The sequence below is a fragment of the Malikia spinosa genome, assembly GCF_002980625.1.
GTDB lineage: Bacteria > Pseudomonadota > Gammaproteobacteria > Burkholderiales > Burkholderiaceae_C > Malikia > Malikia spinosa.
Window position 1 is genome coordinate 1 of record NZ_PVLR01000038.1, and the last position, 56389, is coordinate 56389.

The window sequence follows — 56389 nt, forward strand, 5'->3', positions numbered from 1 at the left end:
CCCGCCGCGGCGGGTTTTCTCGTAGGCCCGGCCGGTCTGGATGACGGCCGGGCGTTGTGGTGGCTTACTGGGCGCCGGTGATGCCCCCGGTGGTGCACTGCAGGTTGTTGAAGTTGAAGGCCTGCGACGTGGTCGGGGCGTTGACCGTGACGCTGCGGGTCACCCACTGGCTGGTGAGCCGGTTCCAGGCCCACAGCGTGCCGGCGCTGCCGGACTCGATGTTGCTGAGGGTGCTGGTGCCGGTGGCGGTGTAGCCGCCGCGCCAGTTGTTGGTGTAGAGCCAGACCGAGGTCGGGCTCGCGCGCTGGAAGGAGCCGTCCGGGCAGGATTCGGTCACCGTGGTCACCAGCGAGGCGTAGGACACCGTGGGCAGGCTGACCTGGACGGTGGCGCCGCCGCCAGCGGCGGTGGTGCACAGGTTCACGTTGTTGGCGCTGCCGCGCAGCACGCCGTCAGCGGTGCGGATCCTGATGTTGACGTTGGTCTTGGGCGACTTGGCCAGGTTGAGCAGCGAGTCGGTGATCGGCTGGTTTTTCAGCGCCGACATGTAGTAGTTGGTGCCTGCCACGCCGGTGATGTCGACATACAGGGCGCGGTTGTCGCCTGCCGGACGGCCCGTGATGTTGAGGCGGCCGTCGCAGTTGGCGCCGGCTTGCCAGTACAGCCAGTCCAGGTTCCAGTAGGACAGGTGCTTCGAGGTGAAGACGACTTCGAAGTTGTTGGCATCGACCGGCGACTTCTCGCGGATGGTGCCGTTCTGTTCGAAGGCCCACTTGCCGGTGGTTTCGTCGAAGCTCCAGATCGGGTAGATGTCGCCCGCCATCAGCAAGGCGCCGGTTTCGGGGTTCTTGGAGCTCTTGGGCAGGTCGATCGTCAGGGTGACCGGGGTGTCGAAGTTCTTGATCGCCTTGCCGGTGCTGTCGGTGACGTTGAACTGCGCGAAGCCGCCAGTGATGAAGTTGCCGCTGGCTTCGGTCACGCCAGCGCCGAGGTAGCTGCTGTTGGGGTCCGACACCGTGGGGGCGAAGCCGCCCGGGAAGGCTTGCAGCGACTGGGTTTCGTTGTTGGAGTACTTGGTGACGGTCAGGGTCAGGCCGCCCGATGCGGCAACGCCGTTGGCATCGCGCGCCACCGTGTTGGCCGGGATGGTGATCTTGGCGGTGCCGACCGGCTCCGAAACGCCCTGGTCGTTGGTGACGGTCTTGGGCGCCGTGCTCACGACGGTGTTGCTGGCGATCACGCCGGTGGCGCTGGCCGTGGCGGTGCCGGTGGCCATGGCCAGGCCCAGGTCGGTGTCGGCGTTGAGCGCGGCGACCTTGGCTGGCTTGGAGTTGGTCAGCTTGACGGTGATGACCTGGTCGCCTTCCTTCGACAGATCCTTGGTGATCTGCGTGCCCGAGGTGTTCCAGCCCAGCGCCAGATTGCCGCCGGTGAAGGCGAAGAAGTCGTTGCTGCCGTTGAAGTTGGCGACGACGGTCAGCAGGCCGTTGTTGGTGCTGAGGGTGCGACCCTTGACCGACTTGTTCTCGGAGTCGAGCACCTCGTTGTCGGTGATTGACTGGCCGGTGAAGTTGACCGACAGCGGGTCGGTGATCGGGGCATTGGTCACCGCGTCGACGAAGACCAGCTGGTACTTGTACGCCGCCGTGATGACCTCGGCCGGCGGAGTGATCACCGGGCTGCCACCACCACCGCCGCCGCAAGCCGCCAGGCTACCGATGACGCCAGCGACTGCCAGCATCCTCAAGGTTGGGTTGAATCGAAAATTCATGTCGTCCTCTCGCTCGTCAAGTTGAAGAAAAAGCGCAATTGCCTTGCCGCCTCATTATGAGATATCGAGAGGAGTTTTGTTGTATTTTGATCGAATTTCGCTTGGGATATGTGGGTGTGGCGCCACGCCCATGAAAAAGGCCCGCACGGGGCGGGCCTAGGCGGTTGACAGGCCGCGCCAAGCGGCATGTCAGGGGCGCTCGATCAGGTGTTGGCGCCGGTTACGCTGCCGGTGACGACAACGGTGTCGACCACGAAGCTGTTGCCAGTGCTGTCGGTGATGGTGGCCGTGGTACCGTCAGCGCTGTAGGTGACAGTCACGCTGGTGCTGACGGTCGAGCGGCTGGTGGTGCCGGCACCCGTGATGGTCACGGTGATGTCGACGTTTTGCGTGCCAGCCACCAGACGGTCGGTGTTCGGGTCGAGCACCATGTTGCCGTTGATGGTGAAGCAGGCGTTGCCGTTGGCGTCGCCGGTGCTGGGCGGGATCGGGTAGGTCGTGCCGCCCCAGGTGCCCTTGCCGCACAGGATGGTGGAGCCGGCAGCGATGTAGCCGCTGAAGGTGCCCTGGGCGGAGTTCAGCGTGAAGCCGGAAATCGCGTTGGCCGGGGCGCCAGCCGGGATCGGGGTGAAGGTGAAGCTGGTGTTGGCAGCCACGGTCGGTGCACCGGCTTCGGTGAAGATGGCGCCGACCGGCAGGCTGGCAGTCTTGTTGACCAGCAGCTTGGCGTACTGTTCAGCCGTGGCTTCGGTGGCTGCGCTGACCGTGACGGCCTTCAGGTCTTGGGTCACCAGGGTGCCGTCGCCGCCGCCGCCGCAAGCTGCCAGACCGCTGACGAGGCCGGCGATTGCCAGCATTTTGAAGGTTTGCTTGAGTAGGAAAGTCATGATGTCCTCGGACTTGTCAAGTTGATGGAATGGTGCAATTGCCTTGCTGGGTCATTATGAGTCAGCAGGAAGCAGTTTTTATTGCATTTTGACCGGATTGCTGTCGGATGCTTGTCAGGCGCATGCCAGCGACTGATAGGGGATTGCCACTTCGTGGTCTTTTCCTAGCAGTTGCAGCAAAACTATCACTCGATCCTGCGCCGTCATGCGCACCAGCGCGTCCAAGCCGGCCAGCGGTCCGGCCACGACCTTGACCGCCGTGCCGGGCTGCAGGCCCATGAGTTCGGCCGCCGAGCGCTCCTGCTGCTGTTCGATCCACTGCGCGATCTGCTTGAGCTTGTCGTGCGGCAGTTGGGCAAATTCGTGGCCGAAACGCACCAGGCTGGTGATGCCGAGCGTCGAGCGCACGACCGAGATCGATTGCTGCGGGTGTGCCGGGCGGAAGAACAGGTAGCGCGGGAACATGGCTTCCTGCGTGAACAAGGCGTCCTCGGCCTTGCGTCGGCGTGGCTTGACGGCCTTGATCTTGGGCAGCCAGGCCTCGAAGCCTTGCTTGAGCAGGTTGTCGCGCCCGATTTCTTCGGACTTGGGCTTGGTGTAGGCGAGGTACCAGGCGCTGTCTTGCAGCGCGTCGAGTACCGGATGTGGGAGATTGATCATCATGATGAAACCTTGGCTACATTTCGTAGTCGTGACCCTGGCCCTGCATGACCTTCATGATCAGATCGCGGCTCAGGCGGTCGCTGAGGAATTCGGCGAACTTCAGCACGAACAGCCGCAGGTAGGCGCCACGCTTGAAGGCCACGCGCGCGACGTTCTGGCCAAACAGGTGGCCAGCCGGGCGCGCGACCAGGTCGGGGCTGCGTTCGTCGCCCTGCATCGCCATCTCGGCCACGATGCCCACGCCCATGCCGAGCTTGACGTAGGTCTTGATCACGTCGGAGTCGATCGCGTCGAGCACCACATTGGGCACCAGCTGACGCTGTGCGAAGGCCTGGTCGATGCGGGTGCGGCCGGTGAAGGTCGGGTGGTAGGTGATCAGCGGCAGCTTGGCCAGGTCTTCCAGGCTGATGCGTTCCTTGTCGAGCAGCGGATGGCCGAACGGCAGCACCAGCACATGTTGCCAGTCGTAGCAGGGCAGGGTGACGAGTTCGTCGTACTGGCCCAGCGATTCGGTGGCGATGCCGATTTCGGCCGTTTCCTCGATCAGCATGCGCGCGACCTGGTCCGGCGAGCCCTGGTGCAGGCTGATGCCGACCTTGGGGTAGGCGATGCGCAGCTTGGCCACCGGACCGGGCAGCACGTAGCGGGCCTGGGTGTGGGTGGTGGCGATGCTGAGGGTGCCGCTGTCCTGGGCCGAGAACTGTTCGCCGATGCGCTTGAGGTTGTTGACCTCGCGCAGGATGATGTCGATGCTTTTGAGCACATGCTGGCCGGGCTCGGTCACGCGCTTGATGCGTTTGCCGTGGCGCGAGAATATCTCGACCCCAAGCTCGTCCTCGAGCTCGATGATGGCCTTCGACACGCCCGGCTGCGAGGTGTGCAGGGCCTTGGCCGCCTCGGTCAGGTTGAGGTTGCGGCGCACGGCCTCCTGGACGAAGCGGAACTGGTGCAGGTTCATTCGGCTTCCAGCGCGAGCTCGGCCAGCAGCGCGGTCAGGCGTGGCTGCTCGCCAGCGGTCGGCAGCAATTTGAACGCGACATCGGGGTGCGCCTGGCGCAGTTGCGTCATCAGCAGCGGCAGGTCTTCGCGCGCATGCTTGCCCATGCCGAAGAACAGCGGCAGCACGCGCACTTCGGACGCGCCAGCGGCGATGGCCTGGGCCGCGGCTTCGGGCAGCTCCGGCGTGCAGAGTTCGAGGTAGGCGCAGGCGACATGGGCGTCGGGGGCCTGGGCGCGCACGGCGTGGGCGACGGCTTCGACCGGCGCGCGCCAGAGCGGGTCGCGCGAACCGTGGGCGAAGATGAGGATGGCGAGCATGTAGGTCCTAGTTTGTGCGGGGGTTAATGCCTGAGCACCAGCCAGCCGAAGGCGCCGAGCGAGACCAGCGAGTAGAGCAGCGAGGGCGCAGCTGCGACCAGCCAGGGTGCCCAGGCACGCAGGTTGCCGATGTAGCCGAACACGTTGCTGAGCAGGAAGAAGCTGATGCCGAGCATCACGCCCAGGAACACATAGCCCGCGACCCCGCCGGAGCGGAAATGCAGGTAGGCGAACGGCAGCGCGAGCACGACCATGACCAGGCAGCTCAGCGGGTAGAACAGCTTGCGCCAGAATTCGATCTCGTAGCGCTGGGCGTTCTGGCCGTTGGCTTCGAGGTGGCGCACGTAGCGGAACAGGTCGAGCGTGGCCATGCGCTCGGGCTTGAGCAGCGCGACCGAGACCATTTCGCTGCTGAGTCCGGTCGGCCAGTCCCATTGCGCCAGGGTTTGGCGCTGCACATTGGCCTGGCCGCCCCGGGTGTCGAATTGCTGGCGCTGGACCTGTTGCAGCTGCCAGTGACCGCCTGTGCCGCTGCCGCCGCTGCTGGCGATCTGGCCGGTTGCGGCCTTGAGGGTCGAGCGCAGGCGGCCGTCGTCGCCGAACTCGAAGATGCGCACTTCCTGCAGTGCGCCGTCGGCCCCGAGCGCGCCGACGTTGACCGAGAACTGGCTGTCCTCGCTGCGCTCCTTGAGCCAGGCGCCGGTGCGGCCCAGGGTGGTACGGCCCTGGTAATGGGACTTGAGCAGCTGGCCGGTCTTGCCGGCGGCGGGCGCGACATAGTCGCCGATCGCGAAGGTCAGCAGCACGAAGCCGGCGCCAAGTCCGAGCAGGGTGCGCAGCGCGCGGCCCGGGCCCAGTCCGCTGGTGCGCAGGATGGTGAACTCGGAGCTTTGTGCCAGCCGCACCAGCACGAACACGCTGCCGATCAGTACCGCGATCGGCAGCAGCTCGTAGATGCGGGTCGGCAGTTGCAGCGCGACATAGGCCAGCGCCTGTGGCAGCGCATAGACCCGGGTCGGGTCGAGCGGCGAGGCGCGGCCCAGCGTGGGCAGCTCGTCGACCAGGTCGAAGAAGGAGAACAGCGCCAGGAAGGCCAGTAGCACGAACAGGACGGCGATCAGGATTTCGCCATAGATCAGGCGGCGCAAGGTCTTCATGCGTGGCCCCCTTGGGGCGTTGTTGCCGTTGCCGTCGTTGTAGCTGCCGTGGCGCTGGCGCTGCGCCTGGGCCAGAGCTGCCAGTTGTAGTGGCGCTTGGCCAGCCAGGCCAGCGTGACCGTCAGCACGCCGCCATGCACGGCCAGCATGTAGAGCCGCCAGTCGAACTTGCCGGCCGCGATCCAGCCGGTGCCCAGGTTGACCAGGTTGTAGTAGAGCACGAAGCTGAACAGCAGGAACACCAGGTTGCCGCTGCGCCCGGCGCGCGGATTCGACACCGAGACCGCGACCGCGATCAGCACGAAGTTGAGCGCCGTGATTGCCATGCCGATGCGCCAGGACAGTTCGCCGAGCGCCGCCGGGGTCGGGTCTTGCAGCAGCTCCAGCGTCGGCAGCGCCTTGAACTTGGCCGACTGGCCGTCAAGTGCTGCCTTGCCGCCGATGCGGATGCCGTAGCTTTCGAATTCGCTGACGCGGATGGTGTCATTGGCCTGGTCGGGCGGCGGCAGTTCGAGCCGCTGACCGCGGTCGAGCATCAGGAACTGGTCCTGGCCGATCCATTCGATCCGGCCGGCCTGGGCCGAGGTGATGGTCTCGCGGCCGTTGGCATCGGTGTCGGCGATGAAGACGTTGCGGCCCTGCTTGCCGCCCGAGGTGTCGCGGTCGATGAAGAACACGCGCCGCCCGCCCGAGGATTCCATGAACTGGCCCGGGCTGACGCGGTCGAGGTCGCCGCGCTGCTCGTAGCGGATGCGCAGCAGTTCGGTCTGCGCATTGGCCCAGGGCCAGGCCCAGACCACCAGCAAGGTGATGGCCAGCAGCACCGGCCAGGCGAAGCGCAATATCGGCGGCAGGAAGCTGGCCAGGCCGCGACCGGCCGAGAACCAGATGAACATCTCGCTGTCGGCGTACATGCGCGACAGCGTCGAGACGATGGCGACGAACAACGCGATCGTCAGCACGATCGGCATTTGCGCCATCACGGTGTAGGTCAGCACCAGCAGGATTTCCTGCGGGTTGACGCTGCCCTTGCTGGCCATGCCCAGGGTGCGGATCAGCAGCATCGTCAGCACGATGGTGAACAGCACCAGCAGGTTGGCACCGAAGCTGCGCGCGAGCTCTCGCCTGATAGTTGAATGGAATAACATCGACTAAATTTTTATTGGTGTCGATATTATGAACTTCGAACTCAAGTCCGTGAGCCTGGCCCAGGCGGCCGAATGGGAAGTTGACGCGTTGCTGGTGCTGTGCGCCGACGAGGTGCTGGCGGCCAGCCGTCATGCGCAAGACCCGATCAGCGTCTGGGTCCAGTCCGCGCTGGCGGCCAAGGACCTGGAAGAGGGCGCGGGCAAGCTGCTGCAGGCCTACGGCCTGCCTGGCGTGACGGCGCGCCGGCTGCTGTTCGTGCGCGCCGGTGACGGCTCGGCGGCCCAGGTGCGCAAGGCGGCACTGGCGGCGATGGCCCCGCTCAAGGGCCTCAAGCTCAAGACCCTGGGTGTCTATGCCGGATCGCTGGCCGTGGCCGCCATCAATGCGCTGGTGCAGGCCGTGGCCGATGCCAGCTATGTCTACACCGCCACCAAGAGCCTGCCGCAGCCGCGCGCGATCCGCCGCGTCGACCTGGGCGTGACCGATGCCGGCGCAGTGCGCTCGGGCTTCGAGCTCGGTTGCGCCACGGTGCGCGGCATCGAGCTGGCCAAGGAATGGGCGAACCGCCCGGCCAACCATGCCACGCCGACGCTGCTGGCCGATGCCGCGCGCCAGCTGGCCAAGAAGTCGCACCTGAGCGCCGAGATCCTGGGCCCGGCCGAGGTCGAGGCCTTGGGCATGGGCGCCTTCATGGCCGTGTCCCAGGGCTCGGAGCAGCCGCTGCGCTTCATCGTGCTGAAGTACCAGGGCGCGCACAAGTCGGTCGCGCCGGTGGTGCTGGTCGGCAAGGGCGTGACCTTCGATACCGGCGGTATCTCGATCAAGCCAGCGGCCGAGATGGACGAGATGAAGTTCGACATGGGGGGTGCCGCCAGCGTGCTGGGTACCTTCGCGGCGCTGGCCGAGCTCAAGCCGGCCGTCAACGTGGTCGGCCTGATCCCGGCCTGCGAGAACATGCCGAGCGGTCGCGCGGTCAAGCCGGGCGATGTCGTGACCAGCATGAGCGGCCAGACCATCGAGGTGCTCAACACCGATGCCGAGGGCCGGCTGATCCTGTGCGACGCGCTGACCTATGCCCAGCGCTTCGAGCCGCGCGCGCTGATCGACATCGCGACCCTGACCGGGGCTTGCGTGATTGCGCTCGGCGGCGTGCGCGCCGGGCTGTTCGCCAACCAGGACGAGCTGGCGCAGCAGCTGCAGGAGGCCGGCGCTGCCGCGCAAGACCTGTGCTGGCGCATGCCGCTCGACGACGAGTATGCCGAGGGCCTGAAGTCCAATTTCGCCGACATGGGCAACGTTGCCGGGCGCCAAGCCGGTGTCGTGACGGCGGCCAAGTTTCTGCAGAAGTTCGTGCAGGAAAACCAGGCCTGGGCCCATCTGGACATCGCGGGCGTGGCCTGGAAGAGCGGCGCGGCCAAGGGTTCGACCGGCCGTCCGGTCGGCCTGCTGCTGCAGTATCTGGTCGACGAGGCCGCACGCATTGCGGCCGATCAGCCGGCGCGGGTGGTGGAAAAACCGGTGCGGCTCGAAAAGCCGGCCAGCCCGGCCCCTACGACGGCGACCACGGCGTCCACGATTGCGCCGAGCGCCAAGCCTGCCAAGGCCAAGAAGGCGGCCAAGGCGCGCAAGAAGGCTTGAGCGTGGCACACCAGCCCGAAGTGGCCTTTCACTTCAACGTGCCCGATCCGCTGCGCTACCTGTTGCGCCTGCTGCGCAAGGTGCGCCAGGCCGGCATGAGCGCGCTGGTCTGCGCGCCGCCGGAGCTGGCACGCGAGCTCGACCAGGCGCTCTGGACTTTCGCGCCCGAGGACTTCATTGCGCACGCGCGCTGGGATGCCGAGGAATCAGTGCGGGCCCATTCGCCGATCCTGATCGCGGACCAGGCAGTTGTTTGGCCCGGCGCCGAGGTGCTGATCAACCTGCTGCCCCTGTCCGGGCTGCCGCCGGCCTATGAGGACTACCGCAAGGTGATCGAGATCGTCGGTCTGGACCAGCCCGGGCGCGAGGCGGCACGCTTGCGCTGGCGTACCTATACCGCGCAAGGCCACAGCCTCAAGCGCCACGACGCAGCCGCCGTGGCGGCTGCCTGAACGAGGCCTCATGAGGCCTGATCGGCCTGGGCGCTGAGCTTCAGCAGATCTGCTGTTCCAGCCAGGCCGTGAAGTCGGCACCGACTTCGGGGTGGCAGCGCCCCAGGTCGACCGTGGCCTGCAGGAAGCCGAGCTTGCTGCCGCAGTCGTAGCGCTGGCCCTGGTAGCGGTAGGCAAACACCTTCTCGCGCCGCAGCAGCTGCGCGATGCCGTCGGTCAGCTGGATCTCGCCGCCAACGCCACGCGGCAGGTTCTCGAGTTCCTTGAACAGGCCAGGTGTCAGGATGTAGCGCCCGGCCACGGCCAGCGTGGTCGGCGCGACTTCGGGCGCCGGCTTTTCGACGATGCCCGACACGTCGAGCATGTCCTCGGCCACCTGCTGGCCCGAGACGATGCCGTAGCGCTTGGTGTGCTCGCGCGGCACGTCCTGCACCGCCAGCAGGCTGGTGCCCCAGTCGGCGTAGCGCTTGACCATTTGCGCCATGACCGGGGGCTGGCCGACCATCAGGTCGTCGGCCAGCAGCACGGCGAAAGCCTCGTTGCCGACCAGTTCCTTGGCGCACAGCACGGCATGTCCCAGGCCCAGCGCGCGCGGCTGGCGCACATAGACACAGGTCATGTCATCGGGCGCGATCGAGCGCGCGACAGCGAGCAGCTCGGTCTTGCCAGCGGCCTCGAGTTCGCTTTCGAGTTCGTAGGCGGTGTCGAAATGGTCCTCGATGCTGCGCTTGGTGCGACCGGTGACGAAGATCATCTGGCGGATGCCGGCGGCATAGGCTTCCTCGACCGCGTACTGGATCAGCGGCTTGTCGACCACGGGCAGCATCTCCTTGGCGCTGGCCTTGGTGGCGGGCAGGAAACGGGTGCCAAGACCGGCAATCGGGAAAACGGCCTTGCGGATCGGTGCGTTCATGGGGCTTGTATTGGAAATAAAGACGGACTGATTCTACGTGAGGCATATTTCAGTCAAGAAATGAAATAAATATTAAAAATCTCTCAATCTAATAAGCTGAATGATTGCACGGTAGCGATTAGCCTGACACCGACTTGGGATTCGCCTATCCCTGTGCTATAAAAATCGTCATGATTCTGCAGCAATGGCGTTTGCCGCTGTCCGCCGCCTGTCCCTGCGGCCCCGACCTGGAATACGACCCGGACTTCCTGCAGCTGCAACAGGTGCTGCGGTCCCGGCCCGAGCCGGAGTTCCGCGTCTCCCAGCAGGACGGTCGGGGTGGCCGGACCTTGCCCGATGGCGCGCCGATTGCCTGGTCCGAGGTGCGCGAACTGGCGCAGGCCCTGTTGCTGCGCAGCAAGGATCTGCGGTTGGCCATCTGGCTGACCCGGGCCCAGTTGCATCTCGAGGGCTTTGGCGCCATTCAGCAGGGCCTGGAGCTGGTCCATCTGCTGCTGCAGGACTACTGGGATGGGGTGCATCCCGGGCTCGACCCGGACGACGGCGACCCGACCATGCGCCTCAATGCCCTGGCCGCTTTGGATGCGCTCGATTCGGTCGCGGGCGATGTCCGGGCCAGTTTTCTGCTCGATTCGCGCCAGCAGGGCCAGTTGACGGTGCGCGAGCTCGAGCTGGCAGCCGGTCGCCTTGAGCCGCTGCCCGGGGAGGCCCGGCCAGCCGCCGTCCAGGTCGAGCGCCTGCTTGAAGTTGCGCTGCAGCATTCGCCCGAGCTCGCTTCCGTGGCGCAGGCAGCACCACAGCAGCTCGAAGCCATCCGCGCCGTGCTGGCCGATCGGCTGGGTCAGCGGCCAGCACAGCGGCTGGCTGATCAGCGCGCTGAGCGCTTGGGCCAGCCGCCACTGCCCGACCTGTTGCGCCTGCACGCCATGCTCGACACCGTGGCACAGGCTGTGGCCAAGCTCACTGCCGCCACGCTGACGCCCGAGCCGGCCGTACCAGGAGCCGAGTTGGCCGGCAGTCACTTGTCAGCCGTGGCGGATCAATTGTCCCGGGATGGTCCCGTTGCCCAATTGCCAGGACAAATCAATAGCCGGCAGCAGGTCGTTGAAATGCTGGCGCTGCTGTGCCAGTATCTCGAAAAGAATGAACCCACCAATCCGGTCCAGATCCTGTTGCGTCGGGCGCAGCGGATGATGCAGATGGATTTTCTCGAATTGCTGCGCGACATGGCGCCCGATGGACTCGATCAGGCCGAAAAGGTCGTCGGAGCCAGAATAGCCAGGGATGACGATTGACCGCTTCTCTGCTAATGTGCCGCCGGTGGGTGAACTTGGGTGTTCAGGGAAGGGAGGACGGACATGCCGGAAAGCAGCCAGAAATTCATGGCGCGCAATCGTGCGTCGCGGGTCCAGATCGAATACGAGGTCGAGCTCTACGGCGCCGAGAAACGGGTCCAGCTGCCGTTCGTGATGGGGGTGCTGGCCGACCTGTCGGGCCAGCCGGGCGCGCCCCCCGCGCTGCCGCCAGCCGCCCTGGCCGAGCGAAAGTTCCTCGAGTTCGATGTCGACAATTTCGACAGCCGGATGAAGGCGATCCAGCCCCGTCTCTCCTTCCAGGTCGACAACGCCCTGAGCGGTGAAGGCCAGCTCAAGGTCGACCTGAGCTTCGAGCGCATGGAGGATTTTTCCCCGGAGTCGATCGCGCGGCAGGTCGAGGCCTTGAAGCAGCTGCTGACGGCGCGCCAGCAGTTGGCCGACCTGATCACCTACATGGACGGCAAGACCGGGGCCGAGGAACTGATTGCTCAGGTGCTGAATGACCCGGCCTGGCTCGAGTCGCTGGCCTCGTGGCCCGCCTTGCCCGAGCCCGATGGCAAGAGCAAGACCGTCAGTCAGACCTGAAGCCGGCCCAGGAGGTGATTCCGATGTCCAACCTGCCTTTCCAGTCCCAGTCGCAGTCCCAGACTGAGCCGCTACCCGCACTGGCGCAGGCGCCAGCCGCGCTGGCCGAACTGCTGCGCCGCGAGTTCAAGCCCAAGTCGGAGCAGGCCCGGGCGGCGGTGCTGCGGGCGGTCCAGACACTGGCCCGGCAGGCCTTGGCCCAGGGTGACGCCATCCTCCCGGGCGACCAGTCTGGACAGACCAGTCAGACTGGCCAGGACGCCGTCCAGTCGATCGAGGCCCTGATTGCCGAGCTCGACCGCAAGCTGTCCGCGCAGCTCAACCTGATCCTGCATCACCCGGAGTTCCAGCGCCTTGAGGGCGCCTGGCGCGGCTTGCAGCATCTGGTCAGCCACACCGAGACCGACGAGGGGCTCAAGATCCGGGTCCTCGATGTCTCGAAGGCCGAGCTCGGTCGCACGCTCAGGAAGTTCAAGGGCACGAGCTGGGACCAGAGCCCGCTGTTCAAGAAGGTCTACGAGGAGGAGTACGGCCAGCTCGGCGGCGAGCCGTTCGGTTGCCTGATCGGCGACTACTACTTCGATCACAGCCCGCCCGACACCGAGCTGCTGGGCGAGATGGCCCGGATCGCGGCGGCGGCCCATGCGCCCTTCATCGCGGGTGCTTCGCCAGCCGTGCTGCAGATGGACAGCTGGCAGGAGCTGGCCAATCCGCGCGACCTCGGCAAGATCTTTTCCACGCCCGAATACGCAGCTTGGCGTGCGCTGCGCGCCAGCGAGGACGCGCGCTACCTGGGGCTGGCGCTGCCGCGCTTCCTGGCGCGACTGCCCTATGGCGCCCGGACCCATCCGCTTGAGGCGTTCGACTTCGAGGAAGACACCGGGGCGGCAGACCACAGCAAGTACACCTGGGCCAATGCGGCCTATGCGATGGCGGTCAACATCAACCGCTCGTTCAAGGAGTTCGGCTGGTGTTCGCGCATCCGCGGCATCGAGTCGGGCGGTGCGGTCGAGGGGCTGCCGGTGCATGCCTTCCCGACCGACGACGGCGGCGTCGACATCAAGTGTCCGACCGAGATCGCGATCAGCGACCGCCGCGAGGCCGAGCTGGCCAGGAGCGGTTTCATGCCGCTGATCCATCGCAAGCATTCGGATTTCGCCGCCTTCATCGGGGCCCAGTCGCTGCAGAAACCGACCGAGTACGACGACCCGGACGCCAGCGCCAATGCCAGGCTGGCGACGCGACTGCCTTATCTGTTTGCCTGTTGCCGCTTTGCCCATTACCTCAAGTGCATCGTGCGTGACAAGCTCGGTTCGTTCAAGGACCGTGACGCGATGGAGCGCTGGCTGCAGGACTGGATCATGAATTATGTCGACGGCGACCCGGCCCATTCCTCCGAGCAGACCAAGGCCAGGCGTCCGCTGGCGGCGGCCGAGGTCGTGATCGAGCCGGTCGAGGGCGATCCGGGCTACTACCGCTCGCGGTTCTACCTGCGCCCGCATTACCAGCTTGAGGGGCTGACGGTGTCGCTGCGCCTGGTTTCGCGGCTGCCGAGCGAGAAATCGGCCTGAGCCCGATATCGAGATCGGATCGTCTGAAGAATCTGGCGCCGGCAGTCGGGGTCCACCCTGCCGGTGCTGGTCTTGCAGCGCTGGGTGGACCGTCAAACAGGGAGAACGGCTATGGCCATCGACATGTTCCTGAAGATCGAAGGCGTGGAGGGCGAGTCCACGGACAAGTCGCACAAGGGTGAGATCGACATCCTGTCCTGGTCCTGGGGCATGTCGCAAAGCGGCACCACCCATATGGGCGGTGGCGGCGGCTCGGGCAAGGTCAGCGTGCAGGACCTGAGCCTGACCAAGTATGTCGACGCCTCGACCCATGCGCTGATGCTGGGCTGCTGCAAGGGCACCCATTTCGATCAGGCGGTGTTCACCGTGCGCAAGGCCGGCGACGCGCCGCTCGAATACATCAGGATCACGCTGCGCGAGGTCATCGTCAGCGATCTCTCGACCGGCGGCAGCGGCAGCGAGGACCGGCTGACCGAGACCCTGAAGCTCAATTTCGCTGAGTTCAAGTTCGAATACCAGACCCAGAGCACCAAGGGCGGCAAGCAGGGCGGCGCCAAGATCGCGGCTTGGAATATCGCCGAAAACGCGCCGGCCGGTTGAGCTGGCTGAAAACCACCCCCTTGTTGCAATGAGTGCTGTCCATGGCCCAGCGCGACATCTTTCTGCGCATAGAAGGCAGCCGTCAGGGCCTGCTGCGCGGCGAGTCCCAGGACCCATCCCACCCGGGGGAAATCGATGTCCTGTCCTGGTCCTGGGGCATGGACAGTCCGGGCGACGCCTTCGGCTTGCCGACCGGGCGCACCAATGTCGAGCTGCTGCGCCTGACCAAGCGGGTCGACAGCGCGAGCACGGCGCTGATGTCGGCCCTGCGCGCCAACGAGCTGATCCGCAAGGCGGTGCTGACGGTGCGCAAGGCCGGTGGCGATCCGCTGGCCTATTTCACCCTCACGATCGAGAACGCGCGGCTGGTGCAGCAGCGCCTGCGGGGCGGGGAGGGCGAGGACAGCGCCATCCTGACCGAGGAGCTGGCCCTGAGTTTCCAGAAGGTCCGGGTCGAGTATCTGCCGCAGCTCCGGACCGGCAGCGCAAGCGGCGTGCATACCTTCGAGACCGTGCTCAACGGTCCGCCCTGAAGGAGATTGGCGATGTCGCAGCCGCTGCCTGGACTGCTGTCTGAGCCGCTACCGGCCCTGCGCATCAGCGTCTCGCGCTGGCAGGGCGCGCCCTTGCCGTCCGAGCCGCCGCCGCCATCCTTCGAGTTCGACCTGCGTGGTGGCTGCCTGGGCCGCGACGACTCCTGCGAGCTGCTGCTGCCGGACCCGCAACGCCATGTGTCGCGCCTGCAGGCGCGCATCGAGTTCGATGGCCAGGGCTTCGTGCTGGTCGATCTGGGCAGCAATCCGACCCGGGTCGATGGTCAGCCGCTGGGCCGGGGCCGGCGATTGCCGCTGGCGGGTGGCGAGCGGCTCGCGATCGGCGACTACGAGCTCGAAGTCGTGGCGCTGACGCGGGGGGCGCATTCATTGCAGCCCCTGTCGTCACCGCCGTTGTCGCAGTCGGGGCAATCAGCGCAGCCGGGGCACGGGCTTGCCGCCTCTGTTCCTGTCGATGACCCGTTTGCGGTCTTTGCCGCAGCGAAGCCGCCCGCCCAGCCGGCACCCGTCCCGCTGACCAATCCCTTCCCCGCGTCGGCATCCCCGCCCTTGGGCGTCGGCCTGGTGTCAGTCTTGCCGAGCGAGCCGGCCGCCAGCGATGTGCTGGGCCTGGGACTGGCGCTGGAATCGCCCTCGATCGACGAGCTGTTTGGCTTGCGCGCCAGTCGGCGTGACGCCAGCGCGGGCATGGTGCTGTCCTGGGAGTCGCGCGAGTCAGCTTCGCCACAGCCACAGCCACAGCCACAGCCACAGCCACAGTTTCAGGCCTCCTTAACCGAGGCCGCTGCGGTTCCCCCGCCACAGCGGGAGGCGCCAGTTGATGATCCTGCCGTCCAGTTGCTGGCCGCTTTCCAGCGCGGCCTGGGCCAGCCGCCGCACCTGCCCGCCTGGCTGACGCCGGCACTGATGGAGCGGGTCGGCCAGCTGTTGCGCGAGGTGACCCAGGGCAGGCTTGAAGCGCTGCACCAGCGCCAGTCGCCTGACGACGGCGCAAGATAGTGGCCGCTGGCGCTGGCTGGTGTCTCATTGCAAAGTCCCGAGTTCCGAGTCCTGAGCCCATGCTGCAAGTCCACACCTGCTTTCGCTCCGAGACTGGCGGGCGCTCGCGCAACGAGGACGCCTGCGGCTACTGGCAATCCGGCCCGGCCGCTTGCTGGGTGTTGTCCGACGGTGCCGGCGGTCACGGCAGCGGGGACCTGGCGGCGCGGCTGGTGGTGCAAACGGCGTTGCAGGCTTTTCAGGAGCAGCCCGAGGCATCCGGCCCGCAGGCGCTGGCGCTGCTGCAGCAGGCCCAGCAGGCGGTGCGGCGTGAGAAGACCTCGGGCGCGACCCGCGACGACATGCATGCCACCGCCGCCTTGCTGCTGCTCGACCGTGAGCGCGGGCAGGGCGTCTTTGCCCATGTCGGCGATTCGCGCCTCTACCAGTTCAGGCAGGGCCGCATCCTGCGCCAGACGCGCGACCACAGCCTGGTGCAGCAGTTGGTCGATGCCGGCTATTGGGACGCCGCGCAGATCCGCAGCCATCCGCAGCGTAATCTGCTGACTTCAGCCATTGGTGCTGCCGATCCGCTCGAGATCAGCGTGTCGCCGCAGGCGTTCGAGGTGCTGGCGGGCGATGTGTTCCTGCTCTGCTCGGACGGCTGGTGGGAATGGGTCGATGAAGCCGGCATGGAGTCGACCCTGGCCTGCCAGCCGTCACGCCAGCCGGTGGGCCGGGACTGGCTCGACGCGATGGCAGCCCGGATTGCGCACACCGCATCGCACCGGCACGACAACTATTCGGCGCTGTGCGTGGCCTGCAGCGATGACAGGACCTTGCTCGCCTTGCAGACCGACTAGTCTGTCTGGAATCCGGTTTCAACGTGTCTTTTTTCCGAAATTATGGATTGCAGATTCCGTAATTTACGTACCTTGTTTCCGTAATTTACGGTAGGATCATGCCCATGAGCAAGCCACTTCTCTACCCACGCTCGATCGAGCCTCGCATGACCGAAGCGCTGCTGGATACGCCGGTTGTGTTGCTGGCAGGCCCTCGTCAAGCCGGCAAGACCACATTGGCACGACAGATGGCCGGCCAGGGCATGCGCTACCTGACTCTGGATGATGATCTGACAAGACTGTCGGCCCGGGAGGATCCGGTGGGCATGATCCGCAGTCTCGACAAGGCAGTGATCGACGAGATCCAGCGTGCGCCCCAGCTGCTGCTTGCCATCAAGAAAAGCGTGGATGAGGACCGTCGTCCCGGACGCTTCCTGCTGACGGGTTCAGCCAACTTGATGACCTTGCCAGCGGTGGCGGATTCCCTGGCCGGACGAATGGAAACCCTGTCCTTGCTTCCCTTGTCGCAAAGCGAAATCGAGCGCAGCCAGTCGAACTGGATTGATGCGGCTTTCAGTGGACGCCTGCTGCGGACCGAGGCGCCGGCCCTGGGTGATGCGCTGGTCGAGCGGGTGTTGTGCGGTGGCTACCCGGAGATGAGGGCAAGGCCTTTGGCAAGGCGCCGTCAGGCTTGGGCGCGTCAGTACCTCGATGCCCTCATTCAGCGCGATGTCCGTGACGTAGCCGGTATCGACAGGCTGGACCAGCTGCCTCGTTTCCTGCGCGCGCTGGCGCAGACAGCGGGGCAGATGTGCAATTACACGAAACTGGGGGGGCAAGTCGGGCTGGATGGCAAGACTGCAGCGCGCTACCTCGGAGTGTTCGAGCAGATGTATCTGCTCAAGCGCGTCGATGTCTGGGCGCGCAACCGGCTCAACCGGGTGGTCAAGACTCCCAAGCTCCAGTTCATCGATTCCGGCTTGCTGGCAACCCTGATGGACCTGGGCCACGATGAGCTGGGTCAGGACCGCACCCGTTTTGGCCACCTGCTCGAAACCTTCGTCTTTGGCGAGTTGCTCAAGCATGGCGCCAGCGCCGAGGGCGACTACAGCTTGATGTACTACCGCGATGCCGATCAGGCAGAAGTCGATGTCGTGATCGAGAACTCCGCCGGGCAGTTGGTCGGCGTGGAGGTCAAGGCGACGGCTACGGTCAAGGAAGCTGATCTGCGAGGCCTGAAAAAACTTGCCAGCCTTGCCGGCGACCAGTTCAAGCTCGGCGTGCTGCTCTACGATGGCGCTGAAACCCTGCCTTTGGGCGAGGGCCTATGGGCAGCACCGCTGTCTTCTCTTTGGGGGCAGTGAGGCCGGTCATGCGTACTTTTCTTGCCCCGCTGTCCGCGGGTTTCGTGACCGTTCTGGTCGGTTTTACCAGTTCGGCCGCGATCGTGTTCCAGGCGGCGGCCGCGGCCGGAGCGACTGCCGCGCAGATCAGCTCCTGGATCTGGGCGCTCGGGCTGGCCATGGGCCTGACCTGCATCGGCCTGTCGCTGCGCTACCGCGCGCCGGTCGTCACGGCCTGGTCCACGCCGGGCGCGGCGCTGCTGGTGACCGCGCTGGCCGGGGTCAGCCTGGAGCAGGCCACTGGTGCCTTCCTGTTCAGCGCCTTGCTGATCCTGCTGGCCGGGTTGACCCGGGGCTTCGAGCGGGTGCTGGACCGGATTCCGCCCGGCATCGCATCGGCCATGCTGGCCGGCGTGCTGGTGCGCTTTGGCATGGAGGTGTTTGTCGCGATGGGGCAGCGCTTCGTGCTGGTGTTTTCGATGTTCCTGGCCTATCTGCTGGCGCGCCGCTTGCTGCCGCGTTATGCGGTGATCATCGTGCTGGTGCTGGGTACGGCGCTGGCGGCGCTGCAGGGCCAGCTTGACTTCAGCCTGCTGCGGCTCGAGCTGGCCAGTCCGGTGTTCACCGCGCCCGAGTTCGACCTGCGCGTGCTGGTCGGGGTCGGCATTCCCCTGTTCGTGGTCACGATGAGCTCGCAGAACGTGCCGGGGGTGGCGGTGCTGCGCGCCTCGGGCTATGCCAAGGTGCCGGTGTCGCCCGTGATTGCCTGGACCGGCCTGGTCAACCTGCTGCTGGCGCCGTTTGGCTGCTATGCGATCAACCTGGCGGCGATCACGGCCGCCATCTGCAGCGGGCGCGAGGCCCATGAAGACCCGGCCAAGCGCTATTGGGCCAGCGTCTTTGCCGGCGGCTTCTATCTGCTGGTCGGGCTGTTCGGCGCCACGGTCGGCGCGCTGTTTGCAGCCTTTCCCAGAGAGCTGGTGCTGGCGCTGGCTGGCCTGGCCCTGTTCGGCACCATAGGCGCCGGACTGGCTACTGCGATGAAGGACGAGTCCCAGCGCGAGCCGGCGCTGATCACTTTCCTGGTCACGGCCTCGGGGCTGACGCTGGGCGGGGTCGGCTCCGCCTTCTGGGGCGTGGTGGCCGGCGCGCTGGCGCTTGCGCTGCTGCGCCCACTTGGCCGCGCCTAAGCGACTAGCGGGTGGAGTAGGGCAGCAGGGCCTTGGCGGCCTCGATGCGCCACCGCAGCTCGGCGGTCGGGTCGTTCATGACCGCGAGCAGGAAGCGCCTGGGGTCCTGTTCAGCGACCGAGGCGGCGCGCGGCCCCTGATGGCCGGTCGTGGCGCTGGCTTGGGCGTCCGGACTGTTCTCGACATCCGGCCGGTTGCCAGCGGCTGCGGCCGGGTCCGGCATCGCGGCGGGCAAGGATGACGACGCCGCTGCGAATGTGGATGCTGCCTCGGCCGGTTCGAGCTGCAGCTGGGCCCGCCGCCAGTCGGCAGGCGAGAGGCTTTTCAGGCGCAGCAGCAAGTCGGCCTGGGCGTCGGGGCTGGGCTTCATGTCAAGCCAGGGCTCGTCGGCGAACATGGCGGCCAGATGGGGCGAAATGAAGGCCGACCAATGGCCGCTTTCATCCAGCTGGGCCGGTATCAGCCGGGCGTGCCGGGCCGAGCCTGCTGCATCAGATGCTTCAGGTGCATCAGCCTCCAGGCTGGGCTGCATCTGGACATGTCTGGGCGCGATCCCGGCCAGGAAGCGCCGGCACAGCGACTCGAGAAAGCCCCTGGCCTGCGCCACGGAAACCGGCTGCACGAGCGAGATCCAGACCTGGTAGCCGGCGCCTGAGATCGCGATCGCGGGTGCAGGCAGTTCGAGCTCGTTTTGCAGGCCTTGCCAGAGCGCCGCGACCGCTTCCCAGCCGGCTGCGCTGGCCAGTTCCAGCACCAGGGCCCGGACCTGCCCGTCGGCGCCGATCAGCGCGGGGCTGGCGTCCTGGGCCGGTTCGGCCTGCTGCGGTGCGATGGGCTGCGGGAGGTAGAGGCGGTGCAGTTCGGTGTCCAGTCGGTTCATGGGCACCGACTCTAATCGAAGCTGTCAAAATCCACCGCCTGCGAAGGCCTGCCTTCCCGATTCATTGCTCATCCTGTTATTTCATGACTCCTACGCTTCAAGGCACGCTCGGCATCGACTTCGGTACTTCCAACTCGGCCGTGGCCTGGGCCGACGACCAGGGCCTGGCCCGTCTGATTCCGCTCGAAGGCCAGGCGCTGGCCATGCCGACCGCCGTGTTCTACAACGCCGAGGAGGGCAGCACCCATTTCGGCCGCGATGCGCTGGCGCATTACCTGGGCGGCACCGAGGGCCGGTTGATGCGCTCGCTCAAGAGCCTGCTGGGCAGTTCGCTGCTGCTCGAGACCACGGTCATCAACCACCGCGCGGTCAGTTTCCTCGACATCGTTGCGACTTTCCTGGGGGTGTTGCGCGAGCGCGCCAGTCAGACCCTGGGCGCGGCGCCCCGGCGCGTGGTGATGGGGCGGCCGGTGCATTTCGTCGATGACGACCCCGAGCGCGATGCCCTGGCCCAGCAGTCCCTGCTGCAGGCGGCGCGCTCGGTCGGGTTTGACGAGGTGTCGTTCCAGCTCGAGCCGATTGCCGCCGCGCTGGACTACGAGCGCCGCCTGACGCGCGAGAGCCTGGTGCTGGTGGTCGACCTGGGGGGCGGTACCTCGGACTTCTCGGTCTTGCGCCTGGGTCCGGATCGCATGAGCCTGGCCGACCGCAGCCAGGATGTGCTGGCCACCACCGGCGTGCATATCGGCGGCACCGATTTCGACCAGAAGCTGAGCCTGGAGCTGGCGATGCCGTTGCTGGGTTTCCGCCATGTCGGGCCGCAGCAGCGCGAGGTGCCGAGCCGGGTCTTCTTCGATCTGTCGACCTGGCATCTGATCAACTGGCTGTATCAGCCGCGCGCGATCGCACAGGCCCAGTCCTTGCGCAGCAACTACCTCGACCCGCGCTTGCATGAGCGGCTGATGCGAGTGCTCGAGCAGCGCCTGGGGCACCGGATTGCCTACGAGGTCGAGCAGGCCAAGATCCGTTGTTCGCAGGGCGAGCCCGACACCCGGATTGATCTGTCCGAGCTCGAGTCCGGCCTGACGGTGCCGATGGCGGCGGCCGACATGCGCGAGCATCTGGCCGCCTTGTTGGCGCGCACCGTGGCCTGCGCGCGCGAATGCGTGCAGCGCGCGGGCCTTGCCGATGGCGAGCTCGACGCGATCTACCTGACCGGCGGCTCGTCGGCGCTGCAGCCGTTCCAGCAGGCCTTGCAGGCCGAGTTTGCCGGCGTGACCCTGGTCGAGGGCGACCTGTTCGGCGGCGTGGCGTCGGGACTGGCCTACAGCCGGGGCTGAGGCCAGAGCGGGCTGTCAGCCCGCTAGGCCGACGAACATGTCCTGCACGTCGTCGTTGGCGTCGATGGCGGCCAGGAAGGCTTCGACTTCTTCCTGGTGCTCGGGGCTCAGGTCGGCCGGGTTGACCGGGTTCTTGGCCTTGTAGCCGAGCTTGGCCGACAGCACGGTGAAGCCCTGGGCCGGCAGGGCGCGGCTGACCAGGTCGACATCGGTCGGATCGGTCAGGAACAGGGTCACGCCCTCGTCGTCGCCGGGCTCGAAGTCCTGCGCGCCGGCTTCGATCGCGGCCAGTTCGGGGTCGGCGCCGGGGGTGGTGGCTTCGGCCTCGATCATGCCGACATGGTCGAAGTCCCAGGACACCGAGCCCGAGGTGCCGAGCTGGCCCTTGCGGAACAGCACCCGCATTTCAGGCGCGGTGCGGTTGACGTTGTCGGTCAGGCATTCGACCATCACCGGCACGCGGTGCGGCGCAAAGCCCTCGTAGATCACGCGCTCGAAGTTGACGGATTCGCCGCTGAGGCCGGCGCCCTTCTTGATCGCGCGCTCAAGCGTGTCCTTGGGCATCGAGACCTTGCGCGCCTGCTCGACCACCAGTCGCAGCCGCGAGTTGGCGGCCGGGTCGGCACCGCCGCGCGCTGCCACCATGATTTCCTTGGCCAGCTTGCCAAACAGCTTGCCCTTGGCGTCGGCTGCCTGTGCCTTGCCTTTTGCTTTCCACTGCGCGCCCATGTCTGATCTTTTCCGTTGTGTCGCGCGTCTTGGCGCGGGTTGAAGATGAATTGCCAGCCTGGCTGGCGAGGCGTCGGTTATACACCAGCGGCCGGCCTTGGCGCCGGGCCTTGGCAGCGGCCTGTCACGCTGGGCTGACAATATGACCCCATGAACCTGCCTGTTGATCTGCCTTTGAATCAGCCTGTTGCACAAGACCTGACCGGCCGGGTGGCCCTGGTCACCGGAGCGAACACCGGTATCGGCCGCATCACGGCGCGCGAGTTGGCGCGCCGCGGCGCTGAGGTTTTCCTGGCCACCCGTTCGCTGGCGCGCACCCAGCCGGCGCTCGACGAGATCGCCCAGCTGACCGGGCGACCCGGCGCGCACTGGCTCGAGCTCGACCTGGCCGATTTCGCCTCGGTACGCGCCTGCGCGCAGCGTTTCCTGGCCAGCGGCCGTCCGCTGCACCTGCTGGTCAACAATGCCGGCCTCGGCGGCCAGCGCGGGCTGAGCCGTGACGGACTCGAGCTGACCTTCGGTGTCAACCACATGGGGCATTTCCTGCTGACCCAACTGCTGCGCGAGCGGCTGGTCGCATCGGCGCCGGCGCGCGTCGTCACCGTGGCCAGCCGGGCCCACCAATGGGCGCCGGGGCTGGACTGGGCCGAGCTGCGCCGGCCCACCCGCAGCCTGACCGGAATCCGGGAGTACATGGTTTCGAAGCTGGCCAATGTGCTGTTCAGCGCCGAGCTCGGGCGCCAGCTCGCCGGCAGCGGGGTGTCGAGCTATGCGGTGCATCCGGGCGTGGTCGATACCGAGATCTGGCGCCAGGTGCCGCGGCTGTTGCGGCCCTTGCTCAAGCTGCGCGGCTTGCGCGACCCGGAGCAGGGCGCGCAGACCACGCTCTACTGCGCGCTGCAGGCGCCACAGCACGAGACCGGCTGCTATTACGCTGATTCGGCGCTCAAGACCCCGTCCAAGCTGGCACAGGATCAGCGGCTGGCGGCCGAGCTGTGGCGCTTCAGCGAACAGATCCTGTCCTGAGCCAGGCCTGACGTCAGTCGGCTTCTGGGCCGGCCAGTGAGCTGCGCTGTGATGCTGCGCCGCTTGGCCGGCGAGTGCCTGGCCCTCAGCGCGGGCCCAGCATCGACTCCGGCCGCAGCCACAGGTCTAGCTCGTCGGGAGTGGCGTAGCCCAGCGCCAGTGCGGCCTGCTTGAGCGAGCAGGCATTCTGGTGCGCGTGCTTGGCGATCCGGGCCGCCTTGTCATAGCCGATATGCGGCACCAGCGCGGTCACCAGCATCAGGGATTGGCTCAGGTGCTGCTCGATGCGATCACGGTTGGGCAAGATGCCGCGCGCGCAATGGAGGTCGAAGCTGGCCATGCCGTCGCCGAGCAGCCGGATGCTTTGCAGCAGGTTGTGCGCGATCAGCGGCTTGAAGACGTTGAGCTCGAAATTGCCGCTGGCGGCGCCGATGCCCAGCGCCACGTCATTGCCCATGACCTGGGCGCACAGCATCGTCAGCGCCTCGCACTGGGTCGGATTGACCTTGCCGGGCATGATCGAGCTGCCGGGTTCGTTTTCCGGCAGGCTCAACTCGCCCAGGCCGGCGCGTGGCCCACTGGCCAGCCAGCGGATGTCGTTGGCGATCTTCATCAGCGCGACGGCCAGGGTCTTGAGCGCGCCATGCACCGCCACCAGGCCGTCGTGCGCGGCCAGCGCGGCGAACTTGTTGTCAGCGCTGCAAAACGGCAGGCCGTGGCGGCTGGCCAGTGCGGCGGCGACCCGCTGGCCGAATTCGGCGTGGGTGTTGAGTCCGGTGCCGACCGCCGTGCCGCCGATGGCCAGCGGATAGAGCCATTGCAGCGTTCCGATCAGCCCCGCGCGCGCCTGGCTCAGCTGGGCTGCGTAGCCGGAAAACTCCTGGCCCAGGGTGATTGGGGTGGCATCCTGCAGATGGGTGCGGCCGATCTTGACGATGTCGGCGAAGGCCAGGGCCTTATCGGCCAGGGTCGCCTGCAGCTGGTCGAGCGCCGGCAGCAGCCGTGCGTGGATGGCGAGTGCCGCCGCGAGGTGGATCGCAGTCGGGAAGACATCGTTGGAGGACTGGCCCAGGTTGACCTCGTCGTTGGGGTGCAGCAGGCGCTCGCGCCCGCGCGGGCCGCCCAGCAGCTCGGAGCCGCGGTTGGCCAGCACCTCGTTGAGGTTCATGTTGCTCTGGGTGCCCGAGCCGGTTTGCCAGACCGAGAGCGGGAACTCGTCCGCATGCCGGCCGTCGAGTACTTCTTGCGCCGCCGCCATGATGGCCTGTGCCTTGTCTTGCGGCAGCAAGCCCAGCTCTGCGTTGACCTGGGCGCAGGCCAGCTTGACCGAGGCCAGCGCCTGGACCAGTTCCGGCGGCAGGCGTTCGGTCGAGATCGCGAAATGCTCGAGCGAGCGCTGCGTCTGTGCACCCCACAAGCGCCTGGCATCCACCGCGATGGTGCCTAGCGAGTCGGATTCCTGACGGGTCGATTCCATGTCGGTCCTCCCTGGGCCGGGAAGCCGGCCGGATGCTCAGTGCGGGGCCCCAGTGAAGGCGGCCCGGCTCGCGGCCGAGCGTTCGAGCTGGCGCGCGATGTTGCCGCAGACCAGGTCGCACAGGGCGTAGATGGTCGGGTCGGCGATGCGGTAGAACACGCTGGTGCCGCGTCCTTCGCGCTTGACCAGTCCATGTTTGCTCATCATAGTCAGATGACGCGAGATGTTGGCGGTCGTGAAGCCACACAGCTGGGCCAGTTCGCTCACATTGCGTTCGCCACTGCGCAGCAGGTTGAGGATCTGCAGCCTTGTCGGCTCGGCCAGCACCTGAAAGTAGGCGGCGATTTCCACCATCGCCTCGTGCGGCATGTGTTCCATCGCCGGGCAATCCGCTGGGCTGGCCTGGCCTGGATCGACGGTTGGGGAAATTTGTTGGCTTGGCATGTTTTTATTGTAACATTGCATCATTAATCAATCAGTTAAATAAGCAACAAGCTGCAGAGGCATGAGGAACGCAAGATGAAATGCTTACATCGGATGAGCCTGGTAGCGCTGGCGGCCCTGTCCATGGTCGGCGCGGCGTCGGCCGCCGAGTCGGTCGCCGAGGGGGGGGCGCTGGCCACGGTGGAGCTGCGCAGCGCGGCGGGCCAGTCGAACGAGACCAGCCTGGACGGCGTGGTCGAGGCGGTGCGCCAGACCCGGCTCTCGACCCAGGTCGCCGGCGCCATCGTCGCGCTGCAGGTCAAGGCGGGCGACCGGGTCAAGGCCGGCCAGGAGTTGCTGCGCATCGACGCCAGCGCGGCCCAGCAGGGCGTGGCGGCCAGTGCATCCCAGGTCGAGGCGGCGCAGGCCCAGCTCAAGGTCGCTGCCAGCGAGCTGGCGCGGCAAAGGCAGCTGCACCAGAAGCAGTACATCAGCCAGGCCGCGCTCGAGCGCAGCCAGGCCCAGTGGGAAGCGGCCCAGGCCCAGGTCAACGCGCTGCAGGCACAGACCCGGGTTGCGCAGGCGCAATCGGGATTCTTCCTGCTCAAGGCGCCTTATGCGGGTGTCGTGAGCGAGGTCGCCGTCACGCTGGGCGACATGGCGCTGCCGGGCCGCCCGCTGCTGACCTTGCACGATCCGTCCGCGCTGCGCGTGACGGCGGCGGTGCCGCAGGCGCTGCTGGGCAGCTTGAGCTCCAGGCTGGATCAGGTGCGCTATGAGATCAACGGTCTGGCCGGCTCGGCCGCGCGCCTGCAGCCGGCCTCGGTCGAGCTGCTGCCCACGATCGATGCGGCCAGCCACACCGCGCAGATCCGGCTCGCCTTGCCGCCCGCCGGTGCCGCCGGTGCCGCTGGTGCAGCGGGCGCCACGGCCGTGGTTGGCCCGGCCAACACGGCTGTCATGCCGGGGCTGTTCGCCCGCGTCTGGCTGCCGGCTGGCGCCAGTGCCAGCGCCAAGGCCGGGCCACAGCGCCTGTTCCTGCCGGCCAGCGCCATCCTGCGCCGCGCCGAGCTGACGGGTGTCTATGTGGTCGATGCCCAGGGCAAGCCCCGGCTGCGCCAGGTTCGCCTGGGCCGGGCCTCGGGTGACCAGGTCGAGATCCTGACCGGTCTGCGTCCGGGCGACAAGGTCGCTGCCGATCCGCAGGCTGCCGCTGCGGTCGCACGCTGAAGGAACGCCGAATGAGTCCGATCAAGTCCATGGGCCCCTCGGGCCGGATCGCCGCGCTGTTCCAGAGCGCGCAGATCACCCCGCTGCTGGCGCTGGTTGCGCTGTTGCTGGGCATCTTTGCCGTGCTGGTGACGCCGCGCGAGGAGGAGCCGCAGATCAACGTCACCATGGCCAATGTGCTGGTGCCGTTTCCCGGTGCCTCGGTGCGCGATGTCGAGCAGATGGTCGCGATTCCGGCCGAGCAGGTGCTGTCGCGCATCGCCGGCATCGAGCATGTGATGTCGGTGTCGCGCCCGGGCGTGGCGGTGCTGACGGTGCAGTTCAAGGTCGGCGTGCCGCGCTCGGAGGCGCTGGTGCGCCTGCACGACACGCTGCGCGACCACAGCGACTGGCTGCCGCCAGGGCTGGGCGTGCTGGAGCCGCTGGTCAAGCCCAAGGGCATCGACGATGTGCCGATCGTCACGCTGACGCTGTTCAGCCGCGACGTCGATACCGGCGCCTACGAGCTCGAGCGCGTCGCGCACAGCATCGAGGCTGATCTCAAGCGCGTGCCAGGCACCCAGGACGTGACCACGCTGGGCAGCCCGGGACGCGCGGTGCGGGTGCAGATCGATCCGGGCCGCATGGCGGGCTCGGGCGTGACGGTGCAGGACCTGCGCCAGAGCCTGCAGTCGGCCAATATGGGCCTGCCGGTCGGCGAGCTGCTGGCCGGCAACCAGAGCGTCAGCCTCGAGGCCGGCCCCTGGCTGTCGAGCGCCGACGAGGTGGCCGAGCTGATGGTTGGCGTGCGCGCCGGCAAGCCGGTGTTCCTGCGCGATGTGGCCGAGGTCAGCGAGGGTCCGCTGCCCGCCGCCCGCCATGTCTGGCATGGCCTGAACCAGCAGCAAGGTGGCGGCGAGTTCCCGGCCGTGACGCTGGCCGTGACCAAGAAGCCGGGCGAGAACGCGATCGACGTCGCCAATGCCGTCATGCAGCGCGTCGAGCAATTGCGTGGCAGCGTGATCCCGGCTGCGGTCGAGGTTGCCGAAACGCGCAACTACGGCGCCAGCGCCAACGACAAGGCGCAGAAGCTGATCCAGAAGCTGCTGTTCGCCACTGCCTCGGTGGTGGCGCTGGTCTTCATTGCGCTGGGTCGGCGCGAGGCAGCCATCGTCGGCACCGCCGTGATCCTGACCCTGACCGTGACCCTGTTTGCCTCCTGGGCCTGGGGCTTCACGCTGAACCGGGTTTCGCTGTTCGCGCTGATCTTCTCGATCGGCATCCTGGTCGATGACGCGATCGTGGTGGTCGAGAACATCCACCGGCACCAGCAGCTTTATCCCGGCAAGACCCTGGCCGAGATCATCCCGGGCGCGGTCGACGAGGTCGGCGGCCCGACCATCCTGGCCACGCTGACCGTGATCGCGGCGCTGCTGCCGATGGCCTTTGTCTCGGGTCTGATGGGGCCCTACATGAGCCCGATCCCGATCAATGCCAGCATGGGCATGCTGCTGTCGCTGGCGATCGCCTTTGTGGTCACGCCCTGGCTGGCTCGGCTCTGGATGAAGGCTGGTCACGGCCATGCAGCCGGCGGCCATGCGGCCCCGACTGGGCTGGCGGCCAAGCTCGGTCCGCTGTTCGAGCGCGTGTTCGAGCCGCTGCTGCATCCGGCTTCGGGCGGGCGCAACCGCAAGTTGCTGGGCCTGGGCATTGCCGGCCTGATCGCGCTGTCGGTGCTGCTGCCGGTCGCGGGTCTGGTCCAGCTCAAGATGCTGCCGTTCGACAACAAGTCCGAGTTCCAGGTCGTGGTCGACATGCCGGCTGGCACACCGCTGGAGGACACCGCGGCCGTGCTGCGCGAGCTTGGCGCTTATCTGTCGACCGTGCCCGAGGTCACCGACTACCAGGCCTATGCCGGCACGGCCGCGCCGATCAACTTCAACGGCCTGGTGCGCCAGTACTACTTGCGCGCGGGCGGTGAGGTCGGCGACCTGCAGGTGAACCTGGTCGACAAGCACCATCGTTCCGACCAGAGTCACGCGATCGCGACCCGGCTGCGGCCCGAGCTGCAGGCGATTGGCAAGCGCTTCGGCGCCAATGTCAAGCTGGTCGAGGTGCCGCCGGGCCCGCCGGTACTGTCGCCGATCGTGGCCGAGATCTACGGCCCGGATGCCGAGGGCAGGCGTTCGGTTGCCAAGGCGGTGCGCGCGGTGTTCGAGCAGACCGCCAACGTGGTCGACGTCGACGACAGCAGCATCGCGGACGCACCGCGCCAGCTGCTGCTGGTGGATAGGCGCAAGGCCGCGCTGCTGGGCGTGCCGCAGGCAGCGATCGTCAGCACGCTGCGCGCCGGCCTGGCCGGCGAGGAAGCGACCTACCTGCATGACGGCAGCAAGTATCCGTTGCCGGCGCTGATCCAGCTGCCGCCCGAGCGCCATGGCGAGCTCGACGCGCTGCTGCAGCTGACCGTGCGCGGCAGTGCCGGCCAGCTGGTGCCGATCCGCGAGCTGGTCACGCTCAGCGACACCCTGCGCGAGCAGCCGGTGATCCACAAGGACCTGCTGCCGGTCAACTTCGTGACCGCCGACATGGCCGGCCAGATCGACAGCCCGCTCTACGGCATGTTCCAGATGCGCGCGCAGATCGCCGACATCAAGGCACCGACTGGCGGCAAGCTGGAGGAATACTTCATCAGTCAGCCGGCTGACGCCTGGCGCGGCTACGCGCTCAAGTGGGACGGCGAGTGGCAGATCACCTATGAAACCTTCCGCGACATGGGCGCGGCCTACGGTGTCGGCCTGATCCTGATCTACCTGCTGGTGGTGGCGCAGTTCGGCAGCTATTTGACGCCGCTGATCATCATGGCACCGATCCCGCTGACCCTGATCGGCGTGATGCCGGGCCATGCGCTGCTGGGCGCGCAGTACACCGCGACCAGCATGATCGGCATGATCGCGCTGGCCGGCATCATCGTACGCAACTCGATCCTGCTGGTCGACTTCATCGAGCTGCAGGTCAAGGCGGGCGTGCCCTTCCGGCAAGCGGTGGTGCATTCGGCCGTCACGCGCGCCCAGCCCATCATGCTGACCGGCCTGGCCGCGATGCTGGGCGCCTTCTTCATCCTCGACGACCCGATCTTCAACGGGCTGGCGATCTCGCTGATCTTCGGCATCCTGGTTTCGACTCTGCTGACCCTGGTCGTGATCCCGACCCTGTACTACGCGGCCTACCGCAAGCAGCACCCCGAGCGGCCGCAGTCGCCCGCTGGTGCTGAATCGGCGGCCTGAATCGTATCAACTCATTCGCAATCCAAGGAGAAACTCATCATGACCACCTGGCAAATCGTTCGTGTCGTCGCCGGCGCCTTCATCCTGCTGTCGCTCGCGCTCGGCATCCCGGGCAGCCCGGTCTTCGTCAGCCAGTGGTGGCTGGCCTTCACCGCCTTCGTCGGTGCCAACCTGCTGCAAAGCGGCCTGACCAAATGGTGTCTGATGGAAACCCTGCTGCGCAAGCTCGGCTTCAAGCCTGGCTGCTGAGCCCTCATCGAACCCCGCAAGGACTCACGGAGCGCAAGCATGAGACACAGCCCCCTGATTGCCGGCGCGCTGCTGGCGCTCTGCGCCATGGCCCCCGGCGTTGCTGCTGCCACCGACCTGCTGCAGGTCTGGCAGGCCGCGCGCCAGCATGACCCGCAGGGCCAAGTCGTCGAGGCTGCCCGCGCCGCCGGTGCCGCCCGGCGCGAGCAGGCCGCCGCGCTCTGGCGTCCGACCCTGGGCCTGAGCGCCAGCGCGGGCTATTCGAGTGCCGACAGCCGGATGGACGGCGCGCAGTTTGCCGCCCCAGGCTTTGGCAATTCGACTGGCGTGTCGTTCGGCACCTCGGTCGAGGGTGGCACGGCCACGCGCTGGACCCTGGGCGCGCGCCAGCCGCTCTACAGCTCCGAGCGCCGGGCCCAGCAGCGCCAGTTGTCGCTGGCGGCCGACGCCGCCGACCTCGAATGGCAGGCCGCGCAACAGGACTGGATGCTGCTGACGGCGCAGCGCTATTTCGATCAATTGCTGGCCGAACGCCGGCTGGCGCTGCTGCAACAGCAGCAAGTCGCCGTTGACAAGGCCTACACCGAAGCGCAGGACCGCTACGCCCTGGGCGACCAGCCGATCACCGACAGCCATGAGGCGGCGGCGCGTGCGCGGGGCCTGCAGGCCCAGGTGCTGGCAGCCGCCAACGAGCTCGAACTCGCGCGCCAGGCGCTGCAAGACAGCACCGGTCTGGCGGGCGAGGGCCTGCAGCTGCAAGCGCCTGCCGGCCAGGTGGCAGACGGCCAGCTCGCAGGCCTCGATGCCTGGCTGGTGCTGATGCAGCAGCACAACCCGCTGCTGCGGCTGCAGCAGGCCCAGGCCGAGGTCGCTGCAGCCGAGGTGCGCAAGCACAGCCTGGCCGGCTCTGCCACGGTGGATCTGGTGGCGCAGGCCTCGCGCGAGCGTCTGGGCGGCTCGGGTGACTACGGCACAGCCAGCAACAGCCAGAGCCAGCAGATGGTCGGCGTCGCGCTGAATCTGCCGCTCTATACCGGCGGTTGGCGCAGCGCCAAGCTGGCCGAGGCGCTGAGCCTGGAGCAAAAGGCCAGGGCCGAGCTCGAGCGCGCCCGGCTGCAGCTGGCGCAGCAGACGCGCGGCAGCTGGCTGGCGCTCAACAGCGGCCAGGCCAGGCTGGCGGCGCTGGAGCAGGCGCTGCTTGCCAGCCGCGCGCGGCTCGATGCGACCCGGCTCGGCCGCCAGGTTGGCGACCGCACCACGCTCGACCTGCTCAATGCCGAGAACGACGCGGCGGCGGCCGAGCTTGCGCTGTTGCAGGCGCGCACCGAGCTGCTGCAGAATCGACTGCGCCTGCAGGCGCTCGCGGGACAACTGGATTTGCCGGGGCTGCAGGCGGTCAACGCCAAGCTGCAGCCCTGAGCCGGATTTTCAACCCAAGCCCAGAAGAGGAGACAAGCCATGGCCCATATCGTTGTCATTGGCGCAGGCGTCGGCGGCATGCCTGCTGCCTACGAATTGCGCGACCTCCTGCCCCAGCAGCACCAGATCACGGTGATCAGTGCGGTGGACTATTTCCAGTTCACGCCCTCGAATCCCTGGATCGCGGTGCACTGGCGCGAGCGCCAGGACATCACGCTCCAGATCGCGCCGCTGCTCGAGCGCAAGGGCATAGGCTTCATTGCCCAGCCGGTCACGGCGATCGAGGCCGAGGCCAACCGGCTGACCCTGGCCAACGGCCAGAGCGTGGACTACGACTATCTGGTGATCACGACCGGCCCCAAGCTGAGCTTCGACGAGGTGCCCGGCGCCGGTCCGCATGGTGGCCACACCCATTCGATCTGCACGGTCGACCATGCCGAGCGGTTCTGGAATGACTACCAGGCCTTCCTGGAAAACCCGGGGCCGGTGGTGATCGGCGCCATGCCGGGTGCGAGCTGCTTCGGCCCGGCCTACGAGTTCAGCTTTATCCTGGCCACTGACCTGCGCCGGCGCAAGCTGCGCCACAAGGTGCCGATCACCTATGTCAGCAGCGAGCCCTATGTCGGCCACATGGGCCTGGGCGGTGTCGGCGACAGCAAGGCCATGCTCGAGAGCGAATTCCGCCAGAACGACATCAAGTGGATCACCAACGCCAGGACCACCAAGGTCGAGGCCGGTAAGCTGTTCGTGACCCAGCTCGACGACCTTGGCAATCTCTACCAGGAGCATGAGCTGCCGTTCAAGCTGGCGATGATGCTGCCGGCCTTCAAGGGCATCGATGCGGTGGCAGCGGTGCCCGAACTCTGCAATCCGCGCGGCTTCGTGCTGATCGACGAGTTCCAGCGCAGCCGCCGCTACCGCAACATCTTTGCTGCCGGCGTCTGCGTGGCGATCCCGCCGGTCGAGGTCACGCCGGTGCCGACCGGTGCGCCCAAGACCGGCTATATGATCGAAAGCATGGTCAGCGCCATCGTCCACAACATCGCGGCCGAGCTCGATGGCAGGCCCGCCACCGCCAAGGGTACCTGGAACGCTATCTGCCTGGCCGACATGGGCGACACCGGCGCGGCTTTCGTCGCGCTGCCGCAGATTCCGCCGCGCAACGTCAACTGGAACAGGAAGGGCAAGTGGGTCCATCTGGCCAAGATCGGCTTCGAGAAGTATTTCCTGCACAAGATGAAGACTGGCCATTCCGAGCCGGTGTACGAGAAATACGTGCTCAAGGCGCTCGGCATCCTGCGGCTCGAGAAGTAGCGCCGAGGTCCTCCAGGCCGTCGGCGCCTGGCCGGAATCCTCGCCCACGCTCTGCGCGACCGCTGGATGCCAGCTGACTCCATGTACAACAGGAATTTTTCATGACTGTTTCCGCACCGCTCAAGCGGCGTTTCCTGCTCGTCGGCTCGGTCGTGCTGCTGGTGCTGCTGTTCCTGTTCGTGCTGCTGCGCACCGGCCCGCTGGCGCCGGTCCAGGTCACGGTGGCCGAGGTCCGCAGCGGCCGCTTCACGCCCGAGCTGTTTGGCATCGGCACGCTCGAAGCCAGGCGCCACTGGATGCTGGGCCCGACCAGCCCGGGTCGGGTGCTGACGGTGAAGGCCGATGTCGGCGACCAGGTCCGGGCCGGGCAGTTGCTGGCCGAGATGGACCCGGTGGATCTGGACCAGCGGCTGCAGGCGCTTGATGCCAGCATCGCGCGCGCCAGCAGCGCACAGGCTGCGGCCGCGGCGCAGCAGGCCGATGTCCAGGCCCGGCGCGAGCTCGCGGCTGCCAACCTGCGCCGCAACCAGGAGCTGGCGCGGCAGAACTTCATCAGTCTCAGTGCCCTGGAGGCGCGCAGCCAGGAGCTGGCTTCGGCCGAGGCCGCGCTCCAGTCGGCGCGCGCCACGGCTCAGGCTGCGGCGCAGGATGCGCTGCGTGCCAAGGCCGAGCGCGCGGCCCTGCAGCAGCAGCGCGCCAATGCCAAGCTGTTCGCGCCGGCCGACGCGGTGGTGTCGGCGCGCGAGGCCGAGCCGGGCTCGACCGTCGTCGCGGGCCAGGCGGTGCTGCGACTGATCGATCCGGCCAGCCTGTGGGCGCGGGTGCGGCTGGACCAGGGCCGATCCGCCGGGCTGGTGCCGGGCTTGCCGGCCCGGCTGCTGCTGCGCTCGCGCCCGCATGAGCCAGTGCCGGCCCGGGTGGCGCGGGTCGAATGGCTCAGCGACAGCGTGACCGAGGAGCGCATCGCCCAGCTGTCGCTGGACCAGACGCCGCCGGGCCTGTCGGTCGGCGAGATGCTCGAGGCCAGCATCGAGCTGCCCGCCATTGCCGACTCGCTGCTGCTGCCGGCGGCCAGCCTGCAGCGCCAGGGTGGTGCCACTGGGGTCTGGCGGCTGCAAGGCGGACGGCTGGCTTTCGCGCCGGTGCAGGTCGGTGCGACCAGCCTGGACGGCCAGGTGCAGATCCTGGCCGGACTGGAGTCGGGCGACCGGGTCGTGGTCTACAGCCAGCAGCCGCTGAGCGCCGATTCGCGCATCAAGGTGGTGGATCAGCTGGTCCGGCCCGCCGGTGCAGCCAGGACCGGCCCATGATCAGCCTGGCCGGACGCGACATCCTGCACAGCTGGCGCAAGTTCCTGCTGACGGGCATCGGGCTCGGGCTGCTGATCGGCGTCACCTTCTCGATGGCCGGGGTCTACCGCGGCATGGTCGATGATGCCCAGGCGTTGCTGAGCAACAGCGGCGCCGACCTGTGGGTGGTGCAGCAGGGCACCCAGGGTCCTTATGCCGAGTCGTCGAGCCTGCGCGACGATCTGGTGCACGGCATCGAGGGCATGCCCGGGGTCGCGCTGGCGGCCAATGTGACCTATTTCAACATGCAGGTCAGGCGCGGCGACACCGAGGTGCGGGCCATGGTGGTCGGCATCGAGCCGGGCAAGCCGGGCAGTCCGAGCCATCTGGTGGCGGGTCGGCCGCTGAGCCGCAGCCATTACGAGGCGCTGGCCGATGTCAGGACCGGCTTCGCGCTTGGCGACCGTATCCGGTTGCGTCGCCATGACTACGAAGTGGTCGGGCTGACCCGGCGCATGGTCTCGTCGGGTGGCGACCCGATGGTCTTCATCCCCTTGAAGGATGCACAGCAGGCCCAGTTCCTCAAGGACAACGACGCCATCGTCAACGAGCGCGCGCGCAGCGCGGCCAATCCGGCCTTCAACCGCCCTGGCGTGCCGGGACTGCTGGAGGCCGTGGTCGCGAGCCAGACCAGCAGCCACCAGGTCAACGCCGTGCTGGTGCAGGTCAGGGAAGGCTTTGCGCCCGCGCAGGTGGCCGAGCCGATCCGGCGCTGGAAGCATCTGCAGGTCTACGACCGCGCCGGCATGGAGGAGATCCTGGTTGCCAAGCTGATCGCTACCTCGGCCAAGCAGATCGGCATGTTCCTGGTGATCCTGTCGATTGTCAGCGCCGCCATCGTCGCCTTCATCATCTACACCATGACCATGGGCAAGATCCGGGAGATCGCCGTGCTCAAGCTGATCGGCACCCGCAACTCGACCATTGCCTCGATGATCCTGCAGCAGGCGCTGGGGCTGGGCCTGATCGGCTTTTTCGTCGGCAAGCTCGCCGCCACCCTGTGGGCGCCGATCTTTCCGAAATATGTGCTGCTGCTGCCGCGCGATGCGCTGACCGGACTCGGTGTGGTGCTGCTGATCTGCGCGCTGGCCAGCACGCTGGCGATCCGGATCGCGATCAAGGTCGATCCGGCCGAAGCGATCGGAGGCTGAGCATGTCGATCACTCTATTGCCACCTTCGGGCAGCACCGCCGAGCCCGGCAGCGGCATCCTGGTCCAGGGCCTGCGCAAGGTCTACGGCCAGGGCCAGACCGCGGTCGAGGCCTTGAAGCAGGTCGACCTGGTGGTCGGCCCGGGCGAGGTGGTGGGCCTGGTCGGGCCGTCGGGCTCGGGCAAGAGCACGCTGCTCAAGTGCCTGGGCGCCATCATCGAGCCGACCGCAGGCCGCATGGTGCTGGGCGGCAAGGTGCTCTACGACCAGACCTGGGCCAGCCGTGACCTGAGCGCGCTGCGCCGCGACCATATCGGCTTCGTGTTCCAGGCGCCCTACCTGATCCCGTTTCTCGATGTCACCGACAACGTGGCCCTGCTGCCGATGCTGGCCGGGATGCCGAACGTGGCGGCCAGGCGCCGGGCGCTCGAGCTGCTGACCGAGCTCGACATGGCGCACCGGGCCCAGGCCGCGCCGTCCCAGCTCTCGGGCGGCGAGCAGCAGCGGGTGTCGATCGCGCGGGCGCTGGCGAACCGGCCGGCGGTGATCCTGGCCGACGAGCCGACCGCGCCGCTCGACAGCGAGCGCGCCCTGGGCGTGATGCGTCTGCTGGGCCGCATGGCGCGCCAGTCCCAGGCCGCGGTCATCGTCGTGACCCATGACGAGAAGATCATCCCGACCTTCCAGCGCCTCTACCATATCCGTGACGGCCGCACGGTCGAGGAAGCCGGCCAGGGGCGGGCGCTGGACTGACGGGTTCAGCGGCCTGGCGCTCTTGCCAAGGGGGGCGCTGCGAGTCCGTTCATCGCCGCGGCTTCATTGCCGGCGGCAAAAGCAGTAGACGAACTGCTGCGTCGCCCCCCAGGGGGTCTGGTGCAGTTCGGTGCTGCTCTCGATCAGCTCGAAGGGCCGGCCGAAGGTGCCGTGCAGCTCGTCCGGCGAATAGCGCGCGACCTCCAGGCCGCTGCACTGGGTTGGTCCCTCGGGGCCGAAGGTGCCGACGACCGCGTGGCCGCCAGGCTTGAGCGCCCTGAGCACTTGCGCGACATAGCGCTGGCGCTGCTCGGGCTGGGTCAGGAAATGGAACACTGCGCGGTCGTGCCAGACCTCGTAGCCGGCTGCCGGCAGCTCGGCTTCGAGGATGTTGGCTGCCAGCCATTTGATCCGGTCGCCCGCTGGTCCAAGGCGCTCGCGCGTGTCCTGCAGCGCCTTGGCCGAGATGTCGAGCACCGTCAGGTCGTGGTAGCCCGCTGCCAGCAGGTCGTCGACCAGGGTCGATTCGCCGCCGCCGACATCGATCACGGCCGCCTCGCGTCCAGGCGCTGCCTGTTCGATGTAGTGCAGCGAGGCTTCCAGGTGCGGCGCGTACCAGCTGACGGCATCAGCCGGCTTGCTGTGATAGACCGATTCCCAATGCGTCTTGGTGTTCATCTGCCTGATTGTCCGTAATTGACTGCCGCCCTGGGCTTCACTCGCCGCGCTTGCTGTGCGTCCAGCGGCTGTGCAGCGCGCGCGCCGCGCCGTCGAGCGCGAAGCCGAGCGCGCCGATCAGCAGGATCACCGCCATCAGCTCGGAGTAGGCCAGCCGGTCGCGGGTGTCGAGCACGAAGTAACCCAGGCCGGCGCTGACCCCCAGCATCTCGCAAGGCACCAGCACGATCCAGACGATGCCGATCGCGAGCCGGATTCCGGTCAGGATATGGCCGAGCACGCCCGGCAGCACGATCCGGCACAGCAGCTCCCAGCGCGTCGCGCTCAGGCTCTGGCCCAGCATCAGCCAGCGCGGATCGAGCTGGTGCACGCCGGCGACGGTGTTGAGCAGGATCGGCCAGACGGCGGCAAAGGCTAGCAGGAAGTAGATCGGCGCATCGCCCACGCCCAGCACCATCACCGCGATCGGCATCCAGGACAGCGGCGAGATCATGCGCAGGAACTGGAACGCGATGCCGGTGCCGGCCTCGACATGGCGCGAGGCGCCGACGGCCAGGCCCAGCGGCACGCCGACCGCGAGCGCGATCAGCAGTCCGACCAGCACGCGCTTCAGGCTGACCAGCACATGCTCGGTCAGCTGATTGCCGATCAGTAGCTGGTACAGGCTGGACAGCGTCTGGTCGGGCGCCAGCGAGGCCGCCAGTGGCACCTTGGCCTGCAGCCACCAGGTGCCGCCCCACCAGGCGACGACGACCAGCGTCAGTCCCAGCAGGCCCAGTGTCCAGCGGGCCAGCGGCCCCGGTGTCTTCGAATTCGATCGCATGGGCCGCACTCAGCTTCCGAACACTTCAGTACGCCCGAACGACTCGGGGAAACCGAAGGTCTTGAGTCCGCCGACCTGCTTGAGCGCCTGCTTGACGAAGCGGTCATCGACCAGGTCGGTGGCGGTCTTCTTGCCATCGAGCGACTGGATGAAGGCATTGTTGCCCTCGATCTTGGTCACCTTGAGCAGCTCGACCATCTTTTCGGTGTAGCTTGGGAACGGGTAGGGTTGGAAGTCGATCCGCTCCTCCTTCCATTCCGGGTGCCGGATCGCACCGCTGGCCTGGTACTGGCGCGTCTGGCCGGCGCTGGGTTCGAGCACGCGCAGCAGTGCCTCGGCGCTGTGCGGCGTGTAGCGGTTCGGGCCGTCCTTGGCCAGCAGGCGCGCGGTCGCGGCGCGGTTGTCCTGGATCCAGGCCTGCGCCTGCACGATGCTGCTGACGACCTTCTGGCTCCATTCGGGGCGCTGGTTCAGGTCGCGCTCGTGCATGAAGACGACGCAGCAGGCGTGGTTCTTCCAGACGTCGCCGGTGAAGCGCAGCACCTTGCCGACCTTGAGCAGTTCGGCGCTGGCATTGAAAGGCTCGGCGACGATGAAACCGGCGATCTGCTTCGATGCCAGCGCCGGCGTCATGTCCGACGGCGGCATCACGACCAGCTTGACCTGCTGTGCACTGGGATCGCCCTTGGTGATGGCCTCGAGCTTGGCTTCGCGCAGCAGATGCTGCAGCACGACGTTGTGCATCGAGTACCAGAACGGCACCGCGACCGTCTTGCCGCCGAGCTGCTTGACGTCGTTGATCTCGGGGGCGACGGTCAGCGCCGATCCGCCGACATGGTTCCAGGCGACAACCTTGGCCGGCACCTTGCTGCCGTAGCGCGCCCAGACTGTGATCGGCGACAGCAGATGCACCACGTTGACCTGGCCGGCGATGAAGGCTTCGACCAGCTGGGCCCAGCTGCGGAACATGCGCGGCGGCTCGACCTGCAGGCCTTGCGCCTCGTAGAGCTTGTTGTGGTGCGCGACCAGCAGCGGCGTGGCATCGGTGATCGGCAGATAGCCGATGCGCACCGGAGCATCGGCGTCGGCTGCGGCGCGTGCCTCGAACGATTGCAGCAGCGGCAGCGCGCCGCCAGCGCTCAGCAGCGTCGAGAGCTTGAGCCATTCACGGCGGTTGTTCAGCAGGGGTTGTGACATGTCAGATCTCGTAGGTCAGGGGCTCGGAGGGGGTGGGCTGCTGCGCCGGGGCGCGTGCCTGGTGCAGCGCCTCGACGACGGACAGGCGCAGCTGCGCGAGTGCGCGCACATGATCGGCGCGCGGCTCGGGGATATCGACGCTCCAGCTGCCGACCAGGCGCCCGGGTTGGCCGCCGATCAGCACCACGCGGTCGGCCAGCAGCAGCGCCTCGTCGATGTCGTGCGTGACCAGCACGGCCGCGGTCTGGTGGCGCCGGCAGACGCCGCGCAGCAGCTGCTGCATCTCGCCACGCGTGACCTCGTCGAGCGCGCTGAACGGCTCGTCGAGCAGCAGGATCTCGGGCTGGCGCGACAGTGCGCGCGCCAGCGCGGTGCGTTGCGCCATGCCGCCCGACAGCTCGGCCGGATGGCGCCGGCGCGCCTCGGTCAGTCCGACCTCGGCGATCGCGTCACTGACGCGCTGCTTGCGCTCGGCCGGGCTCAGCAGGGGCTGGTGCTTGAAGTCGAGCCCGAACGCGACGTTCTGCTCCAGCGACAGCCAGGGCAGCAGGCAGGGGTCCTGGAACACCATGCTCAGGCGCGGATGCGGACCGCGCAGCGGTTCGCCATGGACCTGCACCTCGCCGCTCTCGGCGCCTTGCAGGCCGGCGAGCACGCGCAGCAGCGACGACTTACCGACCCCGCTGGGCCCCAGCAGCGCGACGATCTCGCCGGCCGCGATGCGCAGCGAGAAATCCTCGAGCACGCGTCGGCGACTGCCGTCCGGCTGGGCGTAGGCCAGGGAGATGTCCCGGGCTTGCAAAACGAAGGCGGCGCTCATGGTTCTTGTCTCGGTTTTCAAAGGGTCGCGCCTGGCAGCGTCAGCGGGCAGGAGCTGGTCTTGACCCGCACTACAACCGGGCGGCTCTCGTAGCGCAGCGGCTGGCAGCCGCAGATCGCGGCTGCCAGCGTGCTGGCCTGGCGCGAGATCGGCTCGATGAAGCGGCTGACCGTCCCGGCCACGCTGGCGCAGTCGCCCAGCGCGTAAATGCCGGGCTGGCTGCTGCCCATCGTCGCCGGGTCGACCGCGATGCCGTAGTCCCAGTCGAGCGCCGCGCTTCGCGCCAGCCGGCTGGGCGTCTGCAGTCCGGTCGCTGCGATCACCTGGTCGGCGTCGAACTGCTGGCCACAGGCGCTGCTGAGGCGGTAGTGGGGTTGGTTGTCGCCGTCAATCCGCTGCACCGCAGTCAGCTCGATGCCGCCGATGAAGCGGATCGGCAGCGCCTGCCAGGCTTGCAGCAGCTGCGCGCCAGCGCCCTGATCCTGCCAGCGCGCCAGCGGCTCGGGCTGGCTGTCGAGCAGCGTGATCTGGTGTCCGCCGAGCGCGAGGTCGTTGGCCAGTTCGCTGCCTATCAGTCCCGCGCCGACGATGGCGATCCGCTGCGGTCCGGCCTGCAGCGCTGATCTGAGCTTCAGGTAGTCGCTCAGGTGGTTGATGCGCCAGCAGTTTGCTGCCGACAGCGGTGATGGCAGCCCGGTCTGTGCGCCATGTGCCAGCACCAGATGGCGGTAAGCCAGGTTGCCGCGCGTCGTGCGCAGCCGTTGCCGCGCCGCGTCGATGCGCAGCGCATGCGTGTGCGCCAGCAGCCTGATATTGAGTCGCTGCGCCGCGTCGCAGCCTGACTCCTTGACCAGCTGCTGCGGCGTGATGCCGCGTGCCAGCGCGACCGACAGCAGCGGCTTGTCGTAACGGTCGCCCGCGCAGTCGCTGACCAGCGTGATCGGCAGCGCCGCGTCCTGCGCGCGCAGCCGCTCGGCCAGTGTCCAGCCGGCACGGCCCGCGCCGACGATCACGACGCCGCTGGCCTGGCGCGCCGCCGGCCGTGGGCCTGCGCTGTCGCGCGCCTGGGCCTTCAGCGTTTCCAGGCAGGGGGGCTGGTAAGGACTGAAGTCGGCCTTGGTCACGCCGCACAGCGGGCAGACCCAGTCCTCGGGGATGTCGGCGAAGCGGGTGCCGGGCGCCAGGCCCGAGTCCGGGTCGCCGAGCGCCTCGTCGTAGATGAGGCCGCAGGCGTCGCAGATGTACTTTTGCCAGGGTGTCATGCCCGCATCAGGCGCCGTCATGCCGGAGTCTCTTGCTGGCTCAGGCGCGCCATTTCCTTGCGCAGATGCTTGATCGCCGGTGTGACGATCGCGACGAAATGCGACTCGCGCACGCGCCGCTGCACTTCCGAGCTCATCAGGTAGCCGCGTGCGCCCTGGTGCAGCAGCGCCGATTGCGCGGCGCGCAGCGCCAACTCAGCCCCCTGCGCGCGCGCGTCGAGCACGTCGAGGAAGAACTCGTTCGAGCCGTTGAACGGCGTCTTGGCCAGCTTCATGACGCGTGCGGTCAGCTCGTCGAGCTCGGCCTGCAGCGCATCGGGGCGCTCGTCGAGGAACTGGTTGACATGGCCGAGCTGCGGCTCGACTGCCCACATCGAGTCGATCGCGCCCTGGATCACGCCCACCGCCATGCCACATTGCAGCATCACGAACGCGGCGCGGATGCGGGCGATGAAGGGCTTGGCCGGCTCGGCCATCAGGCGCTCGGCGCCGACGAAATAGTCCTTGAGCCGCAGCGCATAGGTGCCGGTGCCTTCCATGCCGGCGAAGCTCGGGCATTCGTGCAGCTCGACGCCGGGGTCGTTGCAGTCGAGCAGGAACATCACTTCGCGCCCGAGCGGCTGCTCGCCATCGGTCACGCCAGCGATGGCGCCGCAGTAATGGTCATGGTCGAGGTTGCTGACCCAGGGCAGATTGCCGCTGACCCGGTAACCGCCCTCGACCGGCTGCGCCTTGAGCAGCAGCGTCTCGATCTGGGCATAGCTCTTCATCGGATTGGACAGCGCCGTGCCGCCCAGGCCCAGGCCGCTGACATGGCGCTGCAGCCGCTCGCCGGTCAGCGCCGGATTGCCCGACTGCTGCAGGTACAGGCCGCAGACCGCGTGGCACCAGACCATGAAACCGGTCGCGCCGCAGACGCGCGAGACCTCGGCCATCGCGCGTATCGCCAGCCCGAAGTCGCTGCCGCCATGCGGCGCGTCCAGGTGCGCGCTGATTGCGCCGAGGCGGGCCAGCTCGCCGAGCTCGGCCTTGGGGTAGTAGCCTGCGCGGTCTATCGCTTCGACCTGGGCGGCCAGCGGTCCCTGCGCGAAGGCACGCACCGCGCTCAGCAGTTGATCGGCGTTGAGGGTCGTCATGTCATGGTTTCCGGATTTGCGCTCTGGGCCTGCCTGAACAGCGGCGGTCAGGCCTTGGCTTCCCAGCGGTAGGCGGCCAGCTCGGGGTTGAGTTCGGTGCCGGCCAGGCTGTTGGAGAAGTTGCACAGCGTCGCCAGCGCGACACCCAGGATGGTCTCGAGCACCTGCTGCTCGCCGTAGCCGGCGTCGTAGAAGGCTTGCAGTTCGTCCGGCGACACGGCGCCACGGCTGCGGATCACGGCACGGGTGAACTCGGCCAGCGCCTCGAGCTTGGGGTTGGGCAGCGGGGTCTGGTCGCGCATCGCGTTGACCAGCTCGGGTGCCAGCTTGCCCTGCTTGTAGCAGATCGCGGTGTGACCGGCGACGCAGAAGGCGCAGCCGTGGTTGGTCGCCGCGGTGATCTGGACCGTCTCGCGCTCCTCGAGCGTGAAGCTGGTGCGACCGTTGATCTCGCCGACCTTGACATACATCTCGACGGCGGTCGGCGCATTGGCCAGCACGCCCATCAGGTTGGGGATGAAGCCGTTGCGGGCCTTGGAGGCCTCGAGGTAGGGCTTGCTGGCCTCGGGGGCGGTCTCGGGGGTCTGGATCGTCAGGCGGGACATGGGAACTCCTATGCAAAGATACCTACGATTGTCCCGGGACGCAGATTTGCGATCCAGGCGCAGAAGTCCCGTTCTCTTGCTCGAAAGTCCCAGTCCTGCTTCAGGCGGCCAGCTGCGCGCCGGCGCCGACCGAGCGCCGCAGCGCGCCGGGCAGCGAGCCCGTGACCTTCTTGAACGCGCGCGAGAACGCCGCGTCCGACTGGTAGCCGACCTTCTCGGCCGCGCGCGACAGCGGCATGCCCTCGACGATCCAGCGCGAGGCCAGCTGCATCCGCAGTTGCGCGACGAACTGGCTCGGCGAGGTGCCCGCAGTCTGCGAGAACAGCCGGAAGAACTTGGTGCGCGACATGTGCGTCAGATCGGCCATCTGCTCGACGCTCCAGTCTCGACCTGGTTCGCGCAGGATCGCTTCGAGCAGCGGGGTGAACTCGGGGCGCGCGAGCACAGCCCACAGGCCTTCCTCGACCTCCTGGCGCCGGCACAGATGTCGCACGACGTAGAAGAACATCAGATCGACCAGCCGCGTCAGCAGCGGCGACGGCTCTGCGCTGCCCGTGCGCGCCTCGGCCAGGATCAGGTCGAACAGGGGCCGGATCTCGCGCAGCTCATCGCGCTCGCGCGACACGACCACATAGGCCGGAAACTTGGCGAGGAACAGCTCGTTGATCGGCGCGCGGAATTCGAAGAAGCCGCAGGCCAGCGCCGTGCTGCAAGGCGCCGACAGGTCGATCGCCTGCATCGGCGGTTGGGGCGCGTCGGCCGCAGCGCTGGCGTCTTCATGCGGACTCAGCAGGTGCGGCAGGTCGCGCAGAAAGAAGACCGCATCGCCGGTCTGCAGCCGGTGTTTCTGCCCAGTCCCGCTCAGGTGCAGCCAGCAGTCGCCGTTGAGGATCACATGAAAGCCGCCCTGAGCCATGCCGGCGGTCGAAGCCTGCCAGCTGCCGCAGTACTGCCCGAGGTGGAACAGAGTGGTCTGCAGGTCCAGGCTGCCGAGCAGCCATTGAATCAGGCGATCCTGGTGGGTCATCATGGGGAAGGGGTCGCAGCGGAATGCGTTCTGCTCTGAGAGGGGCGAATCATAGGCAGGCTTTTGATATTTACAAAGTAATTTTTAGTAGCTTTCATATTTCTTTTCCGTATATGGGAGCTTGCGCAGTCCGGCTGCGGTCCGGTTGCGATCTGGCCGTGGCGGCTCGCGGGAGGAAGGAGCGGCCACCACCACTTCACCTGACTGTCACGGCAGACCTATAGATTGGGCCGGCCCTTCACTATCAGGAGTTTTTGTGGATACCAATTCCAAAATGAGATTGTTTTCGCGACCGGTCTTGACCGCCGCCGTAGCTGCTGCGCTGGCCGGTGGCCTGGCCGCCTGTGGCGACTCGGATGACGCGGTTGTCACCTTGCCCGAGTCAGCCACGGCAGAACTGACGATCCTGGAGACCTCGGACCTCCATGCCAACGTGGTCAGCTACGACTATTTCAGGCTCGCAGAGGACAAGAGCGTCGGCTTCGAGCGTACCGCCACGCTGATCAAGCAGGCCCGTGCCGATTTCCCGAACAACCTGCTGATCGACAACGGCGACACCATCCAGGGCACGGCCCTGGCCGACTACCAGGCGCTGGTCAGCCCGGTCGCCTGCAACCAGAAGCTGGCCACCTACAAGGCCATGGATGCGATCGGTTTTGACGTCGGCACCCTGGGCAACCACGAGTTCAACTACGGTCTGCCCTACCTGGCGCAGGTGACCGGCACCAAGTTCAACGTCGAAGGCATGGCGGCAGTGGCCAGCCAGCCTTCCTGCGTCGGCCCGGCATTCCCGCTGGTGCTGGCCAACGTGAGCAGCAAGAAGGACGGTGCACCGCTGTACAAGCCGTACACCATCATCAACAAGAAAGTCAGCGCCAAGGACAAGGACGGCAAGACCATCGAAAGCACGGTCAAGGTCGCGGTGATCGGCTTCACGCCGCCCGCCATCCTGCAATGGGACAAGCGCTGGCTCGACGGCAAGGTCGAGGTCCAGGGCGTGGTGGAAGCCGCCACCAAGTACGTGCCGATGGCACGTGCCGAAGGGGCCGACATCGTGATCGCCGCCTCGCATGGCGGCTGGGATACCGGCGCCTACAGCCCCAGCATGGAAAACGCCAACTACCATCTGGCCAAGGTGCCGGGCATTGACGGCATCCTGATGGGCCATTCGCACAGCGAGTTCCCGAATGCCGCCTGCACCTCCGCTGCCTGCAGCGCCAGCGGCGTGGACAAGGTCAAGGGCACTTTCCACGGCGTGCCTGCCGTGATGCCGAGCTTCTGGGGCAAGGCGATCGGGGTCATCAACTACAACTTGACGGTCAAGAACGGCAAGTGGACCATCGACAGCAGCAAGACCGCAGTCAGCCTGCGCAAGACCTTGACCGATGCCGCCGCCAAGACCTATGTGGCAGCGGACCCGGCGATTGCGACTGCGATCAAGACCGAGCATGAAGCAGCCATCAACTACGTCAAAACGCCGATCGGCGAATCGGACTTCGCCCTGTCGTCCTACTTCGCCGACGTGGGCGATGTCACCGCGATCCAGGTGGTCAACGCGGCGCAGGCCGACTACATCGCCAAGTACGTGGCAGCCAACCTGCCGCAGTACAAGAATCTGCCCGTGCTGTCGGTCAGTGCGCCGTTCAAGAGCGGCTTTGGCGGCGGGACTGACTTCACCGACGTGAAGAAGGGCCCGATTGCCATCAACAACGCGGCCGACCTCTACCTCTATCCCAACACGGTCTATGCCGTCAAGGTGACGGGCGCGGGCATCAAGACCTGGCTGGAGAAGGCGGCAGAACGCTTCAACCAGATCAACCCGAGCTTGACCACGGCGCAGCCGCTGATCTCGACCTTCCCTGGCTACAACTTCGACATGTTCACGTCTCCCGACATGAGCTACGAAATCGACGTGACCCAAGCCAAGGGCAGCCGCATCAAGAACCTCCACTACAAGGGGGCTCCCATCAGCAGCAGCGCCGAGTTCATCATCGCCACCAACAACTACCGCGCCACCAGTGGTACGCAATTCGGCTTGACGGCGGACAACATCATCCATGCCTCGCCCGATGCCAACCGTGATGTGCTGATCGACTACATCAAGGCGCGCAAGAACCTGACGCTGGCCACCGACGGTTCCACCCGCAGCTGGCGCTTCACGAAAGTGACCACGGCAGGTCCGGTGACTTTCATCTCGGGCAGCGACAAGCTGGCAGTGGCGCAGACCGCTGGCTTCACCAACATCAGCGTGGTGAGCAACGACGACGGCAGCGGCAAGGGGCAGGGCGTCTACGCCATTGACCTTTCCAAGTAAACCTGCCCCACAAGAGGCCCGGCTGCTGATGGCGGTCGGGCTCTTGGGTGTGTCGGGTTGGAATGGGAGAACAAAAAACCCCAAGTAGCTCAACTGCTTGGGGTTATGTTTTGGCGGAGAGGGAATCGGCCATGAATGGCTCCTGTTGACGGATCGACAGACCTGTCCCCCCCGAGCAAAGACCCTGAAATGGCCGCTTTCGAAGCGGCCTTGCTCCGGCTGTCGCCCAACGTCATGCAAGCCTTCAAGGCCACCGGAAAGGGCTGGCAAAGCCGCATCGATGCCGCACTCGAGGACTGGCTCAAGACGCACTCGCCAGCGTGAGTGTATGAAAAATCCGCTGGGTGCGGGCGGCTATCCCAACGGCATCGACTCACAGGCTTGAAGGCCGGTCCAACGCACGTTCCTCGCCCAGGGCCGTGGCACTGCCGAAGACGAAGCCGTGGTGCGGGCGGATGCGCCCAAGCCGAGATCGAAGCTGAAAACGCCCAGATCGCCAACGTGCGTCCCAATCTGTCAGCAACCATGGCGGGGGAGTCCCGTTGCCTCATGGTCATTCTGCAGGCCGTCATCCAAGAGATGACGAAGCAGATCGCCTGAAAAGAAAACGGATCACCCGATCCAACGCCTCCTTCGGGCCAGTGGTACAGATTCCAGGCCCGACATAAGATGGCTGCATTCGCCATTGAGGAAGGAGTCACGGTGAAACCGCACATCAGTCTTATCACCCTCGGGGTTGCAGATTTGCCGAGATCACGTGCGTTCTATGAGCGCCTGGGCTTTGGGGTGAGGCAGGAAAGCAACGAGCACATCGCCTTCATGGACACCGTCAATGGCCTGATCCTGGCGTTGTTCCCGCGCGAGAAACTGGCCGAGGACGCCAATGCCAGCGCTGACACCGACAAAAGAGGCGCTGGGTTTCCAGGATTTTCCCTGGCGCACAACGTCGCATCACCTGAGGAAGTCGATGCCGTGCTGGCCGAAGCCGTCGCCGCAGGCGCCACGTTGCAAAAGCCCGGGCAGAAAGTGTTCTGGGGCGGCTACTCGGGGTATTTTGCTGATCCGGACGGCTTTCTGTGGGAGGTCGCCTACAACCCGTTCATGGACCTGACCTGAGCCGACAGATTGCGATGACGCCTTAAGGCTGGTTGCGTTTGGCCGTCGCGGCCGAGTCGTTCGGCCGCTCTTGCCGAAACCTGACATTCTGCGATCTCCACAGTGTCGGAGGTCGAGGGGTATTGCGACTTTGGTAAGCCGCGCTCGAAAGGACCTAGCCAGAGCTTCAGCGACGAGACTCAGATACAACCGACGGCAAGTCTGTCAGATTGAATCGTCCACATGCCGATCCGGCCGGCTGGCGGCGTCGGCATGGGACTCTTGTCAAGATTGCGTCCGCACTCAGGAACTGCGGACGCAACGATCACGGTGACCACCTTGGTCCGCGAGCGGGCCTTGCTTCTCGCGCAGCGTACCGCATGTGGTCTGGAGTATCAAAATAAACCTTTATTTCGACTTAGTATCGCATAATATAGAGATATTTTATTAAATTGGTTCAAGTGATGCTTGTCGAGTTCCGGGTCAAGAACTTCCGTAGCCTGCGCGACGAGCAGGTTTTGAGCATGGTGGCGTCCAAGGATCAGACCCTGCACGACACCCATACCCTGGGGACGGGCCTGAAGGCGGCGCCCAGTCTGCTGCGCAGTGCCGTGGTGTACGGGGCCAACGCTGGGGGCAAGTCCAACCTCGTCAAGTCCCTGCAGTTCATGCGGGGCGTGGTGCTCGAATCGGCAGCCGTCATCCAGCCTGGCCAGTCCTACGCCATCCAGCCCTTCCGGCTCGATGATTGGTCCTCCAGCCAGCCGACCGAGTTCGAGCTCACCTTCATCCTCGATGGCGTGCGCTACCAGTACGGCTTTGCCATGACGGCGCAGCGCATCGTCAGCGAGCACCTGCTGGTCTACAAGGCATTCAAGCCGCAGCGCTGGTTCGAGCGCCGGTTTGACGAGGCCTCTGGCAAGGACATGTACGAATACGGCCCCGGACTCAAGGGGGCCAAGAGCCTGTGGGAAGGCGCTACCCGGCCCAACGCCTTGTTCCTTTCGATGGCCGTGCAGCTCAACAGCGAAGCCTTGCGCCCGGTGTTCGACTGGTTTGCCAACCGACTGGTCATCTTCAACGAGCAGGCCCAGCTCAGCCCGCACATCTCGATCCAGATGCTCAAGCAAGCCCAGGGTCGCCAGCAGATCTGTGACTTCCTGACGGCGGCGGACATCAGCATTGACAACATCGAAGTCGTCACCCGAAAAGTGCCAGGGCAGGCGGTGCATTTCGACTTGCTGGCGGGCAGGACCGAGGTGCGCAGCGAGGAAGAAGTGGAAGAGCATCAGTTGCGCTTCTCATATGTGACCGAGCAGGGGCGTGCGGTGTTCGACCTAGTGGACGAGTCCAGCGGCACGCGCAACCTCTTGTTCCTGGCCGGTCCGGTGCTCGACATCCTGCAAAAAGGGCTGACCCTGGTCATCGACGAGCTCGACACCAGCCTGCACACCCTGCTGGTGCGCGAGTTGGTGCGCCTGTTCCACAGGCCCGAGGTCAACACGGGTGGCGCGCAGCTGATCTTCACCACCCATGACACGTCGCTGCTCGACGCGCCCGACCTGTTCCGGCGTGACCAGATCTGGTTTGTCGAGAAGGACAGGGAGCAGGCGTCCACCCTGGTGGCGCTGTCGGAATTCAGCCCGCGCAAGGACGAGGCGCTGGAGCGCGGTTACCTGATGGGACGCTACGGTGGCGTGCCTTTCCTGAGCCACACGATGGGCTTGCAACACTGATGGCCCGCGACAACTCTCCCAAAGAGCGGCAGCGCAAGCAGCTGGAGCGCAAGCAGGGCCGTCGCGCCAGCTACGACCGCATCCTGATCGTCTCGGAAGGCAGCAAGACCGAGCCCAACTACTTCAGGGAAATCCGGACAGCCTACCGCCTGCACACGGCCAACGTCGAGGTGCATCCCAGTGAACTCGGGACGGCGCCGATACAGGTGGTGCAATATGCCAGGTCTTTGTTCGAGAGCGGGGACCGGCACAAGCAGATCCAGCCGCGTGCCTTCGAGCAGGTCTATGCCGTGTTTGACCGGGATGATCACACCAGCTATTTCGACGCCCTGCAACTGGCCGACTCGCTCGACGGCAAGCTGCGCAATGACAACAAGCAAGCCGTGTGCTTCCAGGCGATCGCCTCGGTGCCGAGCTTCGAGCTCTGGCTGTTGCTGCACTTCGAGGAGATCCGGGCTCCCATCCAGCGTGACGAGGTCATGCGCCGCCTACGCTTGCATCTGCCGGGCTACGAAAAAGGGGCCGGTCAGGTCTTCACCATCACTTGCGACCGGCTGGGGGTGGCCTGCCTCCACGTATCGCTGAATACCCACGACGACCCGATGAGCGCTTCACGCAGCTGTACGCGCGCTATCGCCGATCCTGCTTTGACGACATGCGCGCACTCACCAGCCACTTCTCTGACTGGACCTTCTAGTAGCTGGCCAGTGCTAAGGTAAGTTCCTGTCGGACGCTCTCACGCAAGTCGGGAGGCTCAAGTACCTCAACGTGCCTACCATGGCGCAGGATGTCCATCGACAGTTCCCGGACATCTGTGAAAGGCACTTCTATAACCAGGCTGCCGTCGTCAGACGGGTAAGTTCGTTGCTTGGGGTGCCACTGTTCCCGAGAAACCCAGCGAGCCTGTACTGCCGAAAAACGCAGCTTCGCCCAACGCACATTTTCTCCCGAAAAAATCCCGTAGCCCTTGCCGATGAATTCGTCGAGCGCTGCTATCGGTATCTCTTTGGCCCGCTTGGCCGACGGTTTGCCATGCTTGATGGCGTCTATCGAGAACGACCGTACGTCTTCCCGTAGGTGGCACCAGGCAACCAGATACCAGTTGCTTTTGTAGTGCACCAGCAGCTGAGGGGATACCTCCCGCATCGTCGACTGGTCTCGTGCGCGTCCGTAGTACTCGATTTCGAGGCGTTCGCGTGCCAGGAGCGCTGCCGCGACCACCTCGAAGTGTTTGTCGGAGACCGTGCGAGTGGCGACTTTGAGCAGCCGTACACGGTTCTCAACGTCGACTGCCGTGTGGTGGCCGGTCTCGATGACGGCGCGCAGCCGAGCCTTCAGGGGTTCGATGTGCGCCCTCAGCAAGCCTGGCTGCATGTCAGAGAGAAGGGACTGCATCATCAGCAGGGCATACGCTTCGCTGGCATTGAACCAGAGCCCGGGGAGCGCCTGTCGGCCCGTCTCTGGTGTGCTTGCATAACGGTAGCCGCCCCGCTCGCGGTCCCATTCGATGGGGGCATGGAGCCTGTCGCGCATGTACTCGATATCGCGCTTGAAAGTCGCCTTGGAAATCTCGAGTTCACGCAGCATCTGCGCAATCGGGACCACTTTGTTCGCCTGCAGGAGGTTGTCGATTTTGTAGAAGCGCTCGGTTCGGTCCATGCTGGTGAAAAAAATTTTCTCGGTGGCTCATTCTATGAGCTACTGCCAGGTCAATACTCACTCATCACTTTAAGGACGCAGCATGAGCATGATGACTTGGTCTGATGGGCGCATCCCTGCATTGGGGTCTTGGGATTCGATGCTGACGCCGCATGCTGAGATTCGCATGCAGCAACGGGGCGTAGAGAACGAGGTACTGGGTTGCCTCCTGCAATATGGGCGCCGCCAGCATGGGCCGGGAGGCTGCGAACTCCATTTCCTCGACGATGCCGCGCTAGATGCTGCCATTGCCCGGCACGAACCGCATCGCCTCTTGCTCCGGATGACCGAAGCGCGAAACCTGTATGCAGTGGTGAATTCTGACGGTTACGTCATCACGACCGGATACCGTTACCGCCGGATGCTGAGGGACATCAGCTTGTCCTCGATGAGGCCTGGGCGCAGCCGACGCCCACGAGTGCGCAGAAGAAGACCTGTCTGGTACCAGTTCAATTGAGAAGGGCAAATCGGGTGTCAGCCCGAACCCTTCTCCGTTACATTTTTGCCTTTTCCTAGAGTGAACCTACATCATGATTGAGACCATCACCTTTGCTGCACTTGCGCTTGCAGTCATCACACTGGTGCTGCAGCTGGTTCTGGTGCTGCGCAAGCACAGGTTTGAGACCCCGGCAGACCTCGCAGTGCGGCTGGGGCTGATGGAGCAGCAGCTGCAATCCCTGTCCCAGTCGAGTGCGCGCAACGAGGCCGGCACCGAGCGCAACGAAGCCCAGTTGCGCGATTTCACGGCCTCGACCGCCCAGTCCCTGGAGGCCTCGCGCCAAACCCTCGACGAAAAGCTCGATAAGACCGTCGAGGAGTCGCGTAAAGGTCGCGCTGAGTTGATGGGCGCCTTCCAACAGTTCGAGAGCCAACTTGCGCAGCGGCTGGGCACGCTCGGTGCAGACATCGACGTGCGCCTGTCATCCCTGCAGAAAACCATCACCGAGGGGCTGGACAGCAGCCGCCGTGAGCTGGATACCAAGCTTGCCATGACCCTGGAAGATGCCAGGGCAGGGCGTGGTGAACTCACTGCCGCGTTCGTCACCCTCGAATCCAGGCTGGAACAGCGACTGGGCGGGTTCGACGTCTCGATGTCGAGCCGCTTCGACAATCTCCAGCAGGGGCTTCAGGGTCGTCTGGACGAGGCGGCCAAGGCACAGTCCATCCAGTTTGGCCAGGCACAGGCAGAAAGTGCCCAGGCGCGCAAGGAGTTGACCGAGACCCTGGTGGCGTTTCGCAACGACCTCTCCGCCACCCTCAAGAGCCTGTCCGTCGAAACCCAGACGTCCCGGGAGGCGATGGCCCAGAGTTCCCATGCGTTCGAGAAGCAGATTCAGGACCGCTTCGACGCCCTGGCCCTGACCACGGCCAGCACGCTCGATGGCCTCAAGAAGGACGTCGTGTCCCAGCTCGGCGTCATGTCCTCGGCGCTGAAAGACCAGCTCGACGGCAACGGCAGCCAGATTCGCAACCAGTTCGCCACCTTGCAGGATGCCGTGGCTCAGCAGCTGCAGGGGATGGCACAAGGTTCCCGACAAAACTCCGAACAGCTGCGTGCTGCCCTCAACGAACGCCTGGCGGCCATCCAGGCCGACAACACGGCTAAGCTCGAAGAGATGCGGCGCACCGTGGATGAGAAGCTCCATGCGACCCTGGAGCAGCGCCTGGGCGACTCGTTCAAGCTGGTCAGCGAACGGCTGGAGCAGGTTCATGCCGGGCTTGGCGAGATGAAGACCCTGGCTGGCAGCGTGGGCGACCTCAAGCGTGTCATGACCAACGTGCGCACCCGCGGCACTTGGGGAGAAGTCCAGCTGGGCGCCATCATCGAGAATTTGCTCACGGCTGAGCAGTACGCCAAGAACGTCAAGACCGTTCCGGGAAGCAACGAACTGGTCGAGTTCGCCATCAAGATGCCGGGGAAGGGCGATGACGACACCGTCTGGCTCCCGATTGACTCGAAGTACCCGGTCGAGCATTACCAGCGTCTGATTGATGCACACGAGACGGCTGACAAGGACACGATTCAGAAAGCCGCCAACGCCTTCGAGACGTCTCTTCGCCTGGAGGCCAAGAAGATTCAGGACAAGTACCTCAACCCGCCTAACACGACCGACTTCGCCATCCTGTTCGTGCCGACCGAAGGGTTGTTTGCTGAGGTCTGCCGCATTCCTGGCATGGTCGAGGCCCTGCAGAACCAGTTCCGCATCGTGGTGGCGGGGCCGACCACCCTGGCCGCCATGCTCAACAGCTTGCGACTGGGCTTTCGCACCCTGGCGATTGAAAAGCGCTCCTCCGAGGTCTGGAGCATCCTGTCAGGCGTCAAGACGGAGTTTCGCAAGTTCGGCGACATCGTGGATGCGACGCACAAGTCCATCGACAACGCTGCCAAGAAGTTCAGCGAAATCGGAACGCGTACCCGGGCCATCGAGCGCAAGCTGCGCGGGGTGGAGGAACTGCCAGCGTCGGTGTCATCAGGTCTGGATGCCAGCGACCTGCTGGCTCTGGAAGATGAACCGTCCACCTGAGCCGAATCCAGGACAACGGACAAGCACATAACCCAGAAACGGAAGTTATCTTGCAAAAGCGTGACGATGGCATTCTCTATTCCGCATCCGACCTGGTGAACTACCTGGAATGCGAGCATTTGACGACGCTCGACCTGGTGGACCTGCACACCCCGCTGCCCCGGTCAGCAGACAGCGAGGAAGTCAGGCTGATGCAGGCCAAGGGGTTTGCCCACGAGGCCGAGTTCCTGGCCGAACTCCAGCGCCGGCATGCGAGGGTCATCGACATCGCCAAGGACAACGACTCCGTGGCGCGGAAGGTCGAGGCGACCCGGCGTGCCATGGGGGATGGCCATGACATCATCTTCCAGGCGACCTTGCAAGACGGGTGTTTCATCGGTCATGCCGATTTCCTGCGAAAAGTCCATCTACCTTCCAGTCTGGGTGATTGGAGCTACGAGGTCCTGGACACCAAGCTCGCTCGCAGCCCCAAGGCCAAGTTCATCGTCCAGCTGGCGTATTACTCGGCCATGGTCGCCAAAATCCAGGGTGTCGAACCCCTGTCCATGCACGTGGTGCTGGGTGACAAGACGGAGCTGACCTACCGCTACGCCGATTACGCGCGCTACCTCGGCATGCTCACACAGCGCTTCCTGGACCGGGTGGCAGAGCCTCCTGCTCAGACCTACCCGGTTCCTTGCGACAAGTGCGGCCAGTGCAAGTGGAACGAGCTTTGCGACGAGCGACGGCTCAACGACGACCACCTGAGCCAGGTGGCCAACATCACCCGGCTGCAGGTCAAGAAGCTGGAAACGGCAGGCGTGTCTACTCTGCAGGCATTGGCAACCCTGCCCGCGGGTGCCGCCATTTCCAAGCTTTTGCCGCAGACGCTGGAAAAACTGCGTCATCAGGCACGCCTTCAATACCAGGGGCGCCAGACGGGGCAGCGCCACCTGGAGGTCTTGCCACAAGTTGATGACGAGTTGAGAGGGTTTGCGCGTCTGCCCAGGCCCGCGGCTGGCGACCTCTTCTTCGACATGGAAGGCGACCCGCTTGAGGAGGGCGGGCTGGAATATCTGTTCGGCCTCTACTTCCTTGAAGCAGGAACACCCCAGTTCAAGGCTTTCTGGGCACACAGCCGTGCTGAAGAAAAGGTGGCCTTTGAGTCCTTCATGGACTTCGTCACCGGCTGGCTCAGGCGGCATCCCGATGCACATATCTACCATTACGCGGCCTACGAACAAACGGCACTCAAGAAGTTGATGTCCTTGCATGGGTCCCGCGAGGCAGAGGTAGACAACCTGTTCCGGACTCAGAAGCTGGTGGACCTCTACAAGGTAGTGCGGGAGGGGATTCGTGTCTCAGAGCCGCGCTATTCCATCAAGAACATCGAACATTTCTACTTGGAAGGCCGCACCGGGGACGTGAAGAGCGCGGGGGCCAGCATCGTGTACTACGAGCGCTGGAAGGAGACGGGTGACCCGCAGCTCCTCAAAGATATCGAAGACTACAACTTCGACGATGTCCGCTCCACCTACGAATTGCAGCAATGGCTGTTGACACTGCGACCTGGTGGTGCGACTTGGTTCTCGGCCTCATCAGCTGATGCTGGGGAAGAGCCTGAGGTAGGCGCGCTCACGGAAGAGGAGCAGCGTCTTGTGCCGTACCGCGAGCAACTCGTCGATGCGTTGCCCAATGACCGTTCGGTCTGGGGCGAAACTGAGACGCTCAAAGAGCTGACCTACCAGTTGCTGGACTTTCACCGGCGTGCTGCCAAGCCCGAATGGTGGGCCATGTTCTCCCGAATGGAACTGACGGAAGCAGAGCTGCTGGAGGATGGTGAATGCCTGGCAGGCCTGCTGGAAGACTCCGCCCATCCGCCCGTGAAGGAAAGGCGCTCGATTCGGTACACCTATCTCTTTCCGCAACAGGAATCCAAGCTTAAGACAAGCGATTCCGCCTCCATTGCCCAGACCGCCGACCCTGTCAACAATCTCGTGGTCGATGAAAAATATCGACGCGTCAGCTTCACGCGTGCAGCCAATAAGGACCCTCTGCCGAGCCAAATCGCGTTGGGTCCGGGCATGCCGGTGTCGACCAGGGCCCTGGTTGAGGCCGTGTTCCGCTTCGGTAAGAGCATCGTGGCGGGAGACCAGAAGTACGGTGCGCTGGAAGCCTTCCTGACCCAAAGACTTCCCTGCATCAAGGGCCGCCAGCTTGGCATGCCGATTGTGCTGGGTGACAGCAATCCGATGGCGTCCATCGTCGAGGCGGTGGCCAACCTGGACAACAGCTACCTGTTCGTACAGGGCCCACCCGGGGCAGGCAAGACCTATACCGGCTCCCATGTCATCGTTGCCCTGATGCAGAAGGGTTACAAGGTGGGCATCTCTTCGAACAGCCACAAGGCCATCAACAACCTGCTGTCCGGCATCGAGAAAGTAGCCCGTCAGGAAGGTTTCAGTTTCTCAGGTGCCAAAAAGTCGACTGCAAAAAAGGGAGACACCCACTTTGAGGGCTACTTCATCGAGGATGTGTTCAACAACGATGACGTTTGGGAAAACCTCGACGACGAAGGTGGCTACCAGCTGGTGGCAGGCACCGCATGGCTTTTTGCCGACGGCAACATGGACCAGCAACTCGACTACATCTTCGTCGACGAAGCAGGGCAGGTGGCGCTGGCCAACCTCGTGGCCATGGGTACGTCTGCCCGAAACATCGTGCTGCTGGGTGACCAGATGCAGCTGTGCCAGCCGATACAAGGCGTACATCCCGGTCGCTCCGGGGAGTCATCGCTGGAGTTTTTGCTCAACGGTCTGGCGACGATTCCGCCGGAACGCGGCATATTTCTGGGCACTACCTGGCGGATGCATCCGGACGTGTGTCGCTTCATCTCGGATGCAGTCTACGACGGTCGCCTGCTAGCTGAATCTGGCAACGCCATCCAGGGACTGGTTCTTGACAGCGGAGCGCACGCGGCCTTGAAGGCTACGGGCATTTCCTACGTGCCGGTGAACCATGACGCGTGCTCGCAGCGCAGTGAAGAGGAGGCTCAGCTGGTTCTGGAAATGGTGGAGAGCCTGCTGAAGCAGCGCTACCGAAACAAGAAGGGCGAGGTGCATCCCCTGACGCTGGACGACATCCTGGTCGTGGCGCCTTACAACATGCAGGTCAACCTCTTGAAAAAGGTATTGCCTGAGGGGGCTAGGGTAGGGACCGTCGACAAGTTCCAGGGGCAGGAAGCCGAGGTGGTCATCGTGTCGATGGCGACCTCCAATGGTGACTACTTGCCGCGCAACATCGAGTTCCTGTACAGCAAGAACCGGCTCAACGTGGCGATTTCAAGGGCCAAGTGTCTTGCGGTGTTCATTGCCAACCCAGCGTTGATGGCCATCAGGTGTTCCAAGCCGGAGGAAATGGCGCTGGTAAACACGTTGTGTTGGGTAAAAGAGATTGGGTAGTTTTGTTTTTAATGAAAGGTGTTTTATGTCGAATGAAGTGCATGTAGAGATTTTGTCAGAAGCTTGGATGAAAGAAGGTAATAATTATATGAATATAGATTCTAAGTATAAAACCTTCTTTCCCGATGACTGCTTTATTGCTCGCGGAACTGGTCGTGAAAATAAGGATTTGCTCTCTGAGCGTGGCATTTGGTTGCAATATGAAGGTGCTATCGATGCTGTCCAGTGCTTCATGGAGCTTCGCTCTGGTGGTAAGTTTCGTCCGTCTAATCGTGGTGCAATCAAAGATTTTTATAGCAGCACGAAAGCTCAGGTTGGCGATAAAATTGTTTTTGAAAAAAAATCAGATCGCATCTATGGAGTCAAGATGGCGAAGTGTGATGAATGAGTGGTGTTAAATAATGAGTTGGAAGGAAGTTATCGAAGTATTGGACTGTCGATTTTATCGATATGTGTCGAATAGTGGGGTGGAGCCGAAAAATGTGTATGCGACTGGCTACAT

General features: G+C 65.6%; 51 protein-coding genes and 1 pseudogene (1 of these 52 cut by a window edge). 31 read left to right on the top strand and 21 right to left on the bottom strand.

Features of this window, described 5'->3' with window-relative positions; genetic code table 11:
* Positions 1–64: 64 nt before the first annotated feature.
* The 7 genes from C6P61_RS12885 to lptF form a co-directional block, all read right to left on the bottom strand.
* The gene (locus C6P61_RS12885) at positions 65–1771 is read right to left on the bottom strand and encodes a hypothetical protein (RefSeq protein ID WP_146115051.1); all 1707 of its coding nucleotides are present in this window, start codon (positions 1769–1771) and stop codon (positions 65–67) included.
* A gap of 203 nt (positions 1772–1974) precedes the next feature.
* Positions 1975–2658: a hypothetical protein gene (locus C6P61_RS12890; protein ID WP_105730335.1), complete on the bottom strand. Its 684-nt coding sequence runs from the start codon at positions 2656–2658 to the stop codon at positions 1975–1977.
* A gap of 114 nt (positions 2659–2772) precedes the next feature.
* Entirely contained in the window at positions 2773–3321 is a 549-nt protein-coding gene (locus C6P61_RS12895; RefSeq protein ID WP_105730336.1) for a transcription termination/antitermination NusG family protein, read from the bottom strand.
* A gap of 13 nt (positions 3322–3334) precedes the next feature.
* Complete coding sequence (locus C6P61_RS12900) at positions 3335–4279, bottom strand: CysB family HTH-type transcriptional regulator (RefSeq protein ID WP_105730337.1); 945 nt, start codon at positions 4277–4279, stop codon at positions 3335–3337.
* Positions 4276–4638 (bottom strand): sirohydrochlorin chelatase, encoded by a 363-nt coding sequence (locus C6P61_RS12905; RefSeq protein ID WP_105730338.1) that lies wholly within the window; start codon positions 4636–4638, stop codon positions 4276–4278. Before C6P61_RS12905 ends, C6P61_RS12900 begins: the two co-directional genes overlap by 4 nt.
* A 23-nt stretch (positions 4639–4661) precedes the next feature.
* Positions 4662–5795 (bottom strand): LPS export ABC transporter permease LptG, encoded by a 1134-nt coding sequence (gene lptG, locus C6P61_RS12910; protein ID WP_105730339.1) that lies wholly within the window; start codon positions 5793–5795, stop codon positions 4662–4664.
* Complete coding sequence (gene lptF / locus C6P61_RS12915; protein WP_105730340.1) at positions 5792–6943, bottom strand: LPS export ABC transporter permease LptF; 1152 nt, start codon at positions 6941–6943, stop codon at positions 5792–5794. Before lptF ends, lptG begins: the two co-directional genes overlap by 4 nt.
* A 28-nt stretch (positions 6944–6971) precedes the next feature.
* Between lptF and C6P61_RS12920 the strand changes: the two genes are divergently transcribed.
* Entirely contained in the window at positions 6972–8582 is a 1611-nt protein-coding gene (locus C6P61_RS12920) for a leucyl aminopeptidase (protein ID WP_105730341.1), read from the top strand.
* Positions 8583–8584: 2 nt separating this feature from the next.
* The gene (locus C6P61_RS12925; protein WP_170067388.1) at positions 8585–9034 is read left to right on the top strand and encodes a DNA polymerase III subunit chi; all 450 of its coding nucleotides are present in this window, start codon (positions 8585–8587) and stop codon (positions 9032–9034) included.
* Between the two features lie 40 nt (positions 9035–9074).
* Here the strand turns inward: C6P61_RS12925 and galU are convergent, their stop codons facing one another.
* Positions 9075–9947: a UTP--glucose-1-phosphate uridylyltransferase GalU gene (galU, locus tag C6P61_RS12930; protein WP_105730343.1), complete on the bottom strand. Its 873-nt coding sequence runs from the start codon at positions 9945–9947 to the stop codon at positions 9075–9077.
* A 170-nt stretch (positions 9948–10117) separates the two neighbouring features.
* Here galU and tssA point away from each other — a divergent pair, with 170 nt between their 5' ends.
* The 9 genes from tssA (at position 10118) to C6P61_RS12975 (ending at position 18926) form a co-directional block, all read left to right on the top strand.
* Complete coding sequence (gene tssA, locus C6P61_RS12935) at positions 10118–11242, top strand: type VI secretion system protein TssA (RefSeq protein WP_105730344.1); 1125 nt, start codon at positions 10118–10120, stop codon at positions 11240–11242.
* A gap of 63 nt (positions 11243–11305) precedes the next feature.
* Positions 11306–11848 carry a type VI secretion system contractile sheath small subunit gene (gene tssB / locus C6P61_RS12940; RefSeq protein WP_105730345.1) on the top strand — a complete coding sequence of 181 codons (543 nt, stop codon included), beginning with the start codon at positions 11306–11308 and terminating at the stop codon, positions 11846–11848.
* 23 nt (positions 11849–11871) lie between these two features.
* Entirely contained in the window at positions 11872–13419 is a 1548-nt protein-coding gene (tssC, locus tag C6P61_RS12945) for a type VI secretion system contractile sheath large subunit (protein ID WP_105730346.1), read from the top strand.
* 111 nt (positions 13420–13530) lie between these two features.
* Positions 13531–14019 (top strand): Hcp family type VI secretion system effector, encoded by a 489-nt coding sequence (locus tag C6P61_RS12950; protein ID WP_105730347.1) that lies wholly within the window; start codon positions 13531–13533, stop codon positions 14017–14019.
* A 41-nt stretch (positions 14020–14060) separates the two neighbouring features.
* Complete coding sequence (locus C6P61_RS12955) at positions 14061–14552, top strand: Hcp family type VI secretion system effector (protein WP_105730348.1); 492 nt, start codon at positions 14061–14063, stop codon at positions 14550–14552.
* Positions 14553–14564: 12 nt separating this feature from the next.
* Positions 14565–15572, top strand: a complete 1008-nt coding sequence (locus C6P61_RS12960; protein ID WP_105730349.1) for an FHA domain-containing protein — start codon at positions 14565–14567, stop codon at positions 15570–15572.
* A 59-nt stretch (positions 15573–15631) separates the two neighbouring features.
* Positions 15632–16414 (top strand): PP2C family protein-serine/threonine phosphatase, encoded by a 783-nt coding sequence (locus C6P61_RS12965; protein ID WP_105730350.1) that lies wholly within the window; start codon positions 15632–15634, stop codon positions 16412–16414.
* A gap of 146 nt (positions 16415–16560) precedes the next feature.
* Positions 16561–17757 carry an ATP-binding protein gene (locus tag C6P61_RS12970; RefSeq protein ID WP_244908919.1) on the top strand — a complete coding sequence of 399 codons (1197 nt, stop codon included), beginning with the start codon at positions 16561–16563 and terminating at the stop codon, positions 17755–17757.
* 8 nt (positions 17758–17765) lie between these two features.
* Complete coding sequence (locus tag C6P61_RS12975; RefSeq protein WP_105730352.1) at positions 17766–18926, top strand: benzoate/H(+) symporter BenE family transporter; 1161 nt, start codon at positions 17766–17768, stop codon at positions 18924–18926.
* A 4-nt stretch (positions 18927–18930) separates the two neighbouring features.
* On the opposite strand, the gene C6P61_RS12980 is transcribed toward C6P61_RS12975, so the two are convergent.
* Positions 18931–19806, bottom strand: a complete 876-nt coding sequence (locus tag C6P61_RS12980) for a hypothetical protein (RefSeq protein WP_105730353.1) — start codon at positions 19804–19806, stop codon at positions 18931–18933.
* A gap of 83 nt (positions 19807–19889) precedes the next feature.
* Here C6P61_RS12980 and C6P61_RS12985 point away from each other — a divergent pair, with 83 nt between their 5' ends.
* A complete protein-coding gene (locus tag C6P61_RS12985) occupies positions 19890–21146 on the top strand; it encodes an Hsp70 family protein (RefSeq protein WP_105730354.1) in 1257 nt (418 codons plus the stop codon).
* Between the two features lie 15 nt (positions 21147–21161).
* Here the strand turns inward: C6P61_RS12985 and C6P61_RS12990 are convergent, their stop codons facing one another.
* Positions 21162–21875, bottom strand: coding sequence for a YebC/PmpR family DNA-binding transcriptional regulator (locus tag C6P61_RS12990; RefSeq protein ID WP_105730355.1), 714 nt, complete (start codon positions 21873–21875; stop codon positions 21162–21164).
* A 150-nt stretch (positions 21876–22025) separates the two neighbouring features.
* Between C6P61_RS12990 and C6P61_RS12995 the strand changes: the two genes are divergently transcribed.
* On the top strand, positions 22026–22901 hold the full coding sequence (locus C6P61_RS12995) for an SDR family oxidoreductase (RefSeq protein ID WP_105730356.1): 876 nt from the start codon (positions 22026–22028) through the stop codon (positions 22899–22901).
* Between the two features lie 85 nt (positions 22902–22986).
* On the opposite strand, the gene fumC is transcribed toward C6P61_RS12995, so the two are convergent.
* The gene (fumC, locus tag C6P61_RS13000) at positions 22987–24378 is read right to left on the bottom strand and encodes a class II fumarate hydratase (RefSeq protein WP_105730357.1); all 1392 of its coding nucleotides are present in this window, start codon (positions 24376–24378) and stop codon (positions 22987–22989) included.
* Positions 24379–24414: 36 nt separating this feature from the next.
* Positions 24415–24756: an ArsR/SmtB family transcription factor gene (locus C6P61_RS13005; RefSeq protein WP_105730358.1), complete on the bottom strand. Its 342-nt coding sequence runs from the start codon at positions 24754–24756 to the stop codon at positions 24415–24417.
* A gap of 141 nt (positions 24757–24897) precedes the next feature.
* Between C6P61_RS13005 and C6P61_RS13010 the strand changes: the two genes are divergently transcribed.
* The 8 genes from C6P61_RS13010 (at position 24898) to C6P61_RS13045 (ending at position 35531) form a co-directional block, all read left to right on the top strand.
* A complete protein-coding gene (locus tag C6P61_RS13010; RefSeq protein WP_244908920.1) occupies positions 24898–26031 on the top strand; it encodes an efflux RND transporter periplasmic adaptor subunit in 1134 nt (377 codons plus the stop codon).
* A gap of 11 nt (positions 26032–26042) precedes the next feature.
* Entirely contained in the window at positions 26043–29297 is a 3255-nt protein-coding gene (locus C6P61_RS13015) for an efflux RND transporter permease subunit (protein WP_105730360.1), read from the top strand.
* Positions 29298–29336: 39 nt separating this feature from the next.
* Positions 29337–29546, top strand: coding sequence for a YgaP family membrane protein (locus C6P61_RS13020; protein ID WP_105730361.1), 210 nt, complete (start codon positions 29337–29339; stop codon positions 29544–29546).
* A gap of 39 nt (positions 29547–29585) precedes the next feature.
* Positions 29586–30965 carry a TolC family protein gene (locus C6P61_RS13025; protein WP_105730362.1) on the top strand — a complete coding sequence of 460 codons (1380 nt, stop codon included), beginning with the start codon at positions 29586–29588 and terminating at the stop codon, positions 30963–30965.
* A 39-nt stretch (positions 30966–31004) separates the two neighbouring features.
* A complete protein-coding gene (locus C6P61_RS13030; RefSeq protein WP_105730363.1) occupies positions 31005–32279 on the top strand; it encodes an NAD(P)/FAD-dependent oxidoreductase in 1275 nt (424 codons plus the stop codon).
* 101 nt (positions 32280–32380) lie between these two features.
* Positions 32381–33589, top strand: a complete 1209-nt coding sequence (locus C6P61_RS13035; protein ID WP_105730364.1) for an efflux RND transporter periplasmic adaptor subunit — start codon at positions 32381–32383, stop codon at positions 33587–33589.
* On the top strand, positions 33586–34779 hold the full coding sequence (locus C6P61_RS13040; protein WP_105730365.1) for an ABC transporter permease: 1194 nt from the start codon (positions 33586–33588) through the stop codon (positions 34777–34779). Before C6P61_RS13035 ends, C6P61_RS13040 begins: the two co-directional genes overlap by 4 nt.
* Positions 34780–34781: 2 nt before the next feature.
* Complete coding sequence (locus tag C6P61_RS13045; RefSeq protein WP_105730366.1) at positions 34782–35531, top strand: ABC transporter ATP-binding protein; 750 nt, start codon at positions 34782–34784, stop codon at positions 35529–35531.
* Positions 35532–35594: 63 nt separating this feature from the next.
* On the opposite strand, the gene C6P61_RS13050 is transcribed toward C6P61_RS13045, so the two are convergent.
* From C6P61_RS13050 to C6P61_RS13085, 8 genes are all read right to left on the bottom strand, one after another.
* Entirely contained in the window at positions 35595–36209 is a 615-nt protein-coding gene (locus tag C6P61_RS13050) for a class I SAM-dependent methyltransferase (protein ID WP_105730367.1), read from the bottom strand.
* A 37-nt stretch (positions 36210–36246) separates the two neighbouring features.
* Positions 36247–37032 carry an ABC transporter permease gene (locus C6P61_RS13055; RefSeq protein ID WP_105730368.1) on the bottom strand — a complete coding sequence of 262 codons (786 nt, stop codon included), beginning with the start codon at positions 37030–37032 and terminating at the stop codon, positions 36247–36249.
* A 9-nt stretch (positions 37033–37041) separates the two neighbouring features.
* Positions 37042–38229, bottom strand: a complete 1188-nt coding sequence (locus tag C6P61_RS13060; RefSeq protein ID WP_105730369.1) for an ABC transporter substrate-binding protein — start codon at positions 38227–38229, stop codon at positions 37042–37044.
* A 1-nt stretch (position 38230) separates the two neighbouring features.
* On the bottom strand, positions 38231–39049 hold the full coding sequence (locus C6P61_RS13065) for an ABC transporter ATP-binding protein (protein WP_105730370.1): 819 nt from the start codon (positions 39047–39049) through the stop codon (positions 38231–38233).
* A 17-nt stretch (positions 39050–39066) separates the two neighbouring features.
* Positions 39067–40311 carry a rubredoxin gene (rd, locus tag C6P61_RS13070; RefSeq protein ID WP_170067389.1) on the bottom strand — a complete coding sequence of 415 codons (1245 nt, stop codon included), beginning with the start codon at positions 40309–40311 and terminating at the stop codon, positions 39067–39069.
* A gap of 17 nt (positions 40312–40328) precedes the next feature.
* Complete coding sequence (locus C6P61_RS13075; protein WP_105730372.1) at positions 40329–41447, bottom strand: acyl-CoA dehydrogenase family protein; 1119 nt, start codon at positions 41445–41447, stop codon at positions 40329–40331.
* A 47-nt stretch (positions 41448–41494) separates the two neighbouring features.
* Entirely contained in the window at positions 41495–42052 is a 558-nt protein-coding gene (locus C6P61_RS13080; RefSeq protein ID WP_105730373.1) for a carboxymuconolactone decarboxylase family protein, read from the bottom strand.
* Positions 42053–42152: 100 nt separating this feature from the next.
* A complete protein-coding gene (locus C6P61_RS13085) occupies positions 42153–43082 on the bottom strand; it encodes an AraC family transcriptional regulator (protein ID WP_105730374.1) in 930 nt (309 codons plus the stop codon).
* Positions 43083–43353: 271 nt separating this feature from the next.
* Here C6P61_RS13085 and C6P61_RS13090 point away from each other — a divergent pair, with 271 nt between their 5' ends.
* The 5 genes and pseudogenes from C6P61_RS13090 to C6P61_RS13110 all read left to right on the top strand — a co-directional run bounded on the left by C6P61_RS13090 (position 43354) and on the right by C6P61_RS13110 (position 48943).
* Positions 43354–45393, top strand: a complete 2040-nt coding sequence (locus C6P61_RS13090; RefSeq protein ID WP_105730375.1) for a bifunctional 2',3'-cyclic-nucleotide 2'-phosphodiesterase/3'-nucleotidase — start codon at positions 43354–43356, stop codon at positions 45391–45393.
* 213 nt (positions 45394–45606) lie between these two features.
* Positions 45607–45717 (top strand): annotated as a pseudogene (locus C6P61_RS18200) (BrnA antitoxin family protein); the annotation flags it as partial.
* Positions 45718–46095: 378 nt separating this feature from the next.
* Positions 46096–46509: a VOC family protein gene (locus C6P61_RS13100; RefSeq protein ID WP_105730384.1), complete on the top strand. Its 414-nt coding sequence runs from the start codon at positions 46096–46098 to the stop codon at positions 46507–46509.
* Between the two features lie 443 nt (positions 46510–46952).
* A complete protein-coding gene (locus tag C6P61_RS13105; RefSeq protein WP_105730377.1) occupies positions 46953–48224 on the top strand; it encodes an AAA family ATPase in 1272 nt (423 codons plus the stop codon).
* A complete protein-coding gene (locus C6P61_RS13110) occupies positions 48224–48943 on the top strand; it encodes an RloB family protein (RefSeq protein WP_105730378.1) in 720 nt (239 codons plus the stop codon). The genes C6P61_RS13105 and C6P61_RS13110 overlap by 1 nt, the downstream gene beginning before the upstream one ends.
* Here the strand turns inward: C6P61_RS13110 and C6P61_RS13115 are convergent.
* The gene (locus C6P61_RS13115; protein ID WP_105730379.1) at positions 48918–49883 is read right to left on the bottom strand and encodes a helix-turn-helix transcriptional regulator; all 966 of its coding nucleotides are present in this window, start codon (positions 49881–49883) and stop codon (positions 48918–48920) included. The two genes, C6P61_RS13110 and C6P61_RS13115, sit on opposite strands and share 26 nt — an antisense overlap.
* An 82-nt stretch (positions 49884–49965) precedes the next feature.
* Between C6P61_RS13115 and C6P61_RS17740 the strand changes: the two genes are divergently transcribed.
* From C6P61_RS17740 to C6P61_RS13130, 5 genes are all read left to right on the top strand, one after another.
* Positions 49966–50379 carry a hypothetical protein gene (locus C6P61_RS17740; protein WP_146115052.1) on the top strand — a complete coding sequence of 138 codons (414 nt, stop codon included), beginning with the start codon at positions 49966–49968 and terminating at the stop codon, positions 50377–50379.
* Between the two features lie 385 nt (positions 50380–50764).
* Positions 50765–52447 carry a DNA recombination protein RmuC gene (locus C6P61_RS13120; protein WP_425319753.1) on the top strand — a complete coding sequence of 561 codons (1683 nt, stop codon included), beginning with the start codon at positions 50765–50767 and terminating at the stop codon, positions 52445–52447.
* 50 nt (positions 52448–52497) lie between these two features.
* Positions 52498–55887, top strand: coding sequence for a TM0106 family RecB-like putative nuclease (locus C6P61_RS13125; RefSeq protein WP_105730381.1), 3390 nt, complete (start codon positions 52498–52500; stop codon positions 55885–55887).
* Between the two features lie 25 nt (positions 55888–55912).
* A complete protein-coding gene (locus C6P61_RS17745) occupies positions 55913–56275 on the top strand; it encodes a hypothetical protein (protein ID WP_146115053.1) in 363 nt (120 codons plus the stop codon).
* Positions 56276–56288: 13 nt separating this feature from the next.
* Positions 56289–56389: the 5' end (the start) of an McrB family protein gene (locus C6P61_RS13130; protein ID WP_105730382.1), read on the top strand. Its footprint extends 1345 nt past the window's final position; the window shows 101 of its 1446 coding nt (coding positions 1–101); it begins with the start codon at positions 56289–56291; its stop codon lies off the right edge, out of view.

Excerpts from the sequence above, each read along its gene's own strand:
- C6P61_RS12885 (WP_146115051.1), bottom strand. The coding sequence starts at position 1,771 with ATGAATTTTCGATTCAACCCAACCTTGAGGATGCTGGCAGTCGCTGGC.
- C6P61_RS12890 (WP_105730335.1), bottom strand. The coding sequence starts at position 2,658 with ATGACTTTCCTACTCAAGCAAACCTTCAAAATGCTGGCAATCGCCGGC.
- C6P61_RS12895 (WP_105730336.1), bottom strand. The coding sequence starts at position 3,321 with ATGATGATCAATCTCCCACATCCGGTACTCGACGCGCTGCAAGACAGC.
- C6P61_RS12900 (WP_105730337.1), bottom strand. The coding sequence starts at position 4,279 with ATGAACCTGCACCAGTTCCGCTTCGTCCAGGAGGCCGTGCGCCGCAAC.
- C6P61_RS12905 (WP_105730338.1), bottom strand. The coding sequence starts at position 4,638 with ATGCTCGCCATCCTCATCTTCGCCCACGGTTCGCGCGACCCGCTCTGG.
- lptG (WP_105730339.1), bottom strand. The coding sequence starts at position 5,795 with ATGAAGACCTTGCGCCGCCTGATCTATGGCGAAATCCTGATCGCCGTC.
- lptF (WP_105730340.1), bottom strand. The coding sequence starts at position 6,943 with ATGTTATTCCATTCAACTATCAGGCGAGAGCTCGCGCGCAGCTTCGGT.
- C6P61_RS12920 (WP_105730341.1), top strand. The coding sequence starts at position 6,972 with ATGAACTTCGAACTCAAGTCCGTGAGCCTGGCCCAGGCGGCCGAATGG.
- galU (WP_105730343.1), bottom strand. The coding sequence starts at position 9,947 with ATGAACGCACCGATCCGCAAGGCCGTTTTCCCGATTGCCGGTCTTGGC.
- tssA (WP_105730344.1), top strand. The coding sequence starts at position 10,118 with ATGATTCTGCAGCAATGGCGTTTGCCGCTGTCCGCCGCCTGTCCCTGC.
- tssB (WP_105730345.1), top strand. The coding sequence starts at position 11,306 with ATGCCGGAAAGCAGCCAGAAATTCATGGCGCGCAATCGTGCGTCGCGG.
- tssC (WP_105730346.1), top strand. The coding sequence starts at position 11,872 with ATGTCCAACCTGCCTTTCCAGTCCCAGTCGCAGTCCCAGACTGAGCCG.
- C6P61_RS12950 (WP_105730347.1), top strand. The coding sequence starts at position 13,531 with ATGGCCATCGACATGTTCCTGAAGATCGAAGGCGTGGAGGGCGAGTCC.
- C6P61_RS12955 (WP_105730348.1), top strand. The coding sequence starts at position 14,061 with ATGGCCCAGCGCGACATCTTTCTGCGCATAGAAGGCAGCCGTCAGGGC.
- C6P61_RS12960 (WP_105730349.1), top strand. The coding sequence starts at position 14,565 with ATGTCGCAGCCGCTGCCTGGACTGCTGTCTGAGCCGCTACCGGCCCTG.
- C6P61_RS12965 (WP_105730350.1), top strand. The coding sequence starts at position 15,632 with ATGCTGCAAGTCCACACCTGCTTTCGCTCCGAGACTGGCGGGCGCTCG.
- C6P61_RS12970 (WP_244908919.1), top strand. The coding sequence starts at position 16,561 with ATGACCGAAGCGCTGCTGGATACGCCGGTTGTGTTGCTGGCAGGCCCT.
- C6P61_RS12975 (WP_105730352.1), top strand. The coding sequence starts at position 17,766 with ATGCGTACTTTTCTTGCCCCGCTGTCCGCGGGTTTCGTGACCGTTCTG.
- C6P61_RS12980 (WP_105730353.1), bottom strand. The coding sequence starts at position 19,806 with ATGAACCGACTGGACACCGAACTGCACCGCCTCTACCTCCCGCAGCCC.
- C6P61_RS12985 (WP_105730354.1), top strand. The coding sequence starts at position 19,890 with ATGACTCCTACGCTTCAAGGCACGCTCGGCATCGACTTCGGTACTTCC.
- C6P61_RS12990 (WP_105730355.1), bottom strand. The coding sequence starts at position 21,875 with ATGGGCGCGCAGTGGAAAGCAAAAGGCAAGGCACAGGCAGCCGACGCC.
- C6P61_RS12995 (WP_105730356.1), top strand. The coding sequence starts at position 22,026 with ATGAACCTGCCTGTTGATCTGCCTTTGAATCAGCCTGTTGCACAAGAC.
- fumC (WP_105730357.1), bottom strand. The coding sequence starts at position 24,378 with ATGGAATCGACCCGTCAGGAATCCGACTCGCTAGGCACCATCGCGGTG.
- C6P61_RS13005 (WP_105730358.1), bottom strand. The coding sequence starts at position 24,756 with ATGGAACACATGCCGCACGAGGCGATGGTGGAAATCGCCGCCTACTTT.
- C6P61_RS13010 (WP_244908920.1), top strand. The coding sequence starts at position 24,898 with ATGAAATGCTTACATCGGATGAGCCTGGTAGCGCTGGCGGCCCTGTCC.
- C6P61_RS13015 (WP_105730360.1), top strand. The coding sequence starts at position 26,043 with ATGAGTCCGATCAAGTCCATGGGCCCCTCGGGCCGGATCGCCGCGCTG.
- C6P61_RS13020 (WP_105730361.1), top strand. The coding sequence starts at position 29,337 with ATGACCACCTGGCAAATCGTTCGTGTCGTCGCCGGCGCCTTCATCCTG.
- C6P61_RS13025 (WP_105730362.1), top strand. The coding sequence starts at position 29,586 with ATGAGACACAGCCCCCTGATTGCCGGCGCGCTGCTGGCGCTCTGCGCC.
- C6P61_RS13030 (WP_105730363.1), top strand. The coding sequence starts at position 31,005 with ATGGCCCATATCGTTGTCATTGGCGCAGGCGTCGGCGGCATGCCTGCT.
- C6P61_RS13035 (WP_105730364.1), top strand. The coding sequence starts at position 32,381 with ATGACTGTTTCCGCACCGCTCAAGCGGCGTTTCCTGCTCGTCGGCTCG.
- C6P61_RS13040 (WP_105730365.1), top strand. The coding sequence starts at position 33,586 with ATGATCAGCCTGGCCGGACGCGACATCCTGCACAGCTGGCGCAAGTTC.
- C6P61_RS13045 (WP_105730366.1), top strand. The coding sequence starts at position 34,782 with ATGTCGATCACTCTATTGCCACCTTCGGGCAGCACCGCCGAGCCCGGC.
- C6P61_RS13050 (WP_105730367.1), bottom strand. The coding sequence starts at position 36,209 with ATGAACACCAAGACGCATTGGGAATCGGTCTATCACAGCAAGCCGGCT.
- C6P61_RS13055 (WP_105730368.1), bottom strand. The coding sequence starts at position 37,032 with ATGCGATCGAATTCGAAGACACCGGGGCCGCTGGCCCGCTGGACACTG.
- C6P61_RS13060 (WP_105730369.1), bottom strand. The coding sequence starts at position 38,229 with ATGTCACAACCCCTGCTGAACAACCGCCGTGAATGGCTCAAGCTCTCG.
- C6P61_RS13065 (WP_105730370.1), bottom strand. The coding sequence starts at position 39,049 with ATGAGCGCCGCCTTCGTTTTGCAAGCCCGGGACATCTCCCTGGCCTAC.
- rd (WP_170067389.1), bottom strand. The coding sequence starts at position 40,311 with ATGACACCCTGGCAAAAGTACATCTGCGACGCCTGCGGCCTCATCTAC.
- C6P61_RS13075 (WP_105730372.1), bottom strand. The coding sequence starts at position 41,447 with ATGACGACCCTCAACGCCGATCAACTGCTGAGCGCGGTGCGTGCCTTC.
- C6P61_RS13080 (WP_105730373.1), bottom strand. The coding sequence starts at position 42,052 with ATGTCCCGCCTGACGATCCAGACCCCCGAGACCGCCCCCGAGGCCAGC.
- C6P61_RS13085 (WP_105730374.1), bottom strand. The coding sequence starts at position 43,082 with ATGATGACCCACCAGGATCGCCTGATTCAATGGCTGCTCGGCAGCCTG.
- C6P61_RS13090 (WP_105730375.1), top strand. The coding sequence starts at position 43,354 with ATGAGATTGTTTTCGCGACCGGTCTTGACCGCCGCCGTAGCTGCTGCG.
- C6P61_RS13105 (WP_105730377.1), top strand. The coding sequence starts at position 46,953 with ATGCTTGTCGAGTTCCGGGTCAAGAACTTCCGTAGCCTGCGCGACGAG.
- C6P61_RS13110 (WP_105730378.1), top strand. The coding sequence starts at position 48,224 with ATGGCCCGCGACAACTCTCCCAAAGAGCGGCAGCGCAAGCAGCTGGAG.
- C6P61_RS13115 (WP_105730379.1), bottom strand. The coding sequence starts at position 49,883 with ATGGACCGAACCGAGCGCTTCTACAAAATCGACAACCTCCTGCAGGCG.
- C6P61_RS17740 (WP_146115052.1), top strand. The coding sequence starts at position 49,966 with ATGAGCATGATGACTTGGTCTGATGGGCGCATCCCTGCATTGGGGTCT.
- C6P61_RS13120 (WP_425319753.1), top strand. The coding sequence starts at position 50,765 with ATGGGCGCCTTCCAACAGTTCGAGAGCCAACTTGCGCAGCGGCTGGGC.
- C6P61_RS17745 (WP_146115053.1), top strand. The coding sequence starts at position 55,913 with ATGTCGAATGAAGTGCATGTAGAGATTTTGTCAGAAGCTTGGATGAAA.